Source organism: Acinetobacter sp. YH12063 (genome assembly GCF_013419715.1).
GTDB lineage: Bacteria > Pseudomonadota > Gammaproteobacteria > Pseudomonadales > Moraxellaceae > Acinetobacter > Acinetobacter amyesii.
The window spans coordinates 1-57671 of the sequence record NZ_VOZO01000003.1; the positions used below are offsets into that span (position 1 = coordinate 1).

Below are 57671 nucleotides of genomic sequence, written 5' to 3' on the forward strand. Positions count from 1 at the left end.
TCGCAAGAGATGCGATGGATGTCTGATGATTTGTAGTCATAAATTTAAGTCCCCACTTGTTTCTAAGTGGGGACTAAATTAAGGCTTATAGGATGAATTCAGAAGGTGTGTTCAGCGGACGCTTACTTTAATTCTATTAAGCCTTTAGATATGGCGTAGGCAAATATACTGACAAAACGTTGGCGAGTTTTTTTAACAACTTCTAAGAAGCCAGTTTCTTCAATTTCACTTAGTACAAGGTTTAAATCTTTAGGTTTGATGCTGTCTATTGGCCTGGTACCAATGATAGGAAATACATATTTTTCTAAGTTCTTTAATGCACGTTCTGCCGTTTCTTCCCCCCATTTTCCACTAGACTTATATGCAACATGCCAGGCCCTTGCAATAGGTTCAAAATGGTAGCGATTGTCTTGTTTAGATTGCTCAATAATTAATTGTTCTTTAGGGTCTAAATTATTGGAAAGCATAGACTGGTATTTAGAACGGTATTCTCTGGCCTTAGCTAATCTGATAGCTGGATAAGTACCTATAGTAATAATTTGAGTACCTAATGCATTTTTATATCTATATCGCCATGTTTTTGTGCCTGATGTCCGAATGAGCAAAATTAATCCGCTCCCATCAAATAAATTGTAGTCCTTTTCCTTTGGCTTTGCAGACGAGCATTGAGGGTCTGTAAGGGGTTTGACAATTTTAGCCATGAAAATGAGTACCTAAAAATTAATAGAATCGGGCTGGGTGCTTATTAAGGTACTCATTATTTAAAGCTATATCAAGTTATATAAAGTCAAAAAAGGCTGTAATTTGTATTTAAGTTATTGATTTATATGTCTTGAAGTTTAAGTGGGTTTGTGTGGAGTTAATGATTTGGTGCGCTCTGCGGGACTCGAACCCACGTCGGTCGCTTAGGAGGCAACTGCTCTATCCAGTTAAGCTAAGAGCGCAAGACGGAGGCTAATGTACTCCTATTTTAGCTAAAAAAAAAGTTATTGCCGAAACAATAACTTTTTAAATTACTTAATCTTTATGAACTTCATTGGGGTCAATGTCGCTCAAATCTTTAGGATTAAGATAGTTAAACATTAATAACATGACTGTAATCCAAACAGGGATCATCAGAACAGATTCCATAAAGCCCTGAGTCCACATAATAAAGAGAACTAATGCAATAAAGATCAGAACGATGTAGTTGCTGACTGGCGCCCAAAGTGCAGGATAAGACGTTGTAAAATTCAAAATACGTTTTGCACGACGGAACTGTAAGTGAGTCATGGTAATCATCGCCCAGTTCAGAACAAGCGCACCAACAACCACATACATTAAGTGACCTAGCGCATCTTCAGGTACGAAGTAGTTTAAGAGTACGCAACCGAAAATCAGTACTGCAGAAAGTAATACTGCTGGAATTGGCACGCCACTTTTGTTGGTTTTTGCGAAAACTTTTGGTGCATTACCTTGCTTCGCCAAGCTGTAAAGCATACGGCTATTGGCATACATACCGCTGTTATAAACAGACAGTGCTGCAGTTAAAATAATGAAGTTCAGTAAATGTGCAGCCCAATCAATACCCAGTTGGCTAAAGATCATCACAAATGGACTTTTGTCTAAACCACCTAGTTCAAGCTGATTCCATGGCACAAGTGACAATAGAATAGTCAAAGAACCCACGTAGAAAATCAAAATACGAAATACAACTTGGTTAATCGCTTTAGGAATGGTTTCTTTTGGATTTTCAGCTTCCGCTGCCGCCATACCAATCAGTTCAATACCACCGAAGGCGAACATCAAGAATGCCAGCATGAAGAATAAGCCTTCAAAACCATTTGGGAAGAAGCCGCCCTGACTCCATAAGTTGGTAAATGATGCTGTTGAGTTGGCATCTGCAGTCAGTAGCAAATACAAACCAAATACGATCATCGAAATAACTGCAGTGACTTTAATAATCGACAGCCAAAACTCAGATTCACCATAAAACTTCACATTACCTAAGTTTACTAAAGTAATGATCACGAAGAAGAACAGTACAGATGCCCATGCTGGAATATGAGGCCACCAGTAATTGATGTATTTCGCAACAGCGGTGAGTTCTGTCATTGCCACTAAAATATAGAGAATCCAGTAGTTCCAACCTGTTAAGAAACCTGGAAATTTCCCCCAATATTTATATGCAAAATGGCTAAATGAACCCGCTACAGGTTCATGGACGATCATTTCACCCAACTGACGCATAATTAGAAAGGCGATCAAACCGCCAATGGCGTAGCCAAGAATAATGGATGGTCCAGCAGATTGAATCACATGCGCTGAGCCCAAGAATAAGCCTGTACCAATTGCACCACCCATGGCAATCAATTGAATATGACGATTCTTTAAGCCACGCTTGAGTTCGGAGGAATTGGTAGTCAAGTTACTCTTCCCGAGAATGGTTTAATTTTGGTAATTGTAATGTATAGAGAATGAATAGCCTAGTAGCTCAAAATTTATGAAAAATATTTATAGGTTTAATAACCTATTTTTCGTTTTAAATGCTGAATTAAAAATTTATGAATCAATAGATTAATTTTATTTTAATTGAAATTCTGATGCTTGGCTTTATATGGAAAAGGTATCGAATGTTGTTTTTTTATACTTAAGTCATGTGATTGTTAAAACTTCAATTAAACATTGTATGATGCAAAAGCGCAGAAAAGAACGCTCTGCCAAAACACAATGATAAAGATTAAGGATTCAATAAAAATGAGTTTTGCTCCCCAAATTAAAATTGCAGCGACTTATATGCGTGGTGGTACAAGTAAAGGTGTATTTTTCAAGCTAGATGATTTGCCCCTTGCAGCACAACAAGCTGGACAAGTTCGCGACCAACTTTTATTACGTGTGATTGGCAGTCCAGATCCTTATGGCAAACAAATTGATGGGATGGGTGGAGCGACTTCAAGTACCAGTAAAACCGTGATTTTGGCAAAAAGTTCACAGCCTGAGCATGATGTAGACTATCTATTTGGACAAGTGTCGATAGATAAAGCATTTGTCGACTGGAGTGGTAACTGCGGAAACTTAACGGCAGCGGTTGGTGCATTTGCCATTTCAAATGGTTTGGTTGAGGCATCACGTATTCCTGAAAATGGTTTGTGTACGGTTCGCATTTGGCAAGCCAATATTCAAAAAACCATTATTGCGCATGTACCTATTACTGATGGTGCAGTACAAGAAACCGGTGATTTTGAACTAGATGGTGTGACCTTCCCAGCAGCCGAAGTTCAAATTGAATTTTTAGACCCCGCAGATGATGGTGAAGATGGCGGCGCTATGTTCCCTACAGGGAATTTGGTCGATACCTTAACCGTACCCGATGAAGGCAGTTTCCCTGCAACATTCATTAATGCAGGTATTCCAACGATTTTCTTAAATGCAGAAGATATTGGTTATGTCGGCACTGAACTACAAGATGCGATCAACGGTGATGCTAAGGCATTGGCCCGTTTTGAAAAAATCCGTGCTTATGGTGCGCAGCAAATGGGTTTGATTTCAGATATTGCTGAAGCAGAGCAACGTCAACATACACCAAAGATTGCATTTGTTTCAAAACCGAAAGCTTATACATCTTCGAGTTCTAAACAAATTTCAGAACACGATACGGACTTATTGGTTCGTGCCTTGTCGATGGGGAAACTGCATCATGCCATGATGGGCACAGCGGCAGTTGCCATTGGTACAGCAGCTGCGATACCAGGGACACTTGTGAACTTAGCCGCGGGTGGTGGGGAGCGAGAAGCTGTGCGTTTCGGACATCCATCTGGGACGTTACGTGTAGGTGCGCAAGCGATTTATGAAAATGGTCAGTGGGTCGTTAAAAAAGCCGTAATGAGCCGAAGTGCGCGTGTCTTAATGGAAGGTTGGGTGCGTATTCCTGCGAATAGTTTGGATTAAGCATTTAACATCTCATTTGAAATCAGCCTCTGCTTTGCAGGGGCTTTTTTTTGCCTTTATCTTTTATATGAATAAGCAAATCATGAATTGGTATATCTTTTTATATAATATGAACTGCATTTAATATTAGAAAGTTTCTGTGATTTATGCCAGATTAATTTTGTTAGCATTTTGCGTAGCTTTACCCTGAAAAAAAGTAGCGAAACCATGCTTAAAAAAGACTTAATAAAATCGGATCTACCTACTGAACAATTGGCTGTATTAGAAGCGTTGCCGATGCCTGCTGCATTATTTTCTGCGACAGCTGAGCTGATATGCGCCAATCAAATATTTAAACATCGGTTTCAGTCAGACTTACAAGAGATCGTATTAAATCATGTGTCTGTGATGCAGCAAAAAACCAAAGCCACAAGTTCTGAGTTTGATTTACGCTGTTTAGAGAACGATAGCATTGAACCCTTTATGTATAGTGAAAATGAACGGCATTATTGGTTCACGCTCAAACCAAAGTTTCAACAAAGTGGCGATTTGGAACATGTGTTGTTGTGCTGTGCGGATATTACAAATTTAAAGCAATTCGAATTATCGCTGTTGAAACATAACCAACAACTCGAACAACAAGTTTATTTTGATTATCTGACAGGGATAAAAAATCGACGAGGTTTTGATTTAGACCTTTCTCAGTGGCAAAAAAGCTTCGCGGTTGAACAAGCCGATGAAATTTGTTTGATGATGCTCGACTTAGACAATTTTAAGCAAATCAATGATATCTACGGTCATGCGTTTGGCGATGAGGTTTTAAGAAAAAGTGCGCAGCTTTTAAGGGTGCAAATTAGTCAACACGCAGATGCACAAATATATCGCATGGGTGGGGAAGAGTTTGCAATGATTTTGCCACGCACGGCTATATCGACTGCATGTTCGATTGCACAACAATGTTGTGAGCAAATCTATGCTTCTTCGATGAATTATGCGGATAAGGCTTTACAACTGAGTATCTCATGCGGAGTGGCCTTGTGGGATGGTACAGAGTCATTTTTTGAAACATTGGCACGTGCCGATCAGGCTTTGTATCAAGCCAAGAAAGGCTCGAAAAATTGTACTTGTTTTAATGATGGACAAAATGTGGCGCTATTTGAGGAAACGACATTTAAAAAACCATCAGACTGTGGGAAAAACACATAGATTTAGGTCGTAACATAGAGAAAGATCTGAGAAAGCAGTATTATGCAACAGGTCAAAATTGACAGAAAACATTGGCAGTCGATTTGCTAATGAACGAAGCAGTTAAATATTTAAAGTATTTGAGGTGAATGTGTCTTCTTTAACAGACGTTTCCACACATGCCCTGACAGAAGCGCAGCAGCGTATTCAGCAGGATTTACTGACAGCGCTTGATGCATTTTCAATTCCAGAACCCTTAAAAGGGGCGGTGTATCATGCTGTGATGTTGGGTGGAAAACGTGTTCGACCGGCACTTTGTTATGCAACAGCAGCATTAAAACCCAATACCAATTTTGCAGCAGTACGCCGTGCTGCGGTGGCAATTGAATTTATTCATTGCTATTCATTGGCACACGATGATTTGCCGTGTATGGACAACGATTTACTCCGTCGTGGTCAACCAACTTGTCATGTGGCTTTTGGTGAAGATACGGCCTTACTTGCTGGCGATATTTTACAATCGATGGCTTTTGAAGTTTTAGGCAGTCGTCTCTTTGATCAAGGCCCAGCCGTTGAAGCGCCGATTATCTTAAAGCAAATGCAAATTTTAGCGACTGCAACTTCAAAAATGGTCAATGGACAAGTCCTAGACTTACAAGCGGAAGGCAAACACGTCAGTCAGGATGAACTGGAAAATATTCATCGAAATAAAACCGGCGCTTTAATTTCTGCAGCAATCATGATGGCGGCAGTGACAATATTTAATGGCACAGATCAAGCCATTCCTAAACTCCGTGAATTTGGTCTTGCGATTGGTTTAGCCTTTCAGGTGCAAGATGATATTTTAGATATTATTGCTGACACTGAAGCATTGGGTAAAACAGCGGGTAAAGATCAACAAGTGGATAAATCCACATATCCTGCGTTAATGGGCCTTGATCAAGCGCAAGCATATGCAGAAGAATTACATGCACAAGCACTTCAAGCTTTGGATTATTTTGCAGAAGATGCGGCAGAATTACACAAGATCACGCAGTTTTTATTAAAACGTCAAAGTTAATATGACGCAGTAAAAGATCTCAGCCCACACATTTAACATGATGTGGGCTTTTTTATATTTTGTATATTTGGAACAGAAGTCAATAAACCTCTAAGTAATATCTAAATGGATGACATAATAAAAACAAAAAAGGACGCTAGGCGTCCTTTTTTGCAGATATTAAAACTTAGAGCTTAAATTTAAGTGCTATTGGTCTTAAATACTTTCTTTATAGATACGATCTGCTTCTTCAAACTTTTCAGTGACTTCAGCAGATGGTGCTTTGCCCATTAAGCTCACAATGATGATTGCAATGAGTGAGCAGATGAAGCCCGGAATAATTTCATAAACGCCTGTATCACCCCAGAGGTTTTTCCATAGAATAACCATAACAGCACCGACCACCATACCGGCTAAAGCACCGTTTAATGTCATACGTTTCCAGAACAATGACATGATAATCAGTGGGCCAAATGCAGCACCAAAGCCTGCCCATGCATATGCTACGAGACCAAGAACTTTAGAGTCAGGATTACCCGCCATATAGATCGCAAGAAGCGCAATCATTAACACCATGAAACGGCCGACCCAAACCAATTCTTTTTGTGAGGCATTTTTGCGTAAGAATGATTTATAAAAGTCTTCAGTTAAGGTACTTGAACAGACTAAAAGCTGACAGCTGAGGGTACTCATGATGGCAGCTAAAATCGCAGCCAGTACGATACCTGCAACCCATGGGTTAAATAGAATTTTAGTCAATTCCATAAAGACCGTTTCAGGGTTTGCTGTAACGACACCTGCCAGTTCTGGATGCTGTTGGAAATAAGCAATACCGAAGAAGCCTGCTGCAACTGCGCCACCGAGGCAGAGCGTCATCCATGTCATACCAATACGGCGTGCATTGGGAATCGATTTAACAGAATCAGCTGCCATGAAGCGGACTAAGATATGCGGTTGACCAAAATAGCCTAAGCCCCATGCCAATAAAGACATGATTGCGACAAAACTTAAGTCAGCAAATACATTCATCGCTTGAGGGCGTGCCGCTTCTAGTGCCAGAGTGAACTGGCTTAAATCAGAGAATGACAACATGACCACGATAGGGGTAAGTAGCAAGGCAAAAATCATAAAGCCCGCTTGAATGGTATCGGTCCAACTGACAGCAAGGAAGCCACCAATAAACACATAGCTCACCGTTGCAATGGCACTGATCCAAAGCGCAGTGCTATATGACATACCAAACATACTTTCAAATAATCGAGCGCCTGCAACCATGCCTGAAGCACAGTAAATTGCGAAGAAAATCAAAATAATCACAGCAGATACGATACGTAAGATTTTCTTTTGATCGTTAAAACGATTTGAGAAATAGTCAGGTAGGGTCAAGGCATTATTTTGAACTTCGGTATGTACACGAAGACGACCTGCCACAAGTAGCCAGTTGAGCCAAGCACCGATGATCAGACCAATTGCAATCCACATTTCAGATAAACCTGAAAAGTAAATCGCCCCCGGAAGACCCATGAGCAACCAACCACTCATATCCGATGCACCTGCAGAAAGGGCAGTGACAAAGCTCCCTAATCGGCGGCCACCTAAAATGTAGTCAGAAAAGTTACTGGTCGCACGGTATGCAAGTAAACCGATCACGACCATGGCGACAATATAAAAGAGAAAGGTAATTAGGGTGGGATTCAGGGAGCTCATACGGTATCCGCTTTGGCGTTGGACAATTGCGTTTAATCAGGGGACTCAATGGGATTTGCCTAAGCCAAGTAGGTGAAATCGAACGATAAGTCCTAAAACGTCAAAAAAATAACGTGAAATTTAAACATAAATTCACAAACTTTGCCTTCTTTTTTGTTTTGGGCATAAAAATGGGCCGTATGTCACGACCCATTTTTATTAATGTGAAGATTTAGTTATTACGTCCCATCACACCACGAATGGTGTTGAGTACATCCGCAGGTAATACCACAGTTTTGGCATTATTAGATTTAGCCATATCTTGCATGGCTTTGACGTATTGTTCACCGAGTAAGTATGCAACTGGAATTTCTTTATCGCCGACGGCTGAACTCACCATTTCAATTGCACGTTGAGAAGATTCTGCCAGTACCACTTGAGCTTCTGCATCCCGACGAGAGGCTTCTAAACGACCATCTGCTTCTAAAATAGCCGCTTGTTTTTCACCGTCTGCCTTGGTCACGGTTGCACGACGTTGACGTTCAGCGGCCGCTTGCTCTTCCATCGCAGCTTGCATGGTATGAGACGGTTTAATATCTTGAATTTCTACAGTTTTAAGCGTAATACCCCAGTCAGAGATATCATCAGAAATAGCAGCTTTAAGTTTAGCCTTAATATGATCACGCGATGAAAGTGCATCATCGAGGTCCATTTCACCGACAATAGAACGTAAAGAGGTTTGAACTAAGTTTTGAATCGCCCATGTGTAGTTTTCAATACCGTAAACTGCTTTTTCAGGCGTGGTTAAGTTGATATAAGCCACAGCATTCATCAGCAGTACCGCGTTGTCACGTGTGATCACTTCCTGAGAGGGAATATCTAACACGATATCTTTGGTTGTGACTTTATAAGCCACTTCATCGACATACGGAATCACAAAGTTCAGCCCCGGATTGAGCGTGGTATGGTATTTACCTAAACGCTGAACAATCCATTTATAACCTTGGGGAACAATACGGACACCTTTAAAAATGGTGACGGCTACAAAAACTAAGAGCGCTAAAAAAACAATAGAAACACCAGACATGTCATTTCTCACTTATTTATGGATTGTCAGTGGGGTGGTTGCTGCTGTGCAGTTGGACGACTAAATCATTGCCTAAAATATCGGTTACGCGAACACGATCACCGACTTGAAGTGCATCTTGAGTACGACAATGCCATTCGTCTGAACCTAAAACAGGCATCGGGAAGCGAACTTTAACGCTGCCATGATTGAGCTGGGTTTGAATCACCATACCCACTTGGCCAATCGTCGCTTCACGGGACAGACCTGCTTTGGTTTTATCGATGGATAAAGGCTTAATAAATTTGAACCACAAAAATGTGCAGAGCACGGCAAAAATAATCCAAACCACAATTTGGACATTAAAGTTCATGGATGGAAAGATCCAATATAAGATCCCAACCAAAATTGCAGAAACGCCAAACCAGAGCGCTGCAAAAGACGGCAAAATCAGTTCAAAAAGCATCAAAGCGACGCCCAATACAAACCAGTGCCAAGGTTCTAAAATAAATTCCATACATCTACTCTTATATAAGGGTGAATTGATATAGATGAACCAGTATCTATATCAATGTAGCAGATGTATAACTCAATGAATATAAAAAAAATCGTTGAATTATATTTTCGCTTTTGGTGCTGGTTTAAAGGCCGCAGGGGACTGTTTAAAGTTGTCGATCGCCTTAATAATGCTATTCACTTTAAGCTGTGCCGCTTTTTCACCTTCTAAAATCGTCGCATTGCTCGACTTCAAATCGAGTGTGCCAATATGTCCCACTTTAGGTTGAATCACGAAATTGGCATTTTTCAGTTCTTCATTAATACTTTGTTGTCCCATGATGTTAATGGTTTGATCGAGTAAACCAAACATGCTTACGGCTTTGCTACCGTCAGGACGCGCAGAAATATCAACCGCAATCACGATATCTGCACCCATATCACGTGCAGTTTTCACTGGAATCGGGCTGACTAAACCACCATCGACATATTTCACCCCTGCAATGGTTGCAGGTACAAATACATTTGGAATGCTGCACGATGCACGTACCGCTTGGCCTGCATTACCACGGTTAAATTCAGTTTTACTGCCATTATCCAAACGGGTGGCTACGGCAGCAAAGCGCTTTGGAAATTGTTCAATTGATTTATTGCCGACGTTTTTATTAACAAAGTCTTGCAGTTTTTGCCCTTGAATAATGCCTTGGCTATTTAAGGTTAAGTCACGAATATCGGACTCTTTAAAGTTCAAGGCCAATTGCTGCATTTGATATGGTGTTTTACCGCTGGCGTACAAGCTACCGACAAAACTACCTGCACTGGTCCCAGTCACAATTTTAGGTTTAATACCGTGCGATTCGAGCACTTTAAGCACGCCAATATGAGCAAAACCTTTGGCACCGCCACCACCGAGCGCAATCGCGATCACCGGTTCACGTGCTTTGGCTGGTGTAGGTGTCGTGGTCGCAGGCGTTTTAGTTGCAGAGTCACAGCCAGTGAGTGCCAATACGAAGAGGCTAGGAATCAGGTATTGCAAAAGTTTCATGGGTGAAATCTGATGGTTAAATATACAAAGTGCACATCACATCAAAAAAATAGCCATTTGACTAGGGCTTTTTCCAGTGCTTTTGTAACGGCAAGGCCAACCATTCGGGATTTTTCGGGGAAAATTTGCCATCATAAATCTTCAAAATTTTTTCGAGATCAGTTTCAAAATCTCCACTGGGTTCAAAAACACCCAAGCAATGAATGGTTTTTTTGCATAATCAAAGCTAAACATCACGATAGGAATCTGTGCTTCATAGGCAATATAGTAAAAACCACTCCTGATTTTATCGGCTTTTTTTCGTGTTCCCTCAGGTGCCATTCCAATCCAAATTTGATCTGTCGCTTGAACAATCTCAGCAATTTCACGTGTAAGCCCATGTGGGTTTTCACGCTGCACAGGGATCACGCCGACCCAATCTAAAAGTGGCTTTAAGGGAGTATCGAAAAGGGTGTTTTTGCCAAAAATGGTTATTTTTATCCCGATCCCAAGCAAGGCGAGAAAACCGTGCCATACATCTATATTAGAAGTATGTGGAGAAATGATTGCCACAGCTTTGGCAAGGTTGGGAAATTCGCCGTCAAATTTCCATCCTTGTGCCAAGAAAAGTTTTTTTTTTTAATTGTTCGGCTCAGGATGGAACCGCGTGATGGAACTTGATCGGGCAAAACTGGAAATAATTGAGTCTTTTGATTCATGCATATTCTTATATAAGTGAAATCCATTTTTGATGTGATGCACATTTAAAAGTACGGCATCAGCATTGACCTTATCTTAGGTCGATGATTTTTTAGATCATTGGCAAAATAGCCGTATTTTGACTACTCTAAATGTAACTTCAGCGCATTCAACATTTAGGAACTTATGATCCAGCTTCGTCAGCTCTATCTTTTACTGTTTTCCTTATATTGGGCGCAAGGGTTACCTGTCGGTTTTATGACGCATGCTTTACCAGTGATTTTAAGAGCGCAAGGTGTATCTTTGGCACATATAGGTGGCTTTGGATTACTCATGCTGCCATGGTCGATCAAAGTTTTTTGGGCACCGTGGATTGATCGGCATGGTTCAAGGTCCAAAGGGCACTATCGGAGTTGGATTATTCCAATGCAGTTGTTGTCCGTGGTGGTCTTGGTCTTCCTGTCTTTTTTGCCGATCCAAAGCTTGAATGAACCAATGTATTTGCTGCTGTTTTTTGTGGCTTTACTCAGTATGAATTTGGTCGGTGCAACTCAAGATGTTGCAACGGATGGATTGGCTGTCAATATTTTAAAAACTGACCAACAGCACTGGGGCAATACCTTTCAGGTGATTGGTTCAAGACTCGGCTTTATCGTGGGCGGTGGTGCTGTACTTTGGGCCTTGGATTGGTTGGATTGGCAAGCCACCTTTCTGTTTTTAGCGGCATTGGTGTTCATGAATACGATTCCTATTTTTCTCTATCGAGAACCTTCAAAGCCACAGCTCAATATAAAATCCTCTCAAGAGCATGATAACAACCATAAACATACTTCAGGCTTATTCTATGCTACTCGCCAGTATTTGGCTTATTTTACTCAAACCAAAACCCTCACACTATGGCTGATGATCTTATTGAGTTTTAAGCTTGCAGATGGTCTGGCAGGTCCTTTACTCAAGCCGCTGATGGTGGATTTAGGATTAAGTTTTAGTCAAATTGGTCTGTATGTCACCATGCTGGGTGCTGTGGCTGCTTTAATTGGGGCGGGGGTTGCTGGTCTAAGCTTGAAGTATATTTCTCGGGCGCAAGCCTTGGTTTTCTATTCGGTATTGAAAATATTCAGCTTATTAGCCTATGCATGGCTGGCTTTGCAGTTCGAGGCAAAACGGCCCGTACATGAATGGCTGATCTATGGGATCAATGCTGCCGAAGACATGATTTCAGCCATGCTGCTCGTGATCATGCTGACTTTGGTGATGCAATATAGTCGTAAAGCATTTGCAGCAACGGACTTTACATTTCAGGTTGCCATTATGGCGACGGTGAGTGGGGGGTTGTATAGCATCAGTGGCATAGTGGCCGATCAGTTGGGTTATAGCACTTATTTATTTTGGATCACAGGTTTGGCTGCATTGAGCTTAGTCCCGATTCTATTTTGGGGAAAAGCATCAAAAAATGACCAAAATCACTTCTAAATCATGATTTTGGTTGTTTTTTATCAGCTAAAGCACTAAAAGAGCAATGCAAATATTATTTTAATAATTTTGTAATATGTTTCCCGTGTGTAATATCTGTTACAAAATAATTTAAGGAAAATTTTTGATGAAAACTAAGTTAGCAGCGGCTATCGCATTGAGCCTTTTGGCTGGCTCAACCTTTGCAGCACCAACCTTCTACGGTGAAATTGATGCGTCTGTTGATTATTTACCTGAAGATAATAAAACGGGTGTTTCAGACAAAGATGTCGTTGAAATCAGTTCAAACAGTTCTTTCTTGGGTTTAAAGGGCGATGAAAAACTGACTGACCGTTTAAGCGCAGTTTATGCAATTGAATGGGCATTTAACTCAGACGGCGAAGGCGATGACTGGTCTAAGCGTAACCGCTTCGTTGGTTTGAAAGATGCGAAACTTGGTACATTGAAAGTCGGTGCACACGATACACCATTAAAACAATTGTCTAGTCCGGTTGATACATTCAACAATTACGTGGGTAACCGTGCTGATGTTGCAGGCATCATGACTGGCGAAAACCGTGTAGATAACGTTGTTGTCTATGAATCACCAGCTTTTAAAATTGCTGAAGGTGCAATTAAAGTTAATGCATTGCTTGCAACAGGTGAGTCTTCAGGAATCAAGAGCGACAAAGGTGTAGTAAAAACTGCAGGTCGTGGTCTTGGCGATGCTTGGTCGGCGTCTGTTGTCTATGACAGCCCTGTTGTTGTTGCAGGTTTAGCCTATGACAAAGCCATTCCATCGAACTTTGGTGGTGTAGGGATCTTAAATGCAAGCGCGCCTGAGGTGCATCCTGCATTAGATAAAGATGGAAAAGTAACTTCAGTATTTGCTGCAGCAAATACTGTTCGTGCGATCGGTCGTGTAAATCTTGAGGGTGGTTTGGCACTCAAAGCGCTGTATCAAACTTCAGAGGTTGAGTCCGCTCAGGTTAATACTTCAGCTGCAAAAATTGATGATGCTCAAGGTTGGTTAGTCGGTGCAGAATACAATTTACCCTCTGCAAAAGCTTGGACAGTAAAAGCACAATATAGTCAAAATACCACGACTTATAAAGAGGGTGATGATTACGAAGCTCAGCAATTCATTGCAGGTGCGGATTATGCATTTAGCAAACAAGTGAAAGCTTATGGTTATGCAGGTTACTTAGCACTTGAAAAAGGTTCGAATGAAAGTGAACAACCTGTTCTAGGTACAGGTCTAGAATTTAAATTCTAAAACTTTGATTTAAGTTGTTCAAAAGGCGATGTTTTACATCGCCTTTTTTGATTTTTCTTGCTTGGTTTTGATCAGTTTTAAGTGATTTTTAAGTTTGAATTTTTAGATTAGGGCATCAAAGATCAATAATTGATGCCAATATGCTTCAGGTCATAGCTAAAATACAGCAAAAAATTCCAAGACTTAGTTTAAGTCAATTTAACCTCGTGCTTGCCTTATGGCTTGGGGTGGTTTTGAACCTCGCGTTTTATCAGCAAATCCAGCAGCTCACACCTTATACGGGTCTGAAGGCCGGACTATTTTTAGCGGCAACCGTACTGGTGGTAGTGGCACTTTATAATGTGCTGATGCAACTCCTGCAATGGCGATGGAATTCAAAACTTTTGGCGAGTGTTTTGCTGATCATTGGTGGCTTGAGTGCCTATTTCGTCAATAGTTTAGGCGTGACCATTACATCTGACCAAGTACAAAACATGATGCAAACAGATGTAAAGGAAGTGCGGGATTTAATCTCGCCACAATTTTTTATCTGGGTCTTTGGACTGGTTATTTTGCCAGTGCTATTGATCTGGCTTTTGCCACTACATAAAGAAGCCCTAAGCACGGTCGTAGCCAAAAAGGGTCTACATATAGTGCTATCGCTCATCCTTTTGGGTGCTTTGCTGTTTGTTTATTTTGTCGATTATGCTGCGATCTTTCGTGAGCATCGTGACTTAAAAGGCATGCTCTCACCACAAAACAGTATCGCTTCGACCTTTTCCTATTATCACAAAAAAGCACCGAAACAGAATTTGCCATTGCTGAACTATGGTGAAGATGCACATATGGTTGAAAACGTAAGCGCCAAAAGCTTACCAAAATTGATGGTCTTAGTGGTTGGTGAAACTGCGCGCGCGGAAAGTTTTTCACTCAATGGCTATGCTAAAAATACCAATCCTGAACTCAGTCAGCAAAATATTATCAATTTTAGCCAAGTCAGCTCATGTGGCACCGCAACCGCTGTGTCTGTTCCTTGTATGTTCTCAGGTATGCCGAGAACCGAATATGATGAACAGCTTGCAAGTCATCGCGAAGGTTTACTCGATATTGCACAGCGTGCAGGCTATAAGGTGACGTGGCTAGATAATAATTCAGGCTGTAAGGGCACATGCACACGTGTTGAAAAATATGAATTTCCTGAAGCGCTGAAGAAAAAGTGGTGTGATGCCGATGGCGAATGTCATGATGAAATCTTAGTGGATGGTTTGAAGGCATATTTGGCTTCGATCCCCAAAGCAGATCCAACTCCCCGTTTGATTGTATTACACCAAATGGGCAGTCATGGCCCTGCTTATTTCAAACGAAGTACCGCAGCGTTTCAAAAATTTAAGCCAACCTGTAATAGCAATGCCATACAGGGATGTAGCTCTATAGAATTAATAAATAGTTATGACAACAGTATTATTTATACCGACCATGTGCTGAGTGAATTGATTAACACCTTAAAAGTGACTGACCACTATCAAACAGGACTGTGGTATTTGTCCGATCATGGCGAGTCGACAGGTGAGCATGGCTTATATTTACACGGTTCTCCATACGCAATTGCACCGTCACAGCAAACCCATGTACCGATGTTGATGTGGTTTTCACCGGCGTGGCAAAAAAATAATTCAGCGCAATATACTTGTTTAATGGCACAAAAAAGCCAAAAATTAAGTCAGGATAATCTATTTCCATCGCTATTAAGTTTGCTCGATGTGCAGACTCAAGTGATTGATGAAAAAAACAATATGTTGCAACAATGTACTTCAGTACAGCGCAGGACTTAAGCCATGCACAAAATACTTATTATTGAAGATGATTTCATGATTGCCGAATCGACTAAAACCTTGTTGAACTATCAACAGTTTGAAGTCGAGTGGGTGAATAATGGTATCGATGGCTTAAAGCTCATAATGCAAGGGGGAATTGATATCGTCTTGCTGGATCTGGGTTTGCCGATGATGGATGGTATGCAAGTCCTGAAACAAATTCGTCAAATGCAGCCCAAATTGCCAGTATTAATCATCTCGGCACGGGATCAACTACAAAACCGTGTAGATGGTTTAAACCATGGGGCAGATGACTACCTGATTAAGCCTTATGAGTTTGATGAATTACTTGCACGGATTCATGCGCTCCTTCGACGCACAGGGCTGAGTTCAGTCGAAGCACCACAGAAAATTTTAAAACATGGTGAATTGATTTTAGATATTGAGCAGCATCTTGCACGCTATAAGGGGCAATATGTCGATTTATCTAACCGTGAATGGGCCATATTGATTCCATTAGTGACACATCCGAATAAGATTTTTTCGAAAGCCAATTTAGAAGATAAGCTTTATGATTTTGATAGTGATATCAGCAGTAATACCATAGAAGTGTATGTGCATCATCTCAGAACAAAATTAGACAAAGATTTTATTCGCACCATTCGTGGTTTAGGTTATCGACTCGGTTAAGGCAAAGGAATTATCAACCATGCAGCAGCCTTATTCTCTGAAAAAGAGACTAATTATTTATGTGTCTGTTTTCAGTATGTTTTTGGGCTGTCTTTTGGTGTTTTCAGCTTATCGAATTGCACTTGAAGAAATTAATGAAATTTTAGATGCGCAAATGCAAAATTTGGCGGAACGTGTTGCAGAGCATGATCCGCAGCCTATTCGCGGCGAATTTGATCAACATAAGCGTTATCACGAAGAAGATTTATTTGTTGATGTGTGGACTTATCAGTCCAATGCGCATCAAACCCATCAATTAAAATTATTGGTCGCGCCTCAGCCCAAAGCCGGTTTTTATACCCACAATACCCAACAAGATGAGTGGCATACCTATATTTTGCCACTTGCAGATCGGCAAATTCAGGTCAGTCAGCAAGAATCGGTACGACAGCATCTTGCAGCAGAATTGGCCAGTAGCATGTTTATTCCCTATTTGGTTTTTATACCTTTTGCATTAATCGCTTTGGGATGGTTGATTCAACGCAGTTTAAACCCACTGGAAAAATTTAAAAAAGAACTGGCAAAACGGGATGCCTTTGAACTTTCTCCAATCTCTCAAATGCCGTATCCAGAGGAAATTGCACCGACTATTATTGAAATGAACCAGTTGTTTGAACGAATTTCATTGTCACAGCAGGAACAGCGCCAGTTTATTGCTGACGCAGCGCATGAGTTACGGACCCCGATTACCGCACTGAATTTGCAAATGCAGATTTTGCTACAAAAATTTCCACAAGATGACGCTCTACAAAATTTGAGTAAAGGTTTAATTCGTATTCAGCATTTGGTCAGTCAATTATTGAGTTTGGCAAAACAAGATGCCTCGGTCTTTGAACTTGAGCGCAAACAACATTTTGATCTTAAGCAAGTCGCAACCAATTGCGTGGAGCAACTGGTACATTTGGCGATGCAAAAAGATATTGACCTTGGCATGGAGCAACAACAAAGCATTGCCTTATATAGTCTTGAGCCAACGGTACATTCAATCATTTTTAATTTGATTGATAATGCCATTAAATATACCCCTGCACAGGGCATGATTAATGTCTCCGTCTTTGAACATGCGGGGCAGGCGGTTGTACAGGTTGAAGATAGTGGGCCTGGCATCGACCCAGCTTTATATGAGCAAATTCGAAAACGCTTTTATCGAATTTATAATCATGAAGAAATTGGAAGTGGTTTAGGGCTAGCGATCGTGGATAAGGCCGCTGCGCATATTGGTGCACGTTTAGATTTCGCGAAAAGTGAAACGCTGGGTGGGTTGAAAGTAACGATTCAGATTCCGCTAAGACCTTTAAACTCCTAATTATTTTAATTTACTCCTTGCGAATAAAGCCTATATCCATTCAAAGTGTTTATAGGCAGTTTTGATTTTTTCTGTGGGTAGATAACGACAGCCAAATGTATAAATGACTGTGTTAAAGGCCCAAATAAACCATGCTGTCCATAGATTATGACTCAGAAAATGCGCACCCCGCATCATTTGCGCCCAGCCAAAAGCAAAGCCTAAAATCAGCCCAGCAGATAAAAAGAAGTAAGCACCGGCAGGTCGATGTATGCGATAAACAAAATATCCTGTGATTAAGGCAAAACCAGTCGCAGCATGGCCACCAGGGAAACAGTGTCCTTGGCGTGCAGAAAAATCCCAAGAAAAGCCATGGGCTGTAGCGACTGTCATATTCCAAGGGCAGGCATGCGCAGATTGTGATTTGAGCAACCCAATGACTGCCGTGCTGAGTAGAGCAACCACGAAAAAATAACCAAATTCAAACTTGCGAGCTTTCAGATGTGGATATTTAAAACTGCATATCCATGCTGCGATATAGAGAACATACACACCTATGACGATATTCTTGATATAGCGATGGTTCAGCACCGCAAGTGCCCAATCATTACGATGAGGAAAACCACCATGTAGGTCGACCCAAGGCTGAATAAAAGCTTGGTCGAGCGAACCACCGACGGGAAAAACATAAAGGAGGCCAACCATACTGAGCGTGAGCAGCAGGGCTTGTCGCAATAAAAAGGTACTGTTCGAGAGCATAAGTCGTGTGATGTGCTGAAATTATTTTGTTTGAATGCTGCTATTTGAAACCACGAAACTTAAATCAGACTTAATCGGCTATTTGAACTGTATCGATATCGATAGTGAAGAAGGTGCATAAAGCAGAACAGGCTTTGTGTTAAAGTTTTTGAAAACTCAGTAATAAAGATTTATGAGCATACGTGCAGTCCTTTTTGATTTAGATAATACTTTGACTCACCGAGATCACAGCGTTCAGGCGTATACGCAGTACTTAGCCGAGTCTTATCAGTCGACGCTGGCGGAGGTAGACCTTGTACAGATTAAACGTATTATTAACCGTATAGATAATGGGGGATATCCGAAAAAAGAACTCCTTACACATCCGAGTATTGGGGCATCTGTCGCTTATGCTCTACAAACGGAGCTGGATTGGATACATCAACCCGATTTTGATGAGCTGACACAATTTTGGTTTCAGTACTTCGGTCAGTTTGCCGTGGCGATGCCGGGAGCATTGACCTTGCTGCAGCAACTAAAACAGCAGCAGTATAAACTGGCGGTGGTGTCGAATGGTGGACATGCCACACGCCTGAATATTTTGAATGGACTAGGTTTTGCATCGTATTTTGATCAGATCATCAGCTCGGAAAGTGCAGGCATCAGTAAGCCCAAAGTTGAAATATTTCAGTACAGTTGTCGTGAGTTGGGCGTGACGGAAACCGAGTGTTTATTTATTGGTGATCATCCTGTCAATGATATTTATGGTGCGAGCCAAGCAGGGATATCTGCCGTATTGCTTGAAGGCTTTGATACTTTAAGTGCTGAACAACAGCACAGCATTCCGAATAAAATTCAGCATTTGGATCAGGTCTTAGATTTTCTAAAATAAGGTGATTTAAACTCAAGCTTTAAGCGAAGTTCAGGGTAAAAAAAAGCGGCATAAATGCCGCTTTAGATTGTGTTGTTTAGAACATGTTTTCTTCAGAGTTTGCCGAAATACGGTGAATACTTAAGTCTGCACCTCGGAATTCTTCTTCTTGATCTAGGCGAATGCCCATCGTTACTTTGAGTAGACCATAAACGATGAATCCACCTGCCAATGCAATCAAGATTGCGAGTAGCGTACCGATACATTGAGAGATCATTGAAATACCGCCTAAACCGCCCAACCATTTTTGTCCAAATACACCCACTGCAATACCACCGAAAGCACCACAAACACCGTGTAGTGGCCATACGCCAAGTACATCATCGACTTTGAGTTTGTTTTGAGTGTATGTAAATAGTTTGACAAAGATCAGACCTGCGATAGCGCCGATAATTAACGCACCGACAGGATGAACTACATCTGAGCCTGCACAGATTGCAACCAAACCTGCTAAGGGACCGTTATGTAAGAAACCGGGGTCATTTTTACCCATAAAGTTTGCTGCAAGCGTGCCGCCCACCATTGCCATGAGAGAGTTAATTGCAACCAGTCCTGAAATGGCATCTAAACGTTGCGCACTCATCACGTTAAAGCCAAACCAGCCGACGATTAAAATCCAAGAACCTAAGGCAAGGAATGGAATACTTGAAGGGGGGTGAGCGCTGATACGACCGTCTTTTTTATAGCGTCCATGACGTGCGCCAAGTAAAAGTACTGCAGCTAAAGCGATCCAACCGCCCATCGCATGTACCACGACCGAACCTGCAAAATCATGAAATGCTGCGCCAAATGTGCGTTCTAACCATGCTTGTAGCCCAAAATTACCATTCCATGCCATGCCTTCAAAGAATGGATAGACCAAAGCGACCAATAATAATGTGGCAATCGCTTGAGTCCGCATTTTTGCACGTTCAGCAATACCACCTGAAATAATCGCTGGAATGGCTGCGGCAAAAGTCAGCAGGAAGAAACAACGCATTAAGTTGTAGCCATGATCGGCTGCTAAAGTGTCCCCAATATGAAAAAAGTGCTGACCATAAGAGATGTAATAACCCACAAAAAAGTATGCAATTGCGGAAATAGAAAAGTCAGTCAAAATTTTACTCAGCGCATTGACCTGATTTTTATGTCGTACTGTACCTAATTCTAAAAATGCAAAGCCAGCATGCATGGCAAGAACCAAGACTGCACCAAGAAGGAGAAAGAGGAGATCTATATTTTGCATAAGGTGTTCCAGTTTAGTGCGCTAGTTCACGAAAAGAAGTTCAGTATATCGAGCGGAATAATTTCGAAAAGAGGAGTGAGAGAGGGAAATTTTGATTAAAAAAACTAAAAAATGTAGAAGACTCGATATAAAGCAAAGACTTGCATGAGTATGACAACAATGCACTAAAATAGTGCAATGGTGATTTGCAATGACAAAATTAAATGAATGATTCTTAAATGGAAAAGGCTGAAAAGTGAATATGTTTGAAACTTATTTAACTTTATAGCGCCAAAAAGGCATTAATTCAGGGCATTAAATATTTTTGAATTTTCATCGGAATGCGAGAAATTTGGGCATGTATTTGAGTTTACTCGCAGATATTACGGTGAACGGTTATTATTGTGCAAATGAAATGAAAGTTGAGAAGAACACAGCTTTAAAATTTGCCTATCATTGGGTCATTTTGTTCATTGAGTTGGTTATTCTGTAGTGCAAATACATGACAAATTATTTCAAAGGGCTTTTATTAGAGTGTTGTAGCGGAAATGCGGTTTTGAGCTCTTTTAGTTCCGGTTGATGAGGAGAATACTAATTTAAGCGAGACGTTGAGTATTGATTGCCTCCGCCCAATCACAGCATCCACATCGTGGGCAAACATCTTGTGCGCCATGGATATACATAGTTTTACCGCAATGCGTACAGGCATAGAGATGATGCATTTTGATATCTCGAACCGCTTTATAGGGTTTCGGAAATAGTGGCAGTCCATAACGCACTTGTTCAGGTGGATAAAACAAAATACTAAATTTTCCATCACTTTCTAATAAACCAACTCGAACTTGTCCAAGATGCTCCACATTTTGCTGACGCATTTCAGAGAAGAATTCATCATGTGACATTTTACCTTGTTTAATCTTTTCTAAAACCAATTCACCATCTTCAACAATGTAGAGGGCTTTGCCTTCAATTAAATCTTCAAAGGGTTGGTATTTCATCATGAGCCAAGTGATTACTCGGTATAAACCAATTACCACCGTCATCACAATGAGAGCTTGCAGGAGGGGGAGCTCCTCTTCAAACATTGGGTCGCCTGCAATAGAACCCAAAGCAAGGAGGATGGCAACTTCAAAGATGGATAACTGACGTACGCCGCGTTTGCCTGTTAGGCGTAAGAATACGATGATTAAAACGAACATAATGACGCTACGCAAAATCACTTCGGCAGCAAAAGTCCATGTGGTGTCATGGATGAATATTTGGGCTAAATCCATGTCTCATCCTTTTTTATCGTTATATGTTTTAACTTAGCAAAGCGCTAGGCGATAAAGCAGCTCAATTGTGTTAATTTTTAAGCATTATTTGAAAATGGATTTCATGCTAACGGTATTGTATGCATGAGATATTTGATGAAAAAAAGTGCTTTAAAATAGCCATAAAAAAAGCACCGACGAATCGATGCTTTTGATGTGGTCTGGCAATTTTTAAAGATGCTCAGTTATTTAATATGTTCTGCAATATCCGTAAAGATTACACCTAAACCATGTGCGCCTGCATCTGGATAGCCAAGACTACGGTCGCCTACAGTTCCCGCACGTCCCATACGCGCCACGATCTCTTTGGTATTTTCAGCGCCTTGAACTGCCGCTTTTGCACCTAATGTAAAATTTTCTTTAAATGATTTATCGGTATGGGCAGACCATGAATCTGCACATGGTACTAAAGCATCAATCAGGGTTTTATCGCCCACCACTGCGCCACGTCCAAATGAACGTTCACCTGTAGTTTGAATGCCTTTGACTGCTGCTTGCAGCATCTCTGCGAAATCAGCGACAGTTAAAACTGATTTGCCTTGAATTGATTTCGCTGCCGCACGGAATGCTGAACCCCAGATTGGGCCAGACGCACCGCCACAGTGTTCCATAATGATCATTGAGCAGTTCAGCATGAATTCATCCATCTGCTGCGCTTGAATTAGACTTTGCCATTCACGTTTTAATTGCTTAAAGCCTTTCGCCACGCTCATACCGAAGTCGCCGTCACCAGCATGCGCGTCCAGCTCACAGAATGGCACTTCATTTCTAATGATACAGGCAGACATCACATCCACCACATAACGCATGTTTTCGATGGTGAATTGCTCATTGCTAATCACCGCATGTTCAGGCTGTGTTTCAACTTGGGTGTTTACTACAGCTTTGGTAGCAGCATTTTTAGTTGCAAAAGTTAAAGGCTGTGCTGCTGAACCATCCATTTTAAATGCAGGGGTGTTGGCTGCTGCATCGAGGTAAGTTTTCAATTCATCATCGACAGCAAGCAAGGACACAGATGCACCATTCATGTCGATACTGGTCATATAGTTGCCGACAAATGTGCGGTAAATTTTGATGCCTTTACGTGCAAGGTGTTCGCATACATCATGATTAAAGACATACAACTCTTGCAGCGGTGTGCTACCAAAGCCATTGACCAAGACTGCAACTTCTTTCATGTCTGGGCGGTCAAGGAACAGGTCATCCACGATGCGCTGTGCCATTTTTTTGGATGGCAAGATTTTTTCACGACGGATGCCGGGTTCACCGTGAATGCCGACGCCATATTCCATTTCGTCATCAGCCAAAATAAACGTTGGCGTGCCTTTGGCTGGAACAGTACATGAGCTATAAGCAAAACCAAGGCTAATGACGTTGTCCGCAGCTTTTTGAGCAATCGCTTTTACGTCTGCAAGTTCTAAGCCTTTTGATGCTGCTGCGCCTGCAATCTTATGTACAAATACTGTGCCTGCAACACCACGACGACCGACTGTATATAGGCTGTCTTTAACCGCAATGTCATCTGCCACTTTTACATAGTCAACTTTAATGCCGTCTTCAGTTGCAAGGGCTGCGCCATTCTGGAAATTCATCATATCGCCAGAATAGTTTTTGATGATCATCAGCACGCCTTTGTCAGTTGCGACTTGCTGTAAGGCTTTATAGACCTGAATTTGCGATGGAGATGCAAATACATCACCACATACGGCAGCGTCTAACATGCCTGTGCCTACAAAGCCTGCATGGGCAGGTTCGTGACCGCTACCACCACCACTGATCAATGCCACGTTATTGTGCTTTTCTTTGCGTGAAATGATTTTGTGCGACTCGTTAAATGCGAGTTCTGGATGGGCAAGAACAAAGCCTTTGCACATTTCAATTACGATGTTTTCTGCACCGTTCATGAGTTTTTTCATGGATGTACCAATCTGTATTTATAGGGGAGAGTTCTAAGTTTTAATTATTCAGGAATTTGAAGTTTTTTGCTGATTAAATAATGTAAAAACGGATGGTTTGGAAAGTATAGATTGAGCTTTTGAAACTTTACCTCTCCCTAACCCTTACTTTCATTTTGTTTTAAATCAATGCGTAAAGGTTATTATAGGGGTAATATCCATTAATAAATTCATAAAGTTTTTAATTCACAATGAAAGCTCCCTCTCACTCTGGGATGAGACGCATTGCTTAGCAAGGGGGAGGAGGAATGGGTAGGTGCTAGGACAGATTGATGAGTGGTCTTTTAGCGTTTTTTGAAATTTCCTATAAAGGAATCCCAATACATCTGATTTAGTGAGATTCTCATTTTTTAAGACATGTCTATTGTTTTACTAGGATAGATTATTTTTTAATTAAGTTTTTGTTGAAATGGATATCAGTCAAAAAATAATAACCAAATCTATCTGAATAATTTTCTGCATAGGTTAAACAAACTGATTGTGGTAGATTTTCCAAATACTCAAAATGGCTTCCAGTCATAGAAATTTGATCTGATTCAGGGAAACTAAGATTTTTACCATCTAACATTGTGAAATGGAAAATAATTTGTTGCCATGAGTTGCGATGACTTCCTCGCAGAATTGTTGAATGACCTGTATATGTGCCGCATTTTTTGACTTTATGTTTTGATTGCATGGCATCATTAATTTTTTGCGTACGAAAATGATCAATAATAAGTGATCCCATGTGTGCAAAGCATGACATAAAAATGATAATCCAGATTAGTGAATGTGTGTATTTCCATACAAAAACGGATCCTATTAAACACACAATACCAAAGCTTATTTCCATAATCATTTCGAGCCACCAACTATTCACAAAATTAAAAAAAGTTCATTTTATTTTTAAAGGCTAAAGGTAGGGGGGCTATTATTCTAACTGATTTAATTGCTTGATTCTCTGGTCAATAAGATCAGCATTGCATGATAGATTGATTAACTTAGATCCTGCACCTTATACACTGCTAGATAGATAAGATACGAGTTCATCACAATGACTATTTTTATATAACAACCAATTCTTTTGAGAGGTTTCTAAAATTTTCTTACCTTCCTCATCCATAGTGTTATAAAGCTTTTGATAAGTTTGGTTGAGCTTGGTTTTATTAGATTTTAATTCTTTTTCATAACAGGCAATTTCATCATAAACATTACTTGTCTTACATTCTGCAAAAGCAAAAGATGAAATAAAAGGTAAAACTAAAAGTAAGAATATTTTTTTCATTTTATAAAATTCGTTTATGTGTTTTTAAGATTTTTGATTATAAATAAAAAAACCCCTCATTCGAGGGGATTTTTTCAAACTAATTATTGAACTGAATCATCCAAATTTGGCGCTAACCAACGCTTCGCTTCATCCAAAGTCCAGCCTTTACGCTTTGCATAATCCTCAAGCTGATCGCCTGCGATTTTACCCACGTTAAAGTATTGGCTTTCAGGGTTGGCATAGTAGAAACCGCTGACAGATGAAGGCGGCCACATTGCAAAGCTAGAAGTCAATTGCGTACCAATTTTATCGGTAGAACCTAACCAATCAAACAATGGCGCTTTTTCAGAATGCTCAGGACAAGCAGGGTAGCCCGGCGCAGGACGGATGCCTATATACTTCTCTTTAATCAATTCTTCATTGCTTAAGGTTTCAGAAGCTTGGTTGCCCCAGAACTCTTTACGAATGCGCTCGTGCAAATGCTCCGCAAACGCTTCCGCAAAACGGTCACCTAAAGATTGTGCAAGAATTGCAGAGTAGTCATCGCCTTTAGCTTTGTACTCATTGGCCATTTCTTCTGCACCAAAGATCGATACAGTGAAACCGCCCAAGTAGTCTTCTGCGACACCTTTAGGCGCAATAAAGTCCGCTAATGACAAGTTTGGTTTACCTGTCACTTTATCAGACTGTTGACGAATGTGATGGAAGGTATGCGTAACCGATTGACCATCTTCGCTATACACTTCAACCGAATCCGCTGCAGAACGGTTAGCAGGGTAAATACCAAACACAGCACGAGCATCAAAACGTTTGTTGTCGATGATGTCTTTTAGCATGGTCTGTGCTTGTTCATACAAGTCAGTTGCTGCTTCACCTACAACTTCATCCGTTAAGATAGCAGGGAATTTACCTGCCAAACTCCAAGAAATGAAGAACGGTGTCCAGTCAAAGTACTCAACTAATGTTTCCAATGGATAATTGGTCAGCGTTTGCGTACCAATAAAGTTTGGCTTCACAGGCGCATTGGCAGCAAAGTCAATTTTTAAGCCATTTTCTACAGATTCAGCATATGTCAGCTTGGCAGCTTTTGGCTGTTTATTGGCAATACGCTCACGGACTTTTTCATATTCAGCACGTGTGTCTTCAACAAATTTAGGCTTCATTTCTTTAGAAAGTAAAGTTGTTGCTACACCCACAGCTCGTGAAGCATCGGCAACATAAATGACTGCATCATTTGAATATTGCGGATCAATTTTCACTGCCGTATGCGCTTTAGAAGTGGTTGCACCGCCAATCATCAATGGAACATTAAAGCCTTTGCGCTGCATTTCTTTCGCAACAAAAACCATTTCATCCAGTGACGGCGTAATCAGGCCAGACAGGCCAATGATATCGACTTTTTCATCAATCGCAGTTTGTAAAATCTTCTCGCAAGGCACCATCACCCCAAGGTCGATAATGTCATAGCCGTTACAGCCCAACACCACGCCTACGATATTTTTACCGATGTCATGCACATCGCCCTTCACAGTTGCCATCAGGACTTTACCCTTAGATTGGCCAGCTGTTTTTTCCGCTTCAATGAACGGGTTCAGCCAAGCTACAGCCTGTTTCATGACACGTGCAGATTTCACGACTTGCGGCAGGAACATTTTGCCCGAACCGAACAAATCGCCCACCACGTTCATGCCGTCCATCAGCGGGCCTTCAATCACATCTAAAGGACGAGCTGATTTTAAACGCGCTTCTTCAGTATCTTCATCAATGAACGTTGTGATACCTTTCACCAAAGCATGCTCAAGACGTTTTTCAACTGGAAGCTCACGCCATTCCAAGTTTTCAACTTGTTTTTGTGCAGCGCCTTGACCACGGTATTTTTCAGCAACTTCAAGCAGCTTTTCTGTTGCTTCTTGATGGCTTTCACCTTGGTTTTGGTTCAAGATCACATCTTCAACCGCAGCTTTCAGTTCAGCATCAATATCGTCATAAATCGCCATTTGACCTGCGTTGACAATACCCATAGTCATGCCTTGCTGAATGGCATGGTATAAGAACACTGAGTGAATCGCTTCACGTACAGGCTCGTTACCGCGGAATGAGAACGATACGTTAGACACACCGCCAGAAATCATGGCATGCGGCAAGTTTTGCTTAATCCAGCCAGTCGCTTCAATGAAGTCCACAGCATAGTTATTGTGTTCTTCAATACCAGTTGCCACGGCAAACACGTTCGGGTCAAAAATGATGTCTTCAGCAGGGAAGCCAACTTCATTCACTAACACGTCATAAGAGCGCTTACAGATTTCTTTTTTACGTGCAGCAGTGTCGGCCTGACCATTTTCGTCAAAGGCCATCACAATTACGGCAGCGCCATACTGACGGCACAAACGCGCTTTTGCAACGAACTCGTCATAGCCTTCTTTTAAGGAAATCGAGTTAACAACCGCTTTACCTTGTACACATTTTAAGCCCGCTTCAATGATTTCCCATTTAGATGAGTCAATCATGATCGGCACACGTGAAATTTCAGGTTCAGAGGCTACAAGATTCAGGAAGTGCACCATTGCGCCTTCTGAATCCAGCATGCCTTCATCCATGTTGATGTCGATAATCTGAGCACCGGCTTCAACTTGCTGCTGTGCAACTTCTAAAGCTTCGGCAAAGTTTTCTTCACGGATTAAACGTAGGAATTTTTTAGAACCTGTCACGTTGGTACGTTCACCGACGTTTACAAACAGCGAATCTTCTGTAATGTTGAACGGCTCTAAACCGCTTAAACGACACGCGGGTTTGGTTTCTGGCACTTGGCGCGGCGCAATGTCTTTTACGGCATTGGCAATAGCACGGATGTGATCCGGCGTTGTACCGCAGCAGCCGCCAGTGATGTTAATCAAGCCACTTTCTGCAAATTCTTTAATAAAGGCAGCGGTTTGTTCAGGGGTTTCATCATAACCGCCGAAGGCATTTGGTAAGCCAGCGTTCGGATGCGCCGAAACAAAAGTATCGGCAACGTCAGCAATGGTTTTTACATGCGGACGCATGGCATCTGCACCTAGGGCACAGTTAAAGCCAATCGACAATAAATCACCATGACGCACAGAGTTCCAGAACGCTTCAGCAGTTTGGCCAGTTAAAGTACGGCCAGAGGCATCGGTAATGGTGCCTGAAATCATCAATGGCAATTCATAGCCCAGCTGATTAAACACTTCTTTCACTGCAAAAATGGCAGCTTTACAGTTTAAGGTATCGAATACGGTTTCAATGAGCAGAATGTCCGCACCGCCTTCAATCAGGGCATGTGCAGCTTCAATATAGTTTTCTTTCAGCTCATCAAAAGTAATGTTACGGAATGCAGGGTCATTTACATTTGGCGAGATCGAGCAAGTACGTGAAGTCGGGCCAAGCACACCTGCTACAAAACGCGGTTTTTCAGGCGTTGAGTATTTTTCACAAGCGGCTTTGGCAATACGCGCTGCTTCACGGTTGATCTCTGATACCAAATCTTCCATGTGGTAGTCAGACATTGAAACTTTTGTGCCGTTAAAGCTGTTGGTTTCAATAATGTCTGCACCAGCATCGAGATAGGCTTCATGAATGCCTTGAATGATTTGCGGCTGAGTCAACACCAATAGGTCATTATTGCCTTTGAGGTCAGATGCCCAATCTGCAAAACGCTCACCACGGTAGTCAGCTTCTTCGAGTTTATGACGCTGAATCATGGTGCCCATTGCACCGTCGATAATCAGAATCCGTTGAGCGAGCAGCTCTTTTAGGGTGGCAAGCGTGGACATAAATAACCCCAATCCGATGGAATATAAAATCGGCAAATATATTAACAGAATTCATTGCAGTTTTATTGATATTCAACCATCTTCACAGCGCGCAATTATTAGCTTGTTGAATTAATGAGCAATATTGCAACTTGCTAATTTCATATTCCAATTTCATATAAATGTATGGAAAGCTTCATAAATTTGTCATATTGCTCAGGCAAGATTAAAAAACATCTAGTAGGGCTATGCAAAATGACAAAAAACATGACAGATGAAATATAAGTTGAAACATTGGGTTTTAAAGAAAATAAAGTTTAAATACGCAGATTAAATAACTGATTTACTTTATGAAAGTAGAGTATAGGAGTCGGTTTTAAACACCTAAAAAAAACAAATAAAGCATGAAAAATTGCTTTATATGACACCGCTTTGTCATATAATTGTCATAATTAAATTGAACAATATGGGGATTTTAAAATCCTCTATTCCTGCCTGCATGAATTCTAAACAAACTCCCGTAGATTCAGCGCACACGTCGACTCCTCAAAAGTCCACGAATGTTCATGTGCCTACACCGAAATTCTTTATGCCGGTATTTTTAACGCTGATTATTTCAACGTTGATATATATTGGTTTTCAGGTGACTGCCGATTTAGCGCATGTTCCGCCTTTAAGTCTTTATTCAATGATTTTATTGGGCACAGCCTTATTCATCGCACTTGGCTTTGAATTTGTAAATGGTTTCCATGACACTGCAAATGCAGTAGCAACAGTGATTTATACCAACGCCTTGTCAGCACCAGTTGCAGTAATGTGGGCGGGTTTCTGTAACTTTCTGGGTGTAATGGTTGCCAGTGGTGCAGTCGCTTACGGCATTATTGCTTTATTACCTGTTGAATTGATTATGAACGTTGGTTCAGGTGCAGGTTTTGCCATGGTTTTCGCAATGCTGATCGCAGCGATTTTGTGGAATTTAGGAACTTGGTTCTTAGGCATCCCTGCGTCTAGTTCGCATACTTTGATTGGTTCTATTCTTGGCGTTGGCATCATGAACTACCTGTTAAATGCAGGCGGTGGTGCGAGCGGTGTAGATATGGAGCAGGTGCTTAAAGTCGGTAAGGCGTTATTGTTCTCGCCACTGATTGGTTTTGCATTTGCGGCTCTCGTTTTCTTGTTGGTGAAGCGTATTTTCCGCAAACAGCTTGAACTGTTTCAACCACCAGAAGGCAATAAGCCGCCACCACCATTGATTCGTGCAATTTTGATCTTTACCTGTACAGGTGTAAGTTTTGCGCACGGTTCAAACGATGGTCAAAAAGGTATGGGTCTGATCATGCTGATTTTGATCGGATGTGTGCCATTGGCTTATTCATTGAATAAGAACTTAGATAATCAACATATTCAATCTTTCCATCAGTTATCTGCTCAAACTGCGACTGCGATCTATGCAGAGCATAATGACATTCCTGATGCACAAGCACGTGATGTACTCACCAAATACATTCAAACCAAAGAAGTCAGCCCAGAAGTTGTGCCAGCTTTGGCAAGTTTGACCGATCATTTAGGTGAGCGAGTTGCACAGTATGGCGACTTAAAAGATATTCCTGAACAAGAAGTATCTTCGATTCGTAATGATATGTACTTAAGTACCACTGCTTTTAAACGTCTAGATAAAGCTGAACAACTACCAGCAATGGCAGAAGCTGAACAAAAGACTGTGAAAGAATATCGTAGTCACTTAGATTCGTTCTTACAGTACATTCCAACATGGGTAAAAGTCGCTGTTGCATTGGCACTGGGTCTTGGCACCATGGTGGGCTGGAAACGTATTGTCGTGACTGTAGGTGAGCGTATTGGTAAAAACCACATGACTTATGGTCAGGGTATGTCTGCCGAGCTTGTTGCTATGTCAACGATTGCTGCTGCGGATGGTTTTGGTATGCCAGTATCGACTACACACGTACTTAACTCTGCGGTTGCAGGTACCATGGTCGCGAATAAATCGGGTCTGAACTTTGCAACAGTGAAAACCATTCTATCGGCTTGGGTCTTCACTTTACCTGCAACGATCTGTCTATCAGGCTGTTTGTACTGGTTATTCTTGAAAGTGTTCTAAGCAACTCAAATTCTAGGTATAAAAAAACGCTGCTTCGGTAGCGTTTTTTTATGGCTGTATCTCAGACATCACCGATTTTAATGGGATGACTGAGAGCTGAATTAGAACAATCAAACTAGCGAGTTGAAACTTTGCAAAGTTCAACACTTATTTGAACCAATGCAATGACGCTTTTTTAAACAGCCCCAATGCTTTTTTCACGGGCAATTTCTCTTCAGCAAAACCATACAGCGCTGCAAAAGGTAAGGCAGTACGCGCCAAATAAGCCACACGCCATAAGCCACCATGGTTGGCACCATGCATCATGAGTTCTAATGGATGGTCTAGCGCTGTTTCAGGGTTAGCAACCGATTGAGGGTTTCTCAAGTCGTGAATCCATAAAGCCGCCATGAGTGCATTAGTGGTTTCCGGTTGAAACGATTCCACATCAAATAAACTCGCACCATCAAATGCGGCTTTTAATAATGGATTCTTCGTCACTGAGCGGGTCGTGGTGGATGGTGCAATATTGATACTAACCCGCTGACCATTTTGACGTGCCACAGTTGCACGCCATTGTTGGATGCGTTTTGCGAGTGCGTAGTTTGGACCTTGTTCCACCACCAGACAGTCAGCAATACCATAGGATTTTCCGTTGTCTGCTGTGGTGGTTTGCTCATTATTTTGCTTAAAGAAATGCTGACCTGTGACTTTGGCAATGCTTTGCGTCAATAGCTTTTGTGCAGACGCACGGTTTTGGAATTTGGCTTGCGCTGCCGTAACAATCTCTTCTGGCACCGCATAGACATCGGTCGGAGTACACATAAACATCAAGCTGGTGTCGGCTTTTTGCTGGCTGACATAGGCCATGATGCTGTCCATGGCCATTGCAACACGAACATGCTTTTCACCATCTAAATAGGCAATTGCAGCTAGATCTAGTTGATGTTCACTTTGTGCAAGCCATTGTGCAATTTCAGGAATGTGTGTCAGTAAATTGGCGCCCAACTTGTGTTTTAGTTCTTGAATGGGCGTATCTTCATGCACAGCGTCGAGACTCGGTGCATATAAAGTGGCATTACCGGCCTGAACCGTGCTTAAGATTCGATCCCAAACACGTTCATTATTCAGGTCAATTGCGACAATATTGGCTTTCCATTTTGCTAACCATGTCAGTGGGCCAGCTTCGGAAGCAGCACCGAAAAGCACCATAGTCCGATCTGACAAATCGAACCATTCTGGGTGGGCAATGGCTTCGCGTAATGCGTCGGCATGACTGGCTTCAATGATGCCAGCATCTTGCCATTTTTGAATCTGAGCCAGTAAAGCCTCACCTTGCAGTTTTTGCCCATGATAGGGCACATACCACTCAGGCGCTGCATCACTTTCACCTTTTAATTTCACGGTATGCAGCGGATGCGCAGTTAAAGCCACGGCATCTTTGAGCGTATGCTTTTCTTGATCACGATAAAATTCAAAGACGTGATGCGCTTTATTTAAACCTTGTTCAGCAATGTTGATCGCGGCTTCAGATGATTGAATTCCTTGTTCAACCAAGGCTTTAAAATATTCAGGATATTTTTTACGCCAGTTTTTTTCTTGTTTCGCACGTACAGACGAGTGATGGTCAACTGCAGCTAAGGCTTCAGCGATAATTTCACGACCGGTTTTAGATGTACTCGGCTTTTGGTTGGAAGCCGAAATGGGAAATTGAAGACCTTCAGTTGAACTCGACATGCAAAATATCTCAGCTAATTTTGTCATTAATATACAGATGTATACATTATCTATGCCAAATTAAAAAATAGGGTGGCATAAAGTGCCAGATTTATATGATTTGTCATGTGCTTTTGTGAACTTTCGTAGAATATACAGCGTCAATTTTTATTGCCGGAATTGAAAAAGCCTTCGGTTTGAAGGCTTGAAAGAAGAGGGCATTAAATCAGTAACGGCAAATCAACAACGGCCTTTTTTAGCCTGTCCGGGCGGGCAAAAGTCGCCATGGCGATCTGGGAAATTATAAGGATAGTGATTACGATCTGGGTCGACCACGATACTGCCTTCACGGGTGTGAACGGCACAAGCACTCAACACGCAGGTCAACAGCAAACTTGAGAACATCAGGACTATTTTCATTGGAATTTTCCCTTTTTTATTCTGTGTCATTTCAGTTTAAATCAGGGCAAGGATAGATAGCGTTTCAATCTGCTGTGAAATTGTATAGCTCGATATTCAAAGTGCGGTGTTGTAGATGTGGGAAATTGGCTAAAGAAAAGATCAATGGTCATGAGGCTAAACTCTGCACAATAAAAAAGCCTAAACTGAAACGGTTTAGGCTGTCATTTTACTGGTTACATCAGGCTGATTTTTTAAACTTAATGTTAGAAAGGAACGTTTAATAACTGACTTAAGAAATGTGGAATGAGCTTCGGTTCAAGAATAATCGTCATGATTACACCATACGCTGCGCCCCAAAGGTGTGCGCTGTGGTTAATGTTGCTGTTGCCACGTTTACCTGACCAGATACTATAAGCAACATATAGCACGGCAAAAATAATCGCAGGAACAGGAATAAAGAATACAAAAATCAGTTTCCACGGTTCAAACAAGATATAAGCAAAGAGTACTGCAGATACTGCCCCAGAAGCCCCTAAACTTGCCCAATGGGTATCATGCTTATGTTTTAAATAACTCGGAATAATCGCAGCGATCAAACCGCCTAAATAAAACAATACAAAGCCCATGTCGAAGAAATATTGGCGATAAAAACTTTCAATCACGCTACCAAAGAAAAATAAGGTAATCATGTTGAACAATAGGTGCGCGCCATCTGCATGAATAAAGCCATGGCTAATAAATCGGTCATACTCGCCACGACTGAGGGCCGGTGGCCAAAATAACAATCGATTCATCACTTTCTGATTTGAAAATGCAATCAGTGAAATCACCACCGTAATCAGGATAATGGTCACGGTGTGGTTAAAGGGTAGACCCAACATATATGACTATTCTACTTGTTAAAATTTATGCTCAATAATGCCATTAAATCTGCCTAAAGCGTGAACTTTCAGAATAAATCCGACAATTTTAGTTGATTTTTTTCTAATGCCCCGCATCTTAAGTTAAAATAGCGACTTCAGCTTGAGGAAATATTGTAATGTCGACTGAGAACAACAGCACAGCAGTTGCTGAAGAAATTCCAAACCTATTGATCACTCCAAATGCCCAAGAGTATTTGAAAGATCTTTTGGATAAACAAAATACACCGGGCATTGGTGTACGTGTTTTTGTGGAAAATCCGGGTACGCCACGTGCTGAATGTTGTATGGCTTACAGTGCACCAGAAGAAGTTGTGCCTACAGACTATAAACAAGACTATCCAGATTTCCCTGCATTTATTGACACACCGTCTATTCCATATCTTTTGGATGCGGTGATTGACTATAACAAAGACCGTTTTGGTGGTCAGTTAACATTCCGTGCACCAAACTCAAAAGTGCCACGTGTGGGTCCAGATGCCTCTGTAGAAGAGCGTATTACTTATGTTCTACAGTCAGAAATTAACCCTGGCCTTGCAGGTCATGGTGGTAACTGTGCACTGGTAGAAGTGGTTGAAGATGCAGAACATGGTTTAACTGCAGTGCTTAAATTCGGTGGTGGTTGTCAAGGTTGTTCTTCAATCGATTTAACCTTGAAACAAGGTGTTGAAACAACATTGAAGCAGCATGTACCTGAGTTAATGCGTGTTGTTGACCAAACAGATCATAGTAATACTGAAGGTGCTTATTTCAAATAAGTTCAGTATTTTTATAAAAAGCCGCAACCTTGCGGCTTTTTTATTGTCTAAATCAAAAAAACGAAGATTTTTAGATATTTCTAGGGTTTTTACATCAAAATGATAAGCGATATCACAAATATAAATGAGAATGATTATTAAAATTAATTGCAATATTGTTTGTTGTGGTTACAATGTGCAACACATTATTCTAGATTTCTCCATAAATACGTTTATTTGGAAGCACTCAATGACCAAACAACTATTAAAATCAACGCTTACACTTTCAATACTCTGTGCATTGGTAAGTTTGACGCATGCAAAAGATGTGCACACTGAAGCATCAGATGAATCCGTAACGAAGATGGAAACCATTGTTGTTACTGCAGCAGAACAAGTTAAACAATCATTAGGTGCTTCAAAAATTACGGCAGAAGATTTAGAAAAAATACCGGTTGTGAATGATATTTCAGAATATGTGCGCCGTATGCCGGGTGTAAATTTGACTGGTAACAGTGCCACAGGCCAGCGAGGGAATAACCGTCAGATTGATATCCGTGGAATGGGGCCTGAAAACACGTTGATCTTAATTGATGGTAAGCCTGTAAATTCGAGAAACTCAGTACGTTATGGCTGGCGCGGTGAGCGTGATACACGTGGCGATTCGAACTGGGTACCTGCAGATGCTATTGAATCGATTGAAGTGCTGCGTGGTCCAGCAGCAGCGCGTTATGGTTCAGGTGCGATGGGTGGTGTGGTCAATATTAAAACCAAGAAAGTGACCAACGAAGTGCATGGTTCTGTGGAGGTTTTTACTAATCAGCCCGAAGACGCTAAAGAGGGCGCAAGTCACCGTGAGAGCTTTAACTTAAGCGGGCCAATTCTTAAAGATGTCCTTTCATATCGGTTATACGGTAGTTATAACAAAACCGATTCAGATGCTGCGGATATTAATGCTCTAATGGATAATGGTGCGCGTATGGCGGGTCGAGAAGGCGTTGAAAATAAAGATATTGCAGGGCGCTTGGCTTGGCAGTTGAACGATCAACAAGTCTTGATGTTTGACGCAAGTGTTGGCCGCCAAGGTAACCGTTTTGCAGGAGACAGTCAAAACAGTGTATTTGATCCAGCCGATCCAAACAAAGCACCAATTTTATCTGCTTTAATTGGTGAAGAAACCAATACCATTTATCGTGATAGTTTTGCATTAACCCATGAAGGTACGTGGGGTTGGGGTGATAGTAAACTCATTGCGCAATATGACAAAACCAAAAATAAACGCCTACCTGAAGGGACAGGCGGTAGTACTGAGGGACAAATTAATAATCTCGAGAATAAACAAACGTCACATCTAGAAACCATTCGTTTTAATGCAGAAGCCAATCTACCGTTCCAATGGTATGTTCCACAAGTATTAACTTTAGGCGCTGAATGGGTCGAAGATGACTTTACAGATACGGTTAATACACAAGCTGGCGCAGGCGGTTTTGGTGATGTGTTGACCTCTGGTGACCGTTCACACATGGATTCACGGATTGCATCGGCCTATATTGAAAACAATATGAACTTGGGCGAAAGCACCGATGTCGTTTTGGCACTACGCTATGATAATCATAGTAAATCGGGTGATAGCTGGAGCCCAAGTCTGAATATTACGCAAAAGCTTGGCGACTATTGGACACTAAAAGGTGGTGTGGCTAAGGCGTATAAAGCACCTAATATGTACCAAAATGCGGAAGGTTATCTGTTAAGTACTCGCGGTAATGGTTGTCCGATTGGGCTGAGCCAATGTCTATTACAAGGTAATGGTGATCTCAAACCTGAAACTTCAGTGAATAAAGAATTAGGTGTACAGTTCGAAAAAGACATCGTGAATGCAAGTTTTGCATGGTTCCGTAATGATTATAAAAATAAGATCGTTGCTGGGGATACACGTCTAGAAGAAATAGAAGTAAATGGTACAACGTATAATGTATTGCGTTGGATGAATACGCCAGAAGCCTTGGTGGAAGGCGTTGAAGGAAGTATTTCTTTGGACTGGGGTGATATCACGTGGACCAATAACGTTACCTATATGATCAACTCTGAAGATAAACGTACTGGCAATCCGCTTTCAGTGATTCCGAATTACACCCTAAACTCTATTTTGAACTACAACATCACGGATCGTATAGACAGTAACTTTGTCTATACCCAATATGGTCGTCAAAAGCCACGTCAATATGCAGAAACCAGTCTCGAAAACAAAGCTGGCTTAGCGATGGATAGCGTGAAAAGTTATGGCATTGCAGGCATTAACTTTGGTTATAAATTTAATGCGGATTTGAGTGCTCGTATCGGTGTGAATAACCTATTTGATGAGCAGAAACTGCGTGATAAAACGGTCAACCAAACATATAACGAGCCGGGTCGTGCTTACTATGCAAGTTTGAAATACCAGTTCTAAGTATGTCCAAAAAAAAGCCGCTTCACGCGGCTTTTTTTATGTTGGGATATTTAAAATTTTCAGTGCTTCACTTGAGTAGTAAAACTGTTCTAAATATAGGCGTGAACGCTCACGTATATAACCTGACTCAATCATTTGTTGAACGATAGGATTGAGTAAATTTTGGAGTTCATGCTGAATCAGTGCTTCATCAATATTTAAATCACGCAGCAATAAATCAAAAGGGCGTTCTGCATTGCGCACGTACCAAGCGTATACGCCATCATGCACTTGCTGTTTCATATACTCAGACTGTCGCATAAAGTCCCAAATTTCATGACCCATAGCGACGGTTTGCGGCAAGTCCTGAACTTCAACATAGTTCTTTAATACCGAAACTGGCAGCGCTTTAATTTTATGCCACAAATTGGCCTGAAAATGGTACAGCTTATGATCATCAAAGTGCTGATTTAACACGGTTTCACTCATTTGACTGAGCTTTAAAATATTCTTTTGCAAATATTTACTGACCGCATTATCTAAATTGGTATCTGTGACGTTTTCCAGTACCGATTTCCCCATTTTCATAAATCGTGAAACACCGGGTACAGATTTTGCAATCACCGAATTATCTAAATAATCTTGTATCGCATGTTGAATCAATTGACTGATCATGGCTGAAAATGCAGGATTGTTGACCATGGTATGAATTAAACGCTGACGATGTCCCTGTTTACTTGCCACATACTGTGCAATTTTATCGATGGTCAACACTGGAATGATTTCGGCAATCGTAATGCTGTCATTTGCAGGGTGAATCAGTGCAAATTTGATATGTTCAGCAATTTGCTCAATTAGAAATTGACTTGTAGGGGTATTTAAAATTTGTTTCTGCAACAAGGCATTGATTTGATCAAAACTCCAAATTTGCTGCAAAGATTGTTTACGAAACCATTGATAAAAATGGGTGAATTCAGTGGCTACGGTATCATTGTGTGAAAAGCTCTGATCTAAAAAGTTCAGTTGAGCGTCAATCAACTGCTCAATCATCGGGTTTTTCTGCATACTTTCCCTGAAGCCCCAGTGATGGGTATCTAAAAATGGCGAATGCTCAGTTTAACTGAATCAGTTTATCTACCAAAGGATTTTTAAACTTTTGACTTTTCGCAAGGAAAGGTAAGTAATGGTCTGCAACTTGTTGTTCGGCTTCTAAGATTGGCATATGACCGACGTTATTTAAAATTACAGGGGTTTCTGCACGTTTCAGTAACGACTTGAGTTCGCCAGCCACTTCAACATTAAAGATTTTATCTTGTTTGCCCCAAAGGATCAGGGTTGGTGCTTCCACCGTTCGTGTTAATCGAGCAAAAGTTTCAGGGGTGTAGATTCGATTGAGCGTGACGACTTGATCGATCATTTTACTGGTGAAGGGCGCACGCGCAATTAAGATATTTTCCTGCGCTTCTTTAAGCTGTGTCGGAACATTGGGCGGATTTTGCATGAGTTTATGCATGACATCATCTAAATCTCCCGGTTTTGAAACGATTAAATTTTTAAGTTTATACGGGTCGCGGGTATAACTGGTATTGGCTTGTTTATAAATGCCCGCGCTGTTGAGTAAAAATAAACTTTGGGTATCAAAAGGATATTGAGAGGCATATACCGTGGCAATGGAACCACCCAATGAGTGACCTGCAACATTCAGTTTATCTTCAATATCTATTTTAAGGACAAACTGGCGTAGTTGTTCCGTGACATTCGGGACAGAGACATCAAAATCGACAGGGACATGGGTATCGCCATTGGCCGGAAGGTCAGGGATGATCACGTGATAGTTCGGTGTTAAATAATGCGCAACACGATTCCAATTATCACGTGTGCCGCCTAAACCATGAATCAGCAAGATGGTAGGTTTAGAGCGTTGACCGCCTTCGCTATAACTCCAATTCACATTCCCGACTTGAACACTGTGTGTGACTAAACCAGCCGCTTTACGTTCTTGGTTCAAATAGTTTTGCACGATAGAGGGTACAGCCAGGTTTTTGCTGATGGGAGACGGATTTGCAGCCAAAGCATGGTTGGCAGTAAACGTCATACAGCAAATCGTTACTAGCTTAAAAAAGCCAAAAACGCGTGAATGATGTCCTTTCATTGACGTTTACCCCAGTTAAATCGAATCGAGATATTTTTTAGATCATTTATATGACTATTATCAGAATGGGCTGAAATAGCGAAAGCGTATATTTATGAAATATATTGTAAATTAAAAATGACCTTTGTCATCCATTGCTTTTTTGACGTAGTTAAACTTGCGTTTTAATAATGTGAACCATTACAGAAAAAATAATTTTTTTTGATGAATGTGGAGTAGCATTTTCTATCAAGTTGCATCGTCGTAGAAAAAATTCACAGCAATTGTTTTTGCAAGTGACAATCGATTCGACTGGGATTAAAATATTGCAACTTCGGATAAGGGTAATTAGAACATGCTAGCAGCAGCAGAAGCTTTAGATCGTTTAAAGAAAGGGAATCAACGTTTTGTAAACGGTGAAACGAATCACCCGAAGCTTTTGACGCATCAACAACGTGCTGAAATGGCCGAAAGCCAAGAACCTTTTGCGATTATTTTAGGATGTTCAGACTCACGTGTTCCTGCTGAAATGGTATTTGACCAAGGCTTAGGCGATTTATTCGTGATTCGTGTTGCAGGTAATATTGTGGCACCGTCTCAAGTCGGTAGCGTGGAATTTGCAGCAGAAAGCTTTGGATGTCCTGTGGTCATTGTATTGGGTCATACACACTGTGGCGCGATTCATTCTACGATTGAAGCTTTAACTAATCCTGCGACACCACCATCAGCAAACTTGATGTCGATTGTGAACCGCGTTCGTCCATCTGTAGAAATACTCATGCAAACTGAATTGAAAGATGACCTTGAAAAACTTTCAATGCATGCAGTACGTTCAAACGTTTTTGCATCAGTGAATCAACTTCGTCATGGTTCAGCAGTCCTCGAAAACTTAATTGCGCAAGGCAAATTAAAAGTGGTGGGCGCTGAGTATTCACTCGAAACAGGTGAAGTAAGCTTCTACGATTTCTAAGCAAATTACAGTAAAGACAAGATATTAAAAAAGGCGCTCAAATGAAGCGCCTTTTTTATGAACCGATTTTCACCAACTAAATTTATAAACTTGCTTTGATCAATGGATAAGCATTGTTCAGCAAAATTGTTTGCGCTTTGGCATTCGGGTGGATCTGATCTTGTTGCATTAAGTTTTTATGTCCCGCAACCCCTTGCATAAAGAAAGGCAATAATTTGACTTTGTACTGTTGGCTCAACACTTGATAGTTATTTTCAAAAGCTTGGCTATATGCCTTGCCATAATTCGGTGGAATTTTCATTCCAAATAAAATGACTTTCGATTTGGCCTGTTGGCTTTTTTGAATCAGCTGCGCTAAATTTTTTTGAATTTGTGCAGGGGGCTGTCCGCGTAAACCATCATTACCACCTAACTCAATCACCACAAGATCTGGACGATGAGTTTGCAACAGTTTAGGCAGTCGTGCCAAAGCACCACTGGTGGTTTCACCGCTGACACTTGCATTGACCACTTTATGTTGTTTCGGATACTGTTGGTCTAGACGTTTTTGTAATAAGTGGACCCAACCTTGCTGCACTGAAACACCATAACCTGCACTTAAGCTATCGCCCAAAATCATGATGGTTTTGGCAGAGAGCAGCATCGGGCAGAACATCAGTGCAATAGCCAGCAAGTAACTCAATAGACGATTATTTTGAATGCGATTTTGCATATAGGGAAGATATGACCCAACTCACGACAGATGTTGACATCATGCCACAGGCGATTATTTCTGCACAGCAATTGACACAAAAGATACAACTTCCACAAAAACAGTTATCGATCTTTGAACACCTCGATCTTGAAATCTTTGCAGGGGAACAAGTTGCAATTACTGGTCGTTCTGGTTCAGGTAAATCCACCTTGTTGGGGATTTTGGCGACTTTAGATCAGGCCAGTTCGGGACAATTACGGGTCTGTGGTCAGGACATTCATCTATTAAATGAAGAACAGCGTGCTCAAGTCCGTTTGGCCCATATTGGTTTTGTCTTTCAGTCTTTCCAGTTGTTGCCACATTTAACGGCACTGGAAAATGTCATGCTGCCGCTACGGTTACAAGCAAATTTTCAGGTCAAAGCTGCCGAAGAAAAAGCATTAAAACTGTTAGCAAAGGTCGGACTAGAACGCCAAGCGCATCAAGCTCCCAAAGTTTTATCCGGTGGTGAGCAGCAACGGGTTGCGATTGCCCGTGCTTTGGTGAGTGAACCCGATCTGATCTTTGCCGATGAACCGACAGGTAATTTAGACAGTGCAACGGCACAGGAAATTGAACAACTGTTATTTCAGTTAAATCGTGAAATGGGAACCACTTTGGTATTGGTGACGCATGATGCCGAGTTGGCCCGTCAATGTCAGCGCCATTTTGAATTGGTCAATGGTCAATTAATTGAGCATCGAACAGGAGATGCTACATGAATCTTTTGGCATTGTTTCGACCACTCTTACAACTGAGTTTTAAAACCACGGGTGTGTATTTATTATTGATCACACTGACCTTGGCGATCAGTGCCACCACGGCTTTAAAGTTTAGTAATGTACAAATTCAAAATGCTGTAGCGCTACAAGCTGCTGAAATGTTGGCAGCAGATTTGGTGCTGACAGCCAATGAACCAATTCCACAAGAGTGGCAACAACAAGCCAAAACACAGCAATTAAAACAATCCAATGTCACGCTATTTAGCAGCATGGCGCATACTGATCAGCAATTTGTCATGGTCAATGTCAAAGCCGTTGATGCTGCATTTCCATTAAGAGGTGAACTCGAAACAGAACCGAAACTAAACCGTTCCATACAAGCAGGTGAGGTCTGGTTAAGTCCTCGTGCCATGGATTTATTGGGTGTAAAGGTTGGAGATCAGATCAATATTGCCGATGCTGCTTTTCAAGTCAGTGCCAAAATCATTCATGATACCAATCAAGAGCTTGGCTTCAGTGGTTTTTCACCGACGGTTATGATTGCGCAATCTGAGGTGGCGAGAACCAATGCTATCCAAGTCGGGAGTCGGATTGAATATCGCCTGTTAATGGCAGGAGATGCACAAAATACCCAGCGCTTTGAAAAACTGTATAAGCAGAAATTTGGCGATCAAACAGAAAGTGGTGCTGCCAATTCAGATCAAGCGCAGGTTCAGGATGCGGCTCAAAGCAGTTTGAAATTGAGAAATGCCAGTGAAGGCAATACTCGCTTAATGAAGCCGATTGCCAATCTTGAAACGTTTTTACAACTGGCGAATATTTTAACCATTCTACTTTGTGGTATCGCCATCGCATTAACCAGTCAGCGCTATGTACAACAAAATCAGGATGCCATTGCACTGATGCGCTGTATTGGGTCGACCAAACAGCAAATATTAAGTGCTTATCTGGCTTTACTGTTGGTTGTACTCGGGCTTTCAATCCTGTTTGGAAGTTTGATTGGTCTAGGATTGGGTTATGGCTTATTGCAACTGATGCTACAGTTGATTCCAAATTTACAATTAGAGTTTTCAGCCCTTTCCATGCTGCTTGGCCCGCTTCAAATTGCAATATTCACCAGTGCGATTGTGCTATTAGGATTTGTTCTTCCAAGTCTTTGGCAATTATTAGGGACACCGCCGGCACGGGTGATACGACAACAAGAGCGTTCAGTACGTTCCATGCTTTGGATGCTCAGTTTCGGCACACTCAGTTTGGTGGTGTTTTGTGTGGTTTTAACTGAAAATTTACAACTCACCCTGTGGCTGGTTTGCGCCATCATCTTCCTGTGTATTGGCCTATATATGATGGTCTGGCTCAGTTTGAAAGCCTTGAAAAGTTGGGGGAGGAAAATCTCAGCATATATACGTACACCGTATCAAACGGCATTTCAAATTACTGCATTGGCATTAGGGCTAAGTCTGATCACGGTTTTAGCGGTATTGCGCACGGATTTACTGGAACGTTGGCAACAACAATTGCCACAAGGAACACCTAACCAATTTGTCTATGGATTACCGCCATTTGAGTTACAGGATTTTAATCAACAACTCAAGCTGCATGGTTGGCAAGGGACGCCGATGTACCCGAATATTCGTGGGCGTTTAGTTGCCAAAAATGATCTCCCTTTTTCGGATGCCTTAATTAAAAGCAATAATTCATTACGCCGTGAATTGAATCTGACTCAGGCTGCAACTTTTCCAAAAGATAATCAAATCATCGCGGGCAATCAGCAGTTTCAACAGGTCAATGAAGTATCGGTAGAAGTGAAAACCGCACAAGAACTGGGTATTCAAATTGGAGATCGATTGAGTTTTAGCCTTCCTGAAGGGATTTTACAAGCCAAGGTGATCAACCTTCGCAGTGTGGAGTGGGAAAGCTTTAGTCCAAACTTCTTCTTTATTTTTTCTCCCAAAACCATGGATGAAAATGCAGGCAGCTATTTGGGGAGTTTCTATGTTCCACCACAAGATAAAAATCAGTTAATTGATCTAATTCAGCAGTTTTCGAATACCGTGTTTATTGATGTCAGTCTGATTTTGGATGAGATCAAACGCATCGTCAGCGTATTGGTTCAGATTATTACTATCTTGGCGCTATTGGTGAGTATTTCAGGCATTTTGGTTTTGGTAGCATGTTTGAATTTATTTATGGATGAACGCAAAAAAGAAGTGGCATTACTGCGTTCCTTCGGCAGTTCCAAGCAAAAGCTAAAGTCGATGCTCAGTTTGGAAGTTGGTTTGATGGGGCTAATTTCAGGTGTCGTGGCATGTATTTTTGCCGAAGTAATCAGTGCGATTGTCAGTTATAAAATGGAACTGGTCATCCAGTTGCATGCAGAGATTTGGTTGATCCTCCCATTGGTCATGACCTTAGTCTGTACTTTGATCGGACGTTATCGCTTAAGTTATCTTTGCGACATCCCACCCTTAGAAAGCTTGCGTGAACTAAATAGTTAAGGGTGGAGATGGTTAACAGCTGAGCAAGTTAAGAGTGGAGCAGGAACCCTGTGCGCAGTTCAGCTTTAGACATGATTTGACATGTTTTCAAAATGTCTGTGTTGATAGCCACTGGGTTCATTCCACTATTTAATGTGCTGTGAGCGATTGCTTCATCAGCAGGATAAAGTGTTCCCAAAGCGGTAAAATCGGTTGGATTAATTGTTGGCAATGCAGATAAAACAGATAGCATCCGACAGTTGCGGCGATTAGACCGATCATTTGAATGATTAGGGATTGATGTACTTTTTGTCCCACATACCAAATGAAAGCCAACGCAGCCCCCATCAACATGCCGCCAATATGCGCGGCATTATTAATTCCACTGATCATAAAGCCCATCGCGAGGTTAATCCCCATCACCATCAATAAGGTTTTTTTATCCAGATAAAATTGCTGTTTAGGTAACATGGGGAGCAGCGAAATAATCGTCAGCGCTGCACCGAGACCCATCACTGCACCCGATGCGCCTGCACCAATACTCGGAAAAAGTTGCTGATTGGCTGCACCTTCGGCCAATAATGTATAACTGTTTTGAATGGTTAAATACCCACTCAATAAACTTCCCATCAGTCCGGCTAAAACATACAGGCCGAGGAAGTAGAAACGACCTAACATTTGCTCGGCAACACTGCCAAAAATATACAAAGCCCACATATTCAACATCAGGTGAATCAGGCCAAAATGAAAAAACATACTGCTGAATAAGCGGATGGGTTCCTCTAAAAAGGTTAAAGGTGCATAATCAGCACCCCAATGCAAAGCATCCAGTGTGTCGGGTTGGCTTACGTTCATTCCATGCAGCACTTGCCAGCCAAAGAGTCCAACATTGATGGTAATTAAGAGTGCCGTGATCCACCACAGTTGGATTTGCAGCTTACGGGTTGATACAGCAGGAGGGCTGAGTTCAGACATGCTATTCTTGTACTGTGTCAAAATATTTAAAAATAAGCTTAACATGAAAAAACAGAATTTCTGGAGTAACACACTGACATGAAAGCCTTTATTGTTCGTACATTGTTAATTCTTGTCAGTCTTGTGCTTTTGGTGCAGCTTTGGATCTTTGGTAGTCTGGTGTGGTGGCGTACACATCCTGTGGAATCCACGATGATGATGCGTTTAGATTATTGGTCTGAGCCATCAAAACCGATTAAACACGAATGGCGTGATTACGACCAAATCAGTGATTATGTCAAACATGCTGTTGTTGCCGCGGAAGATGGCAAGTTTTTACAACACAAAGGTTTTGATTGGGAAGGCATGCAAAATGCCTTAGAACGTAATAAAGATAAAGGCAAAGTAGTCGCAGGTGGGTCTACCATTTCTCAGCAATTGGCAAAAAACTTATTTTTATATAATAAGCGTTCATTTATCCGAAAAGGGCAGGAAGCCGTTGCAACATGGATGATGGAACGTATGTGGACGAAGCAACGCATTTTAGAGGTATATCTCAACTCGGTTGAGTTTGGGGACAATATCTATGGCGTAGAAGCTGCAACACAGCACTATTTTGGTAAAAGTTCACGGAGTTTGAGCCGAGAGCAAGCGGCATTTATTGCGGCTATTTTACCTAATCCAAAATATTATGATGAAAATCGACAAGATCGTAAGCTAAATTATCGTAAACGTATGATCCAAAAATATATGCGTTATAGCCATATCCCAGATTAAGAATGATCTAAACACTTGTCAAATGGCATGGCAGCGATTTGAATTACAACAAAAAGCTCATCTTTATGGGCTTTTTTTATGAAATTGTCACAAATTTGAAGCATACTAAACTGAGTACAGCACACATTTTTTAATATGGGTTTGAAATGAATACCGCAGCTGAAGTCGCGCAAGTACCAACTGAATATACTTATAATGATCGTTATATTAATCGAGAGTTATCGATTCTCGACTTTCATCTGCGTGTGCTCGAACAAGCGGTTGATCCGATACATCCATTACTTGAACGCATGAATTTCTTGCTGATCTTTTCACGTAACTTAGACGAATTTTTTGAGATTCGTGTTGCGGGAATGATGGAGCAACTAGACTTAGGCAATGAAAGCCGCAGTCCAGATGGCTTAACACCAAAACAAGTATTAGATGAAATTTCTGCGACAGCGCATGCGGCAATTGAGCGCCAGTATCGTATTTTAAATCAAGAAATTTTACCCAAATTGCGTGAAGAAGACATTTGCTTCTTGCGTCGTGGTGAGTTAACCCCTGCACAGTCGGCATGGGTAAAAAAATATTTCCAAGAACAAGTTGCACCAGTTTTAACCCCAATTAGTTTAGATCCGGCACATCCATTCCCTCGCTTGGTCAACAAGTCATTGAATTTTATTGTGACTTTAGAAGGGAAGGATGCTTTTGGCCGTCAGATTGACTTAGCCGTTGTACCTGCACCACGTTCGCTGCCACGTGTCGTTCGACTCCCTGATGAGTTAACCGGTGGAAAAGAACATCACGTGATGCTATCGGCAATTATTCATGAACATGTCTCTGACTTGTTCCCCGGTATGACGGCGACGGGTTGCTACCAATTCCGCGTGACGCGTAATGCCGATTTGGCTTTGAATGAAGATGTTGAAGACTTGGCCAAAGCTCTGAAAGGTGAGTTGAATTCACGTCGTTTTGGTCGCGCCGTTCGCTTGGAAGTGACAGAAAATTGTCCGCAGCATATTTATGAATATTTGCTTGATGAGTTCGATTTAGAAGAAGAGCAACTCTATAAAGTAGATGGACCAGTTAACCTTGCACGTTTACTGTCAAACTTTAAACGTCCACATCTACGTTATGACGCGCATATTCCTGTTATACCGAAAGTACTCAAAAAATCTGAAAACATTTTTAGTGCGATGCAAAAGCAAGATATTTTGCTGCACCATCCCTTTGAATCATTCGCACCGGTAATTAATTTACTGCGTGAAGCTGCACGTGATCCACAAGTTTTGGCCATTAAACAAACGCTTTATCGAAGTGGCGCAGATTCGGAGATTGTGCAAGTTTTAGCGGAAGCAGCACGTAATGGTAAAGAAGTCACCGCTGTAATTGAGCTTCGTGCACGATTTGATGAAGAATCAAATATTGCTGTAGCCAATGTATTACAAGAAGCGGGTGCAGTGGTGGTGTATGGCATCGTGGGCTATAAGACCCATGCCAAAATGATTTTGGTGGTACGCCGTGAAAATAATAAATTGGTGCGTTATGTACATTTAGGTACGGGTAACTATCACGCGGGCAATGCGCGTATCTACACCGATTATGGCCTGTTAACTACCGATAAAGAACTCTGTGAGGATGTACATCGTATTTTCCAAGAACTGACCGGAATGGGCAAAATGGCGAAGTTGAAAAAACTGCTGCATGCGCCATTTACCTTACATACTCAACTGATCAATTATATTGATAATGAAATTGCCAATGCAAAAGCAGGTAAGCCTGCGCAAATCATTGTCAAGGTCAATGCATTAACTGAAGTTCAGTTGATCAATAAACTGTATGAAGCTTCACAAGCGGGTGTGCAGATTGATTTAATTATTCGTTCTATTTGTTGTTTACGTCCAGGTTTACCGGGGCTGTCTGAAAATATTCGCGTGCGCTCTATTGTTGGGCGCTTTTTAGAGCATACTCGAGTGTATTATTTCAGTAATAATGGTGATTCACGTATTTTTTGTTCAAGTGCAGACTGGATGGATCGTAATTTATTTAATCGCGTGGAAGCCTGTTTCCCAATTGAAGATCCAGCCTTGAAAAAGCGTATTTATCAATTAGGTTTAGTGAATTATCTAAAAGATAATCAGCAAGCTTGGTTGCTCCAAAGTGATGGGCGTTGGATTCGTACGCATGTTCAAGAGGGTGAGGAAGCACACAATTCACAGCATGTCCTTATAGAAGCATTTAAATAAATGCGTTAGAAAAGTAAAAGGGAGCAATGCTCCCTTTATTTTTTTAATTTATAAGTTTTTTTGAATCATTTATCTGAACTAAATTTAGCTGTAGCTACTAATTTTTCGGTAGATATTTTTAACAAAACCATCAATTTGATACGTTGAAAGTTTTAACTCACGGACCATCTGCTCTTGAGTCGCGCTATGGCTGACCATATCCAAAATTTGATATTCTGCTGGATTTAGACTGAGCTGTTTCGGCGCTGCATTTTGCGGACTAAAAGTTTCACTCAATAAAAATTTTGCAAAACTTGGGTGCAGGGCAGCGCCACCTCTTAAAATGGTTTTCAGCTGGTTATACGTGTCTTCAATTGGCTGTTGAATCAACATATAGGCAGTTGCACCTAACTGAATCGCATGTAAAGTTAAATCGGCAGACTGTTCATTGACTAAAATGATGAGATTACTTGAAGGATAGATTTTCTTAATTTTATGGATGAAAGAGATATCAGACTGTTGAGTGACCACTAAAAAGATTAAATTGGGCAATTGATTGAAAATTTGCTGTTCCGCATCTGCTAAATTTTCTGAAAATGTAATGAGGTCTTCAGGATAACCGAGGTCTCCTAAGATGTTAAACAGCACTGTTTTTGAAGTCATCGATTGATGATCAATAATCAAAACGGGTACTGGTAATAAAAATTCACTCATCATACATTTCGCTCATTTATTATTTTAATCAAATTGCATTTCCATAATTTGCACGAATGCGAATCATAAAAATATACCTAGAAGTTGGGATTTATACATCAAAATATAATTAAGTTATTGTGATTTAATAGAATTTAAATAGCGTATATTTTTGGTGTTTTTCATTATTTTGAATGAAAAGATTTATGGTTTTTTGTTTTTAATTTTAGATTTATTGGTTAAATAACAATTAAATTTGTATTCGGATTGAAAAAAATAATCGAAATGTGAATATCGTATTTTGACAACGGATAAATTGGACTGTTTCCGATATGAATTTATTTCTATCTATTGCTTAGTTATTTTAAATATAAAGCGTAGTAAATATTTAAAATAATGTGATTGATTTTTAGTCAACATTTATTCTATAGGACCTTATTTTCAATTCGCCTACTTTATCTAAAATACCTGAAACTAGTGATTTTAACGAAGGTTATATTTTAATAAGATGTATTTATCTTCTTACTTATCTGGCTAGTGTGAAGATATTATCGAGGCGATGAATTGAGATATACATCAAGTCATATATTACCTTATCAGGCTACCTATTTGGGTTAGCCTTTTCTTTTTTCTAGATGCTGTATTTCATTTTTTAACTGATGTTATATAGTAACATCAGAAGCGCGATTTGATTTAAATAAAAACCGATATGCGTAAGGCCATCCGCAAGTGTTTGAGACAGGATGACTTCTAATCAAAAATGTTTTTGCGATACTTTGAATAAGTAGACGCTAGTGAACGAGTTTTGCGGTGAGGAGCATTGCTCTGCAAGATGGTTTTCTTACGAAGCGCACTTCTCATTTTGCCGAATGAAGAAACAACGTTTCGTAAGAGTACCTCCAGCCGAAAACTAATCTCTTTATTCAATCCCTAGATGTAAGATTCCATCGAATAGATTTAAAAATGCGAAATTACTTTTACGTGAGTAACATCAGTTTTTAAATTAATATTAACTTCTGCCAAATAAAAAAAGAGAGCACAGGGCTCTCTTTAATTTTCACACTGATTAGTTAGTGCAGATTGTTAGTGATTTTCTGCAAGATTTGAAGCAATACATCAAATTCACTTTGAAGCGGCGTACTTTTACGCGTCACCAATGCTAATGTGCGTGTAGGGCTTGCTTCAATTTCTTTCACAGCCAAATCTTCATTGGCTTTGATCATATTGGTATGAACTGCAATTTCAGGCAATAAGGTAAAGCCTAAATCTGCGGAAACCATTTCAACCAAAGTTGGCAATGAGCTTGCTTTTAAACGATGGTCGTTTTTACGTTCACCAATCGGGCAAGCACTCAAAGCATGATCACGTAAGCAATGGCCTTCTTCAAGCAACATTAAACGAGATAAATCTAGGTCGTCTAACGATTTCGCTTGAGCTGCATTTTGGTCAGCTTTGTTGTACACCAAGAACAATTTTTCTTTGTTTACTTCTGCAACTTTCAAGCTACGTGTATCGAAAGGAAGAGCAAGTAATACGATATCTAGATTACCGTGCTCGAGTTTCTCAACAATTTTTTCACTTTGTGCTTCATGTAAATGCAATTGAATTTTTGGTAGTTGCTTATGCACTTCTTCTAATAATGGTGCAAGTAAAAATGGCGCAATAGTAGGAATGACCCCTAGATGTAAATCACCCGTTAGAGGTTCGCTCATTTCACGACTTAAACGCATTAGGTCTTGCGCATCTGCCAATAGAACTCGAGCTCTTCCGACAACTTGTTCACCAAGAGGAGTTAAACGCACGTTTTGACGGTCGCGTTCTACCAATACGCCACCTAGTAAACGCTCAAGTTCCATGATCCCGCCAGACAAAGTAGACTGGGTGACAAAAGAACGACGCGCAGCTTCAGTAAAGTGTAGCGTTTCTGACAGTGTTACTAGATATGACAGCTGTCTTAAGGATGGTAATGCAGCCATAGTGTCCTAATTTATGATTTAAAGTGATCAGCAAACAAACCGCTAAGATATGGAATAAAATGCGGTGGGATATCATGCCCCATTCCATCAATTAATTCAAATTTAGCACCTGAAATAGCCTTTGCAACGGCCTTACCATGGCTTGGCGGCAGCAAACGGTCACGAGCTCCATGAACCACAATGGTTTTATGCTGAATTTGTTTATCCAACTGCAGCAGGGAACCTGTACATAATATTGCTAAAAACTGTTGAAGTACACCCGCTGGGTAAAAACTCCGCTTATAGAGTTTACGTGCAGTTTGTATCGCTTCAAGCTGATTAATATAGCCTGGAGAGCCTATAATATTAAAAACTTTCAGGCTATGGTTAATAATGCCATCTTCATCGTTAGATTCAGGTTTTTCAATTAGACTAAATAATTGCTTTGGAAATGGCGGTGGAAGTAAGGGTTGGATGTTACTGGTAAAAAGTAAGCTTAAGTTGTGCACTTTATCTGGATAGCGTGCCGCCACGATTTGAGCAATCATGCCGCCCATCGAAGCGCCTAAAATATGGACTTTATCAAGTCCCATACGATCAATTAATAGTGCAACATCGTCTGCCATATCGTAGAGATCATAGGGCGCACCTTGATTCTCTAGACCTAAGGCAAAACGTCCCATCAGTTTAAAGGTGTTAAGACGTGGGCCTGGGTTACGAATTTTACTCGACAGACCAATATCGCGATTATCAAAGCGAATAACTCGGTAACCTTGGTCTATTAGGGACTTACAAAAGAAATCAGGCCAATACAACATTTGTGCGCCGAGTCCCATAATCAATAAGATTGCAGGATCTTCAGGATGACCACCCACCTCGACATGAAGTTCAATGCCATTGCCTAACTCTACGCGAGTTTCATGCATAAAAGAGGCATAAGGTGAAATATTAAACTGAAGGGCACTATTCATTGTTATTTTCCTTTAAAAAGGACGTCTATTATTATCAGGACGTCCTTGTATTTAAACCTTAAACTGAAGCAGGAATCAAGTCCGGAACCTGCTTAGTCAAAGTTAAGCGTTGCTTCCCAGCAGTTGCACCGAGCAGTACAAATCCACGTAATACGCCATCTTGATCGATCGCACGGGCAATCATGCCATCTTCAAGCTCTTCTGTTTCCCATTGGGTTTCTACATCAATAGGCGCAGGAAGGACAGTTAAAGGTGCAGCAGGTGTTTTAACAGCTACAGGCATGGCAGGATAATGCACTGCGGTATGTTCGCCATTGAGGGTTTTTGCCAAAGCACGTGCTTGTTGCATGATCGGCATGACGTATGGAAGAAGGGTACCATTGACTTCAGCACAGTCACCGACAGCATAGATATCTGCCAAGTTGGTTTCTAAGCCTTTATTGGTTAATACGCCACGACTGGTGTGAATGCCGGCTTGTTTTGCCAAGTTAATTTCAGGCTGTAGACCAATCGCAGACAACACAACATCTGCCACTAAGCTTTGACCATTGGCAAGGCTCACTTGATAGTCACCATTTTCAATACGTGACACTTTGTCGACTGTCGTACCTAAAACGAATTGAATACCCGTTTCTTCTAAATTGCTTTGGAATTTAGCGGCAACATGAGACGGCAGTAGGCGACCCAAAGGTTGCGGAGCTAAATCGACCACCGATACTTTCGCCCCAGTATTTTGGAGGTCGTTGGCAAATTCACAGCCAATCAAGCCTGCCCCTAAAATCACCACACGTTTATCTTCACGTGCTGCAAGCTGTTTACGGAAAGCTTTGTAGTGATCTAAATTGTTGACGACGTGAATGTCTTCACTGCCATCACCCGATATAGCTAAGCGAATTGGATTTGCGCCGACGGCTAAAACGAGTTTTGAATATAGTTGTGTTTGAGTTCCATTTTGGCTTTCAATAGTAAGCTCATGTTTTGCTGCATCAATGGATTTAACCCAACTCTTATTGATGATTTGCATATTGAGTTGAGCCGACATTTTTTCGGCATCCCCTAGAGGGATTTGCTCAGGAGTTTTATTACCAACGAGCGCATTGGATAATGTCGGTTTAGCGTAGTTAATGGCATCATCCGCACAGATCATAATAAGTTCTAGTTCAGTATTTAACTTTCGAAATTCACGTGCAACGGCATATCCCGCCATACCAGAACCAATAATGACAATAGGGTGCATACTCAACTCCAAACACATTTCATATTTTTTTAAAGACAAAAAAAAGACCATAACGATGATGGCCTTAGATTCTATTTATTAGATTTCAACCATTTCAAAATCTACTTTTGAGACACCACAGTCTGGGCAAGTCCAATCATCTGGGATATCTTCCCATTTCGTTCCTGCGACGATACCGTCTTGTGGCCAGCCTTCTGCTTCGTCATAAATCCATCCACAAACGATGCACTGATACTTTTTCATTCCATTCTCCAAAAACTGACACAAAATTAAGTCAGTAAATACTTCATAACTGTATAAGTTTATTCCTTAAGGTTAAATCACCTTATACAGTAGACTCTTATGCTAAATTTTTACGCAGTTCTGACTATAAAGTAAAGTGGCTAAGAGTTTAATGAGTGAAATTAAAAGCAGAATGGCAGTGAGGGACAATAAATATCATAAAAACCCCAGATCTGGGAAAAATTGTCTGACAATATTTATGCCTATTGATATGTGTATTCGAATACATTTCCGTGAATTGGGTTCTAAATACCACTTTTTCTATCTTCATAGACTAAAGTCTTGCAGAAAAAAACTCTAAAATCTTTTATTTTATGATTAGGAAAATATATATTTGATATTTTTTAAATAAATACAATATTAATAATCAATAACTTATGTAAATTTGCTGTATCTTAAATATGCATTTTAGTCGGGGGTTAGCTGTTCTTTTCTCTCAAATCGCGTTAAAATTCACACATTCCTTCCTTAATTTATTTTCTCCTATTATGAGTAATTCTACTGCTGCGGCATTGTGGTCTAACATTCGTACTGTCCAAGATTTCCCAAAACCAGGAATTTGCTTCTTTGACCTTACGCCGTTATTTATGAATAACATCGAATCGTTAACTGATGCCCTAATTGCAAGTATTCCAGCTGAGCAATTGGCAGAAGTAGATAGCTTTATTGCAGTTGAAGCGCGTGGTTTTGTTTTGGCAAGCTTACTTGCTCAGCGTACAGGCAAAGGTTTGGTGTTGGTACGTAAAGCCGGAAAATTACCACCACCTGTTGTCGGTGTTGGTTATAGCCTTGAATACGGTTTAGATCGTCTTGAAATGTCAGCTGAAATCGAATCACAAAAAGTAATTATTGTGGATGACGTATTGGCGACGGGCGGTACGCTTCGTGCAGTGAAACAATTGGCTGAAAAATGTAAACACCAAGTTTTAGGCGCAAGCATTTTCTTAGATTTGCCTGACTTGCATAAAGATTTAGGACTAAATATTTGGTCTGTTTTAGATGATAAAACACGTCCTGAAGCAGATGCTGCCTAAGCGTCAGTTTTAAAATGTAAAAAGCCTTGTCTATGACAGGGCTTTTTTATGTCTGATAAAAAAGACGTTGCTACTTATGATTAATCTTATGATTTATTTTTTTAAATAGTTTAATTCGAGATGTTGGATTAAATCATTAATATTTTCAGGGCATTGTAGACGATGGTGTCCGCCATCCATCACTTGAACTTGCATATAGTCTTCGAGTTGTTGTTCTGCTTCATACATATCTAAGATTTCATCGCCACGTTCGATATATGCAATTTGTGGAATATCGTGATCCAAATCCATTTCATTAATTGCAGGGTAGTCGTCGCGAAAGTCTGGATGCAGACTCGGGTTGGCAATTACACACGGAATACGATGAAACAGCGACATTTTTAATGCCCAATATGCCCCGAGACTATGCCCGACGATGATATCGGGCTTAATGGTTTCAATACTCTCGTGGTAAAAATCCGCAACAGTTTGAAAATTTAAGTTGCGATAGTCCACTTCAATGCAGAATTTTTGTTTTGCATTGATGGCATGGAACTTCGTAGATTCACGGGAAGAATCCAATCCATGTAAAAACAGAATTTTCGATAAGCAGGAAGTCATTGTTTTTCTACACACTGTTTTCAAACATTTTTGGATGTGTTGAATATTTTATTTTTCAACAATTTTATGACTTCATTGTATAGAGAATTGTCAAAAAGAGAATTTAGCTTTTGGTCTAATTTATAGGCATTTAAAAGACTTTAGTCTTAAAGTAAATAGATTAAAAGGTTGAATTAAGTTATTGATACATATTTTAATATATTGATAGTTATAAGTATTTTTTAAAGCTTTTAGTTATCATCTGATATCATTAAAATGTAGGTTTTAGAGCTTGAGTATTTAATTTATATCTACTGCACATCTGTAAGGTATGTTCTATGTCTACCTGAAGGTATAACGATTAAAACATCTTACTTCGATAAATTTCTACTTATTAAAAAAATGCGCGCATTGCTTACTGCTCAATTCAAAGGAAATCTGCTATGCTATGCAACTTCCGTTTTTTAACTATTTGAGACAGAGATGACGCAACATAACGCTCAATCGACTTCTGAACAAGCCATTTCCGAAAACGATTTAATTGCACAGCGTCATGCCAAGTTAGAGCACATCAAAGAGCACGCCAAGGAAACAGGTGTTAGCCCGTGGCCTAACACATTTAAGCGTGAACACTATGCACAAGACCTACAAGATCAATTCGCTGAAAAATCAAAAGAAGAAATTGAAGCAGGCGAAAAGGTTTATGTAAAAGTTGCTGGTCGTGTGATGTTGAACCGTGGTTCATTCATCGTAATCCAAGATATGACTGGTCGTATCCAGCTTTATGTACCACGTAAAGAGTTGGATGCTGATGTTCTTGCAACAATTAAAGCACTCGATTTGGGCGATATTATTGCCATTGAAGGTTATATTGGTCGTTCTGGTAAAGGTGACCTTTATGTTCATATTGAACATTTTGAGCTTTTAACCAAATCACTCCGTCCACTTCCAGACAAATTCCATGGTTTGACTGATACTGAAGTTAAATACCGTAAGCGTTATTTAGACCTCATCATGAACGAAGAAACACGTAAAACTTTTGAAATTCGTGCAAAAGTGGTGTCAGGTATTCGTTCATATTTGAGCAATGAGCGTTTCATGGAAGTTGAAACACCAATGATGCATGTGATTCCGGGTGGTGCATCTGCGCGTCCATTCGAAACTCACCACAACGCATTAGATATGCCTTTATTTTTACGTATTGCGCCTGAGCTTTACTTAAAACGTTTGGTCGTTGGTGGTTTTGAGCGCGTGTTCGAAATTAACCGTAACTTCCGTAACGAGGGTGTATCAACACGTCATAATCCAGAATTCACCATGATTGAATTCTACCAAGCATATGCAGACTACAAAGACCTGATGGCTTTGACAGAAAATATGCTTGAAAAATTGGCCATCGACATCTTAGGTTCGACTGATGTGCCTTATGGTGATGAAGTGTATAGCTTCAAAGGTCCATTCAAGAAAATTTCGATGTTTGATGCGATTCTTGAACATAACCCATCGTTCACTGCTGAAAATGTATCTGATCGTGAGTTCCTTGCAAACTTCATTAAAAATGAACTGAAAGAGCAAGTAAAACCTGGTTTTGGTTTAGGCAAACTTCAAACTATCGTATTTGAAGAAACTGTTGAAACAGAACTTCGTCAACCGACATTCATCACAGAATACCCAGCGGAAACTTCACCATTGGCACGTCGTAATGATGAAAATCCACATATTACGGACCGTTTTGAATTCTTCATCGGTGGTCGTGAGTTGGCAAATGGTTTCTCAGAGTTAAATGATCCGATTGACCAAGCTGAACGTTTCCAAGCCCAAGTTGCCGAAAAAGATGCAGGTGATGATGAAGCAATGCATTACGATGCAGACTTCATTGAAGCATTGGAATACGGCTTACCTCCTACAGCGGGTGAGGGTATCGGTATTGACCGTTTGGTCATGTTATTTGCCAATGCTGCAAGTATTCGTGAAGTGATCTTGTTCCCACATATGCGTCATAAAAACTAATTTAGTTTTTGAAATAAAAAAACCCGCTTAATGCGGGTTTTTTTATTGTTTCAATAGAGGATATTTAATTCTTCTTAGCCAATTTTCAGACAAAAAAATACGCAATGATTGGGGTGTTCATTGCGTATAACAACGAATCTGTTTTCACAGGTTCGGTAAAGGAGAAATGTTATGAATTTAGGTATTCCTAAAACATAAATAGATAATAGAGTGAACGGTCAGTCATTTCATTGGTGTTCACGTTAAGTGATGTTACCTAACGTTAAAACTAAGGAGATTTTGTGAATACCTTCACAAAAAGTGCCTATAAAAAAGCCTTTCACATTGGAAAGGCTTAATTTTATAGAATTTTTTAAATTTAGAAGTGGAAAACACCCAGTCCAGATTTAATTTCATCTAACGTTTGTTGGGTAATATCACGGCATTTATCGGTACCGGTTTTTAAAATATCCATGATGTAGTCAGGATCTTTTTGCAATTCTAAACGGCGTTCACGGATCGGGCCGATCAGCTCTTTTAGCACGCCTTCAAGACGCTTTTTCACAGTACCATCGCCTAGGCCACCACGACGATAGTGTTCTTTCAGCTCTGCAACAGCTTCTTTATCAGGATCGAATGCATCGAGGTAAGTAAATACGACGTTACCTTCAACTTGACCTGGATCTTCAATACGTAAATGATTTGGATCGGTATACATTGCATTAACAGCTTTCTTGATATCTTTATCAGTCGCGTCAAGCACAATGGTATTGCCCAAAGATTTAGACATTTTTGCTTTACCATCAAAACCTGGTAAGCGGCCTACATTAGAGAGTAAAGCTTTACATTCAGGAAGTACGTCACGACCAA

The 57671-nt window shown here is 40.7% G+C and carries 46 protein-coding genes, 1 tRNA gene and 1 pseudogene (1 of these 48 running past the window's edge); 19 read left to right on the forward strand and 29 right to left on the reverse strand.

Features of this window, described 5'->3' with window-relative positions:
• Positions 1-122: 122 nt before the first annotated feature.
• The 3 genes from FTU12_RS04715 to FTU12_RS04725 form a co-directional block, all read right to left on the reverse strand.
• On the reverse strand, positions 123-701 hold the full coding sequence (locus tag FTU12_RS04715) for an integrase arm-type DNA-binding domain-containing protein (protein WP_180113864.1): 579 nt from the start codon (positions 699-701) through the stop codon (positions 123-125).
• 167 nt (positions 702-868) lie between these two features.
• Positions 869-944: transfer RNA gene (locus tag FTU12_RS04720), tRNA-Arg, on the reverse strand.
• Positions 945-1017: 73 nt separating this feature from the next.
• Positions 1018-2406: an amino acid permease gene (locus FTU12_RS04725; RefSeq protein WP_078189974.1), complete on the reverse strand. Its 1389-nt coding sequence runs from the start codon at positions 2404-2406 to the stop codon at positions 1018-1020.
• Positions 2407-2736: 330 nt separating this feature from the next.
• On the opposite strand from FTU12_RS04725, the gene prpF reads away from it, so the two are divergent.
• The 3 genes from prpF (at position 2737) to FTU12_RS04740 (ending at position 6151) form a co-directional block, all read left to right on the forward strand.
• Positions 2737-3927 (forward strand): 2-methylaconitate cis-trans isomerase PrpF, encoded by a 1191-nt coding sequence (prpF, locus tag FTU12_RS04730; RefSeq protein WP_180113865.1) that lies wholly within the window; start codon positions 2737-2739, stop codon positions 3925-3927.
• A 207-nt stretch (positions 3928-4134) separates the two neighbouring features.
• Positions 4135-5112 carry a GGDEF domain-containing protein gene (locus FTU12_RS04735; RefSeq protein WP_180073212.1) on the forward strand — a complete coding sequence of 326 codons (978 nt, stop codon included), beginning with the start codon at positions 4135-4137 and terminating at the stop codon, positions 5110-5112.
• Between the two features lie 130 nt (positions 5113-5242).
• Positions 5243-6151 (forward strand): polyprenyl synthetase family protein, encoded by a 909-nt coding sequence (locus FTU12_RS04740; RefSeq protein WP_180004317.1) that lies wholly within the window; start codon positions 5243-5245, stop codon positions 6149-6151.
• 195 nt (positions 6152-6346) lie between these two features.
• Here FTU12_RS04740 and putP read toward each other — a convergent pair whose 3' ends face one another.
• From putP to FTU12_RS04765, 5 genes and pseudogenes are all read right to left on the reverse strand, one after another.
• Positions 6347-7837 (reverse strand): sodium/proline symporter PutP, encoded by a 1491-nt coding sequence (putP, locus tag FTU12_RS04745; protein ID WP_180113866.1) that lies wholly within the window; start codon positions 7835-7837, stop codon positions 6347-6349.
• A gap of 211 nt (positions 7838-8048) precedes the next feature.
• Positions 8049-8903 carry an SPFH domain-containing protein gene (locus FTU12_RS04750; RefSeq protein WP_078189969.1) on the reverse strand — a complete coding sequence of 285 codons (855 nt, stop codon included), beginning with the start codon at positions 8901-8903 and terminating at the stop codon, positions 8049-8051.
• A gap of 16 nt (positions 8904-8919) precedes the next feature.
• Positions 8920-9399, reverse strand: a complete 480-nt coding sequence (locus tag FTU12_RS04755; RefSeq protein WP_180113867.1) for an NfeD family protein — start codon at positions 9397-9399, stop codon at positions 8920-8922.
• 99 nt (positions 9400-9498) lie between these two features.
• Positions 9499-10422 (reverse strand): patatin-like phospholipase family protein, encoded by a 924-nt coding sequence (locus FTU12_RS04760; protein WP_180024072.1) that lies wholly within the window; start codon positions 10420-10422, stop codon positions 9499-9501.
• A 61-nt stretch (positions 10423-10483) separates the two neighbouring features.
• Positions 10484-11120 (reverse strand): annotated as a pseudogene (locus FTU12_RS04765) (1-acyl-sn-glycerol-3-phosphate acyltransferase).
• Between the two features lie 166 nt (positions 11121-11286).
• On the opposite strand from FTU12_RS04765, the gene FTU12_RS04770 reads away from it, so the two are divergent.
• From FTU12_RS04770 to FTU12_RS04790, 5 genes are all read left to right on the forward strand, one after another.
• Complete coding sequence (locus tag FTU12_RS04770; RefSeq protein ID WP_180113868.1) at positions 11287-12573, forward strand: MFS transporter; 1287 nt, start codon at positions 11287-11289, stop codon at positions 12571-12573.
• Positions 12574-12700: 127 nt separating this feature from the next.
• Entirely contained in the window at positions 12701-13828 is a 1128-nt protein-coding gene (locus FTU12_RS04775) for a porin (RefSeq protein WP_180113869.1), read from the forward strand.
• Positions 13829-13968: 140 nt separating this feature from the next.
• The gene (locus FTU12_RS04780; protein WP_180007433.1) at positions 13969-15639 is read left to right on the forward strand and encodes a phosphoethanolamine transferase; all 1671 of its coding nucleotides are present in this window, start codon (positions 13969-13971) and stop codon (positions 15637-15639) included.
• Positions 15640-15642: 3 nt separating this feature from the next.
• Positions 15643-16311 carry a response regulator transcription factor gene (locus FTU12_RS04785; RefSeq protein ID WP_078189962.1) on the forward strand — a complete coding sequence of 223 codons (669 nt, stop codon included), beginning with the start codon at positions 15643-15645 and terminating at the stop codon, positions 16309-16311.
• Between the two features lie 19 nt (positions 16312-16330).
• Complete coding sequence (locus FTU12_RS04790) at positions 16331-17656, forward strand: ATP-binding protein (protein ID WP_180113870.1); 1326 nt, start codon at positions 16331-16333, stop codon at positions 17654-17656.
• A gap of 30 nt (positions 17657-17686) precedes the next feature.
• Here the strand turns inward: FTU12_RS04790 and FTU12_RS04795 are convergent, their stop codons facing one another.
• The gene (locus FTU12_RS04795; protein ID WP_180022305.1) at positions 17687-18394 is read right to left on the reverse strand and encodes a phosphatase PAP2 family protein; all 708 of its coding nucleotides are present in this window, start codon (positions 18392-18394) and stop codon (positions 17687-17689) included.
• Positions 18395-18566: 172 nt separating this feature from the next.
• Between FTU12_RS04795 and FTU12_RS04800 the strand changes: the two genes are divergently transcribed.
• Positions 18567-19265 carry an HAD family hydrolase gene (locus FTU12_RS04800; RefSeq protein WP_180113871.1) on the forward strand — a complete coding sequence of 233 codons (699 nt, stop codon included), beginning with the start codon at positions 18567-18569 and terminating at the stop codon, positions 19263-19265.
• A gap of 76 nt (positions 19266-19341) precedes the next feature.
• On the opposite strand, the gene FTU12_RS04805 is transcribed toward FTU12_RS04800, so the two are convergent.
• From FTU12_RS04805 to metH, 6 genes are all read right to left on the reverse strand, one after another.
• Positions 19342-20529: an ammonium transporter gene (locus FTU12_RS04805; protein ID WP_180113872.1), complete on the reverse strand. Its 1188-nt coding sequence runs from the start codon at positions 20527-20529 to the stop codon at positions 19342-19344.
• Between the two features lie 575 nt (positions 20530-21104).
• Entirely contained in the window at positions 21105-21782 is a 678-nt protein-coding gene (locus FTU12_RS04810; protein WP_180007438.1) for a DUF421 domain-containing protein, read from the reverse strand.
• A 224-nt stretch (positions 21783-22006) separates the two neighbouring features.
• Positions 22007-23737, reverse strand: a complete 1731-nt coding sequence (gene dhaK, locus FTU12_RS04815) for a dihydroxyacetone kinase subunit DhaK (RefSeq protein WP_180113873.1) — start codon at positions 23735-23737, stop codon at positions 22007-22009.
• 421 nt (positions 23738-24158) lie between these two features.
• A complete protein-coding gene (locus tag FTU12_RS04820; RefSeq protein WP_180113874.1) occupies positions 24159-24614 on the reverse strand; it encodes a hypothetical protein in 456 nt (151 codons plus the stop codon).
• A gap of 156 nt (positions 24615-24770) precedes the next feature.
• Positions 24771-25040, reverse strand: coding sequence for a lysozyme inhibitor LprI family protein (locus tag FTU12_RS04825; protein WP_218955926.1), 270 nt, complete (start codon positions 25038-25040; stop codon positions 24771-24773).
• An 83-nt stretch (positions 25041-25123) separates the two neighbouring features.
• On the reverse strand, positions 25124-28813 hold the full coding sequence (gene metH, locus FTU12_RS04830) for a methionine synthase (RefSeq protein WP_180113875.1): 3690 nt from the start codon (positions 28811-28813) through the stop codon (positions 25124-25126).
• Between the two features lie 478 nt (positions 28814-29291).
• Here metH and FTU12_RS04835 point away from each other — a divergent pair, with 478 nt between their 5' ends.
• The gene (locus FTU12_RS04835; RefSeq protein WP_180020626.1) at positions 29292-30911 is read left to right on the forward strand and encodes an inorganic phosphate transporter; all 1620 of its coding nucleotides are present in this window, start codon (positions 29292-29294) and stop codon (positions 30909-30911) included.
• A 147-nt stretch (positions 30912-31058) separates the two neighbouring features.
• Here FTU12_RS04835 and FTU12_RS04840 read toward each other — a convergent pair whose 3' ends face one another.
• From FTU12_RS04840 to FTU12_RS04850, 3 genes are all read right to left on the reverse strand, one after another.
• Positions 31059-32627, reverse strand: coding sequence for a hypothetical protein (locus FTU12_RS04840; RefSeq protein WP_180113876.1), 1569 nt, complete (start codon positions 32625-32627; stop codon positions 31059-31061).
• Between the two features lie 219 nt (positions 32628-32846).
• Entirely contained in the window at positions 32847-33026 is a 180-nt protein-coding gene (locus FTU12_RS04845) for a hypothetical protein (RefSeq protein ID WP_180113877.1), read from the reverse strand.
• A 245-nt stretch (positions 33027-33271) separates the two neighbouring features.
• On the reverse strand, positions 33272-33889 hold the full coding sequence (locus tag FTU12_RS04850) for a rhomboid family intramembrane serine protease (RefSeq protein WP_111884441.1): 618 nt from the start codon (positions 33887-33889) through the stop codon (positions 33272-33274).
• A gap of 158 nt (positions 33890-34047) precedes the next feature.
• Here FTU12_RS04850 and nfuA point away from each other — a divergent pair, with 158 nt between their 5' ends.
• Together nfuA and FTU12_RS04860 are read left to right on the forward strand one after the other, a co-directional pair.
• Entirely contained in the window at positions 34048-34686 is a 639-nt protein-coding gene (gene nfuA, locus FTU12_RS04855; protein WP_078189947.1) for a Fe-S biogenesis protein NfuA, read from the forward strand.
• Between the two features lie 229 nt (positions 34687-34915).
• Positions 34916-37111 carry a TonB-dependent siderophore receptor gene (locus FTU12_RS04860; protein WP_180113878.1) on the forward strand — a complete coding sequence of 732 codons (2196 nt, stop codon included), beginning with the start codon at positions 34916-34918 and terminating at the stop codon, positions 37109-37111.
• A 36-nt stretch (positions 37112-37147) separates the two neighbouring features.
• On the opposite strand, the gene FTU12_RS04865 is transcribed toward FTU12_RS04860, so the two are convergent.
• Together FTU12_RS04865 and FTU12_RS04870 are read right to left on the reverse strand one after the other, a co-directional pair.
• Positions 37148-38155: a hypothetical protein gene (locus FTU12_RS04865; RefSeq protein ID WP_180113879.1), complete on the reverse strand. Its 1008-nt coding sequence runs from the start codon at positions 38153-38155 to the stop codon at positions 37148-37150.
• A 46-nt stretch (positions 38156-38201) separates the two neighbouring features.
• Entirely contained in the window at positions 38202-39242 is a 1041-nt protein-coding gene (locus FTU12_RS04870; protein WP_373684137.1) for an alpha/beta fold hydrolase, read from the reverse strand.
• Between the two features lie 334 nt (positions 39243-39576).
• Here FTU12_RS04870 and FTU12_RS04875 point away from each other — a divergent pair, with 334 nt between their 5' ends.
• A complete protein-coding gene (locus FTU12_RS04875) occupies positions 39577-40191 on the forward strand; it encodes a carbonic anhydrase (RefSeq protein WP_078189941.1) in 615 nt (204 codons plus the stop codon).
• Positions 40192-40273: 82 nt separating this feature from the next.
• Here the strand turns inward: FTU12_RS04875 and FTU12_RS04880 are convergent, their stop codons facing one another.
• The gene (locus FTU12_RS04880; protein ID WP_078193022.1) at positions 40274-40903 is read right to left on the reverse strand and encodes an arylesterase; all 630 of its coding nucleotides are present in this window, start codon (positions 40901-40903) and stop codon (positions 40274-40276) included.
• An 11-nt stretch (positions 40904-40914) separates the two neighbouring features.
• Here FTU12_RS04880 and FTU12_RS04885 point away from each other — a divergent pair, with 11 nt between their 5' ends.
• Both FTU12_RS04885 and FTU12_RS04890 read left to right on the forward strand, forming a co-directional pair.
• Positions 40915-41646, forward strand: a complete 732-nt coding sequence (locus FTU12_RS04885) for an ABC transporter ATP-binding protein (protein ID WP_180113881.1) — start codon at positions 40915-40917, stop codon at positions 41644-41646.
• A complete protein-coding gene (locus tag FTU12_RS04890; protein WP_180113882.1) occupies positions 41643-44144 on the forward strand; it encodes an ABC transporter permease in 2502 nt (833 codons plus the stop codon). Before FTU12_RS04885 ends, FTU12_RS04890 begins: the two co-directional genes overlap by 4 nt.
• A 129-nt stretch (positions 44145-44273) precedes the next feature.
• On the opposite strand, the gene FTU12_RS04895 is transcribed toward FTU12_RS04890, so the two are convergent.
• Positions 44274-45098 carry a rhomboid family intramembrane serine protease gene (locus tag FTU12_RS04895; RefSeq protein ID WP_180113883.1) on the reverse strand — a complete coding sequence of 275 codons (825 nt, stop codon included), beginning with the start codon at positions 45096-45098 and terminating at the stop codon, positions 44274-44276.
• A 78-nt stretch (positions 45099-45176) separates the two neighbouring features.
• Here FTU12_RS04895 and mtgA point away from each other — a divergent pair, with 78 nt between their 5' ends.
• On the forward strand, positions 45177-45854 hold the full coding sequence (gene mtgA, locus FTU12_RS04900) for a monofunctional biosynthetic peptidoglycan transglycosylase (protein WP_078193019.1): 678 nt from the start codon (positions 45177-45179) through the stop codon (positions 45852-45854).
• Between the two features lie 146 nt (positions 45855-46000).
• Positions 46001-48082 (forward strand): polyphosphate kinase 1, encoded by a 2082-nt coding sequence (gene ppk1 / locus FTU12_RS04905; protein ID WP_180113884.1) that lies wholly within the window; start codon positions 46001-46003, stop codon positions 48080-48082.
• Positions 48083-48166: 84 nt separating this feature from the next.
• On the opposite strand, the gene FTU12_RS04910 is transcribed toward ppk1, so the two are convergent.
• The 5 genes from FTU12_RS04910 to rubA form a co-directional block, all read right to left on the reverse strand.
• Positions 48167-48778: a response regulator transcription factor gene (locus FTU12_RS04910; RefSeq protein WP_180113885.1), complete on the reverse strand. Its 612-nt coding sequence runs from the start codon at positions 48776-48778 to the stop codon at positions 48167-48169.
• 1046 nt (positions 48779-49824) lie between these two features.
• Positions 49825-50730, reverse strand: a complete 906-nt coding sequence (gene oxyR, locus FTU12_RS04915; protein WP_180007453.1) for a LysR family transcriptional regulator OxyR — start codon at positions 50728-50730, stop codon at positions 49825-49827.
• Between the two features lie 11 nt (positions 50731-50741).
• A complete protein-coding gene (locus tag FTU12_RS04920; protein WP_218948325.1) occupies positions 50742-51680 on the reverse strand; it encodes an alpha/beta fold hydrolase in 939 nt (312 codons plus the stop codon).
• A 58-nt stretch (positions 51681-51738) separates the two neighbouring features.
• A complete protein-coding gene (locus tag FTU12_RS04925) occupies positions 51739-52917 on the reverse strand; it encodes an NAD(P)/FAD-dependent oxidoreductase (protein ID WP_180024096.1) in 1179 nt (392 codons plus the stop codon).
• Between the two features lie 78 nt (positions 52918-52995).
• A complete protein-coding gene (rubA, locus tag FTU12_RS04930) occupies positions 52996-53160 on the reverse strand; it encodes a rubredoxin RubA (RefSeq protein ID WP_005179369.1) in 165 nt (54 codons plus the stop codon).
• Positions 53161-53687: 527 nt separating this feature from the next.
• On the opposite strand from rubA, the gene FTU12_RS04935 reads away from it, so the two are divergent.
• Entirely contained in the window at positions 53688-54233 is a 546-nt protein-coding gene (locus FTU12_RS04935; protein ID WP_078189930.1) for an adenine phosphoribosyltransferase, read from the forward strand.
• A 93-nt stretch (positions 54234-54326) separates the two neighbouring features.
• On the opposite strand, the gene FTU12_RS04940 is transcribed toward FTU12_RS04935, so the two are convergent.
• Positions 54327-54833: a YqiA/YcfP family alpha/beta fold hydrolase gene (locus FTU12_RS04940; protein ID WP_078193013.1), complete on the reverse strand. Its 507-nt coding sequence runs from the start codon at positions 54831-54833 to the stop codon at positions 54327-54329.
• Positions 54834-55295: 462 nt separating this feature from the next.
• Between FTU12_RS04940 and lysS the strand changes: the two genes are divergently transcribed.
• The gene (lysS, locus tag FTU12_RS04945; RefSeq protein WP_180113886.1) at positions 55296-56822 is read left to right on the forward strand and encodes a lysine--tRNA ligase; all 1527 of its coding nucleotides are present in this window, start codon (positions 55296-55298) and stop codon (positions 56820-56822) included.
• 358 nt (positions 56823-57180) lie between these two features.
• Here lysS and trpS read toward each other — a convergent pair whose 3' ends face one another.
• A protein-coding gene (trpS, locus tag FTU12_RS04950; RefSeq protein ID WP_168379231.1) for a tryptophan--tRNA ligase crosses the window boundary here: on the reverse strand, positions 57181-57671 show its 3' portion. 523 nt of this gene lie beyond the right edge of the window; the window shows 491 of its 1014 coding nt (coding positions 524-1014); its start codon lies off the right edge, out of view — the gene reads right to left on this strand; its stop codon occupies positions 57181-57183.

What these genes read in the sequence shown, in the direction of transcription:
- FTU12_RS04755 (WP_180113867.1), bottom strand. Translation starts at nt 9,399, where the DNA reads ATGGAATTTATTTTAGAACCTTGGCACTGGTTTGTATTGGGCGTCGCT.
- FTU12_RS04925 (WP_180024096.1), bottom strand. Translation starts at nt 52,917, where the DNA reads ATGCACCCTATTGTCATTATTGGTTCTGGTATGGCGGGATATGCCGTT.
- nfuA (WP_078189947.1), top strand. Translation starts at nt 34,048, where the DNA reads ATGTCGACTGAGAACAACAGCACAGCAGTTGCTGAAGAAATTCCAAAC.
- FTU12_RS04860 (WP_180113878.1), top strand. Translation starts at nt 34,916, where the DNA reads ATGACCAAACAACTATTAAAATCAACGCTTACACTTTCAATACTCTGT.
- FTU12_RS04875 (WP_078189941.1), top strand. Translation starts at nt 39,577, where the DNA reads ATGCTAGCAGCAGCAGAAGCTTTAGATCGTTTAAAGAAAGGGAATCAA.
- FTU12_RS04715 (WP_180113864.1), bottom strand. Translation starts at nt 701, where the DNA reads ATGGCTAAAATTGTCAAACCCCTTACAGACCCTCAATGCTCGTCTGCA.
- FTU12_RS04880 (WP_078193022.1), bottom strand. Translation starts at nt 40,903, where the DNA reads ATGCAAAATCGCATTCAAAATAATCGTCTATTGAGTTACTTGCTGGCT.
- FTU12_RS04790 (WP_180113870.1), top strand. Translation starts at nt 16,331, where the DNA reads ATGCAGCAGCCTTATTCTCTGAAAAAGAGACTAATTATTTATGTGTCT.
- FTU12_RS04820 (WP_180113874.1), bottom strand. Translation starts at nt 24,614, where the DNA reads ATGATTATGGAAATAAGCTTTGGTATTGTGTGTTTAATAGGATCCGTT.
- mtgA (WP_078193019.1), top strand. Translation starts at nt 45,177, where the DNA reads ATGAAAGCCTTTATTGTTCGTACATTGTTAATTCTTGTCAGTCTTGTG.
- FTU12_RS04835 (WP_180020626.1), top strand. Translation starts at nt 29,292, where the DNA reads ATGAATTCTAAACAAACTCCCGTAGATTCAGCGCACACGTCGACTCCT.
- FTU12_RS04800 (WP_180113871.1), top strand. Translation starts at nt 18,567, where the DNA reads ATGAGCATACGTGCAGTCCTTTTTGATTTAGATAATACTTTGACTCAC.
- prpF (WP_180113865.1), top strand. Translation starts at nt 2,737, where the DNA reads ATGAGTTTTGCTCCCCAAATTAAAATTGCAGCGACTTATATGCGTGGT.
- FTU12_RS04805 (WP_180113872.1), bottom strand. Translation starts at nt 20,529, where the DNA reads ATGCAAAATATAGATCTCCTCTTTCTCCTTCTTGGTGCAGTCTTGGTT.
- FTU12_RS04735 (WP_180073212.1), top strand. Translation starts at nt 4,135, where the DNA reads ATGCTTAAAAAAGACTTAATAAAATCGGATCTACCTACTGAACAATTG.
- lysS (WP_180113886.1), top strand. Translation starts at nt 55,296, where the DNA reads ATGACGCAACATAACGCTCAATCGACTTCTGAACAAGCCATTTCCGAA.
- FTU12_RS04895 (WP_180113883.1), bottom strand. Translation starts at nt 45,098, where the DNA reads ATGTCTGAACTCAGCCCTCCTGCTGTATCAACCCGTAAGCTGCAAATC.
- FTU12_RS04750 (WP_078189969.1), bottom strand. Translation starts at nt 8,903, where the DNA reads ATGTCTGGTGTTTCTATTGTTTTTTTAGCGCTCTTAGTTTTTGTAGCC.
- FTU12_RS04870 (WP_373684137.1), bottom strand. Translation starts at nt 39,242, where the DNA reads ATGAAAGGACATCATTCACGCGTTTTTGGCTTTTTTAAGCTAGTAACG.
- FTU12_RS04825 (WP_218955926.1), bottom strand. Translation starts at nt 25,040, where the DNA reads ATGAAAAAAATATTCTTACTTTTAGTTTTACCTTTTATTTCATCTTTT.
- FTU12_RS04845 (WP_180113877.1), bottom strand. Translation starts at nt 33,026, where the DNA reads ATGAAAATAGTCCTGATGTTCTCAAGTTTGCTGTTGACCTGCGTGTTG.
- FTU12_RS04920 (WP_218948325.1), bottom strand. Translation starts at nt 51,680, where the DNA reads ATGAATAGTGCCCTTCAGTTTAATATTTCACCTTATGCCTCTTTTATG.
- rubA (WP_005179369.1), bottom strand. Translation starts at nt 53,160, where the DNA reads ATGAAAAAGTATCAGTGCATCGTTTGTGGATGGATTTATGACGAAGCA.
- FTU12_RS04795 (WP_180022305.1), bottom strand. Translation starts at nt 18,394, where the DNA reads ATGCTCTCGAACAGTACCTTTTTATTGCGACAAGCCCTGCTGCTCACG.
- FTU12_RS04910 (WP_180113885.1), bottom strand. Translation starts at nt 48,778, where the DNA reads ATGATGAGTGAATTTTTATTACCAGTACCCGTTTTGATTATTGATCAT.
- FTU12_RS04780 (WP_180007433.1), top strand. Translation starts at nt 13,969, where the DNA reads ATGCTTCAGGTCATAGCTAAAATACAGCAAAAAATTCCAAGACTTAGT.
- FTU12_RS04770 (WP_180113868.1), top strand. Translation starts at nt 11,287, where the DNA reads ATGATCCAGCTTCGTCAGCTCTATCTTTTACTGTTTTCCTTATATTGG.
- FTU12_RS04785 (WP_078189962.1), top strand. Translation starts at nt 15,643, where the DNA reads ATGCACAAAATACTTATTATTGAAGATGATTTCATGATTGCCGAATCG.
- FTU12_RS04940 (WP_078193013.1), bottom strand. Translation starts at nt 54,833, where the DNA reads ATGACTTCCTGCTTATCGAAAATTCTGTTTTTACATGGATTGGATTCT.
- metH (WP_180113875.1), bottom strand. Translation starts at nt 28,813, where the DNA reads ATGTCCACGCTTGCCACCCTAAAAGAGCTGCTCGCTCAACGGATTCTG.
- dhaK (WP_180113873.1), bottom strand. Translation starts at nt 23,737, where the DNA reads ATGAAAAAACTCATGAACGGTGCAGAAAACATCGTAATTGAAATGTGC.
- FTU12_RS04890 (WP_180113882.1), top strand. Translation starts at nt 41,643, where the DNA reads ATGAATCTTTTGGCATTGTTTCGACCACTCTTACAACTGAGTTTTAAA.
- FTU12_RS04885 (WP_180113881.1), top strand. Translation starts at nt 40,915, where the DNA reads ATGACCCAACTCACGACAGATGTTGACATCATGCCACAGGCGATTATT.
- FTU12_RS04775 (WP_180113869.1), top strand. Translation starts at nt 12,701, where the DNA reads ATGAAAACTAAGTTAGCAGCGGCTATCGCATTGAGCCTTTTGGCTGGC.
- FTU12_RS04760 (WP_180024072.1), bottom strand. Translation starts at nt 10,422, where the DNA reads ATGAAACTTTTGCAATACCTGATTCCTAGCCTCTTCGTATTGGCACTC.
- FTU12_RS04840 (WP_180113876.1), bottom strand. Translation starts at nt 32,627, where the DNA reads ATGTCGAGTTCAACTGAAGGTCTTCAATTTCCCATTTCGGCTTCCAAC.
- ppk1 (WP_180113884.1), top strand. Translation starts at nt 46,001, where the DNA reads ATGAATACCGCAGCTGAAGTCGCGCAAGTACCAACTGAATATACTTAT.
- FTU12_RS04935 (WP_078189930.1), top strand. Translation starts at nt 53,688, where the DNA reads ATGAGTAATTCTACTGCTGCGGCATTGTGGTCTAACATTCGTACTGTC.
- FTU12_RS04850 (WP_111884441.1), bottom strand. Translation starts at nt 33,889, where the DNA reads ATGTTGGGTCTACCCTTTAACCACACCGTGACCATTATCCTGATTACG.
- putP (WP_180113866.1), bottom strand. Translation starts at nt 7,837, where the DNA reads ATGAGCTCCCTGAATCCCACCCTAATTACCTTTCTCTTTTATATTGTC.
- FTU12_RS04810 (WP_180007438.1), bottom strand. Translation starts at nt 21,782, where the DNA reads ATGGATTTAGCCCAAATATTCATCCATGACACCACATGGACTTTTGCT.
- oxyR (WP_180007453.1), bottom strand. Translation starts at nt 50,730, where the DNA reads ATGGCTGCATTACCATCCTTAAGACAGCTGTCATATCTAGTAACACTG.
- FTU12_RS04865 (WP_180113879.1), bottom strand. Translation starts at nt 38,155, where the DNA reads ATGCAGAAAAACCCGATGATTGAGCAGTTGATTGACGCTCAACTGAAC.